We start from the raw sequence: 57,671 nt of genomic DNA, 5'->3' as shown, positions 1-57,671 counted from the left end.
GCTCTGCAAATTGGGAGAAACAACGCCGGGTCGTAGCCGAGCGTCACGCCGACCTCAAGCGAAAGCGGCGGGATTTCCTCCACAAGTTGTCGAACTACTACGCCACCGAGTACGATTTGGTAGCCGTGGAGGACTTGGACGCACAGGGGTTGGTGGAACTGCCGGGCAACTCACGGAACCGAGCAGGCGCGGCGTGGGGAACGTTCCTGCGGATGCTCGAATACAAGTGTGCACGCGAAGGCACACATTTCGTTGCCGTAGACCCGAGCGGGACGACCAAGGAGTGTGCGTCGTGCGGCGGTTCGACCGAGAAACCGCTGTGGGTGCGCGAACACTCGTGTCCAGCGTGTGGATTTGAGGCGGACAGGGACGCGAACGCGGCGTGGAATATCCTTTCTCGCGGTCTTGAAGATGTAGGAGAGGGACGCTCCGAATCAACGCCTGTGGAGACTGCGCTTCCTGTGGACACCGATTCGGTGTCTGCAAAGCGCGTCGTAGAAGCAGGAAGCCCCACCCTCAAGCGCGAGCCGTCAGGCGAGCGGTAGGGTGGGGTAGTTCACGTTCTAGCGGAGACACTCAATGGATTGACGACACACGCCGGACACGATGCGGCCGTCGATTTCTTAGATCGACTCGAAGAAAACGCACGGTTCCATATTGCGTCGGTGAACTCCGATGCGACTGCGACCGCAAAAGCGCTCTTCAGACGCCACCGTCAACTCTCGTTCGTCGATGCGTGTATTGTTGCGTATATGCAGACCCGAGGCTTGGGATATCTCTACGCGTTTGACGATGATTTTGACGCTCTAGACGGTGTCTACCGACTCGAGACGGCGACAGACCCACACTCCCCGGACTGACTACTTGAGCGCTGTTGGAATCCTCAGCCGCTGATAGGTTACAGGACGCCGTTGGTGTGCAACTGTTCACCATCGACGACGTCGTTGCAGCCGTGAGCCGTTGATTCCCTCCTCGGTGGCGTGACTGTTGGAAATCGCTCCGTTCTTACGCTCTCGGACGCGTGAGCAGCACCTCGACGACGCGGAGTCGCTCACGAGACACTCTCAAGGAGCGACCCCCATCAGCAGTGAGCGAGTGGAGTGAGGAACCCCCCTGGACACCACAGGTTTATCTCAAGCCACTAATACGAATCACCTACCAGCGGAATCAGTTTCGAGGCGGCGACTCGTGCGTTCGAGTTGAACCTCCCTTGCGGCAAGCAAATCCAACCTGACTCATATGACTCGATCAGCACTCTCGCAGTTCGGTGTCGTTGCATTGGTAACACTCGTAATCGTTTCGACGGTCGCTGCCCCGCTCACCGCAGCCTCTGTTGTGGACGCAGCACCAACGCGGGCGGCAACCGACCTCGGCACGACGGACACGGTCGGCCAGACTACCACCGGGATCGCACAAACTGCAGATATCTCTCCCCCCAAAGCCAGACGTTCGCACCCGGCGGTGTGTATCCGGTCGTCGTGACCATCGATATCGGTTCTGGGTCATTTCTCAGCTCGAACCACGTCGAGGACCCAACGCTTGATCTGACTGTCGAGGGCGACGCCACCATCGAGAGCATCCAACCAACAGAGTACGATACGATTACCGACGAAAGCGAGACAACCGCTTCACTGTCGGCCACGGATTTCTTCCGAACCGCAACTTCCCAAACTGCTGTTGTCCTCGTCGAGGTTCCCGAATCGGCCGACGGCGGCTCAGTATCGGTGACTGCAGAACCCGGCGATGGCGGCGGAGCGGTGAGTTCGACCACGGCGACCTACAACGTTACCAGCCAAGCGAGTACGTGGGACGCGATGAATGGGTCGGCCAACGCTCGGGCCACGCTCGCATCCTCGTACCAAGCGAGTTACGACCGCCTCCTCTACAGCGAACCGTGGAACGAAACCGTCCAAACATCGATGCGCGACGGCTTCAGTACAGTCATCACCGAAGAGACAAAAGGAGCGGTTCTCGGATCGGTACCGGGAGTCGGCACCGCCTTGCAGGCGAGAGATGCATATCAAGTCGCGACTGGCAACTATGACGGTGGAACTGCCGGCCAAATTGCCGCTGTCAACCAGAAACTGAAGAACGACCTTGATGCGCGAATGACCCGCGATGACGTCCGTCGTGCGGGCAACAGCTCTGCGTTACTGGCCGAACTCGAACGGTTGTACGAACAGGAACAGGTCGCTTGGGAGGAGCAAGATCGCGAGCGGCTCAGGGAGGTCATCCTCCGTCAGCGGGCAGTTCTCGTGGACGCGTGTCTCAGCCGAGTATCAAGCAATCCATATGCGGGCAGTTACGACACGTGCCTTGCTGTCGAGAGTGACGAACAGCGGACTGCTAGCCTGTCGAGCACCGAATTTGGTGACTCGAACGGTGCGATGGCACAGTACTTCGGTTCATTGGAACGCTTCTCCTATGAAGAATACGAACGAGCGGATCGTCGACTCGATCTGATTAAGGAACCAAACCCAAGCGTCCGCCTCACCGAGGATCCGGCGACGATCGAAGAGCGGCTGGGCGAACTGAAGGTCGATGAAACGACAACTGTGACGTTCGTAGTTTCGAATGCGCGCGGTGCTGGCGTCTCCGGAGAGCGGAGCTACCTCTCGCTATCTCACGGTGAGAACATCTCCGTAGCGGACGTGACGCCCCTAACCGACGCTGGCGCGAACGTCTCAGTTCAACGGACCAGCCCGGGCAGCGAAGCGGTCAACGCCAGCGGCGAGACGATAACGCTTGATCACCATCTCATCGACATCCGAAGTCAGTACAAACCCGGCGACGAGCGCACGTTCCGTGTGACCGTCGAGAAGACGGACAACGGGACTGGATGGCTGTCCTACCGCGCCGCGTTCCAGCCGTTCCTCGTCGAGGAGGGCCTCTCTAATGCCGAAGCGCAGGCTGCGTACGCTCGTATGCCGACCTCGGGCCCCACGGACCAGCAGGACTGGCCGGTTCGCACGCTCTCGACGAACGGATCGGTCGAACCGCCGCTGCCAGTAATCGACGTCTCGTCCAATGTACTGACAGGCGAACCCGTCGAACTCAACGCGAGTGGGACGACCGCGGACGATTCGATTGAATCGTACGAGTGGGCGATCGACACCGACGGTGACGGGACGACCGAAACGACGACGACAGGTGTGACGTCGAGTGTTACGTTCGACGCCGCAGGCACGGCGCAGGTCGAACTGACTGTCAGGGACGCCGCAGGCCGGACCGCCACATCGTCGACGGCCGTCGACGTCGCCAACGCGACGGTGGCAGCGCGGACGACAGACATCGGGGTTGCTGTGGACCGGACGTACCCCGAACCGGGCGACTCGCTGACGTTCGACGCGCCCGCAGACGTTTCAGATCCCTCGTGGTCGGTCATCCGCGGGGACACCGCGGTCGACGCTGGAAGTGGCGGAACGTTCGCAACCACGCTCGACGAGGCGGGTGTCTACGAAGTGACGCTGTCAGGAGTAATCGACGGCCGCTCTGTCTCCGTGACGCGCGTTGTCGACGTTGCGACCCGTGAGGAGCGCGTGGCCGAACCGTCGGTGTCGGTGTCCGCGCCGTCGAGTGCGGATCCTGACGAACCGATCACGATCGACGCGGCCGAGTCGACGCACCCACACCCCGATCGAGAGATCAGTGAATTCGAGTTGCTCGTGGATGGGTCGCTAGTAGCGACTGCATCCGACGGGATGTTCGAGTACGCGTTGACGACGAGTGGGGAGCACGAACTCGGTGTTCGGGCCACCGGGAGCGCGGGCAACGTCACGACGGTACGACGGACCGTCACCGTCAATACGCGTTCGGATTCGCCGACCCCGGTGATCGATATCTCACCCACAGCACCAGTAGCGGGTGAGACGCTCACGCTTGACGCGAGCGGGTCGACAGCCGCAACGGCGATCCAATCTTACGAGTGGGCGTTCTCGAATGGAGAGACAGCCACCGGTGAGACGGTCACCCGTGAGTTCGAAGCTGGCGAGTATACCGTCGAATTGCAGGTGACGGACTCGGAGGGACGCACAGCGACCACGGACGCGACGATTTCGGTTGGTGACCCACAGTTCTCGCAGTCGCCGACCGCGGTGTATGTTGGGTTGACATCCGGTTCGGTTCTCGCTGTGGACGCGGCCACGGGTGAGGAACGCTGGTCGGTTGAGACGGACGATGCCGTTGTGTCCTCGCCGACGGTCGCAAACGGAACGGTCTACGTTGGCTCACGGGCGTCGATTAGCTTTGATGACTCGCTGTACGCCCTCGACGCGGAGACCGGTTCCACGCAGTGGACCTTCAGCACCGACAATGATGGAGTCGTCTCATCGCCGACGATTGTCAACGGGACGGTCTATGTTGGGTCCCAATCGTTGTGGGGGCCTGGCCTTCACGCGCTGGACGCCGCGACCGGTGCAGAGCGGTGGGCACGGGATATCGGCCCGATCGATGGCTCCCCGACGGTAGCCGATGACGTGCTGTACGCCGAGACAGGAGACCAGTCAGTGGCTGCGGTCAATGCGACGACCGGTGAGACGCACTGGGCAACCGACGTTGGAAGCCCTGTCAGTTCATCACCAACACTAGCAGGCGAGACAGTCTACGTCGGCACGATCGACAATACGCTCACCGCGATCGACGCGGAAACGGGTGCCATCCGCTGGTCGTTCGAGACCAGTCTTCGCGGTGATGTCGAATCCTCACCGACGGTCGTTGACGGCACGGTGTACGTCGGCACGAATAACAACTCCCTGTACGCAGTCGACGCAGCGACTGGACAAGCGGAGTGGAACGTCGAGACGGGAGGTGCGGTTTCCTCCTCGCCGACAGTCGCGAATGGCACCGTCTACGTGGGCTCCGAAGGCGATTCTCTGTACGCGGTTGATGCCGCAACAGGTGATCTAACGTGGACGTATACGGCAGATGGGCCAGTGACCGCGTCTCCGACGGTCAGTAATGGAACGGTCTACATCGGGTCGGAGGCGGGGACGTTGTACGCGATTGACGCATCGGCCGGTGACTCGACGTGGGCGATCGAGACAGGTAGTGCGATCCGATCGTCTCCAACAGCCGTTGCGGATGTTGAAGCCGGCGATAGTGTCGGGTCACGGGTTGGACTCGGCACGCTCGGACATACAGACCGGTGGGCCGACAAACACCACGTCGACATCGATCCTGACGAACCCATCCCGGCGTTCATCCCGAATCGAACCGACCTCATCGCGGGGGACACAGTCCAGTTCGATGCATCCAACTCACGTTCGGTCGTCGGAATTGCAACCTACAACTGGAGCTTCGGCGATGGTTCGACGAACGCGGCCGGGTCCGCGTGGACTGAGCACACGTACGACTCGGCTGGAAACTACACGGTGACGCTGACGGTCGTCGACGAGAACGGCCAATCAAATCGGACGGAACGGACACTAACGGTCGCAAAGCCGTTATCGGCGGCGCTGACCGCATCCCGGACGGAAGACATCGACACGCCGGTCGAGTTCGACGCGTCCAACAGTACTGGCGAGATCTCCACCTATGCATGGGATCTTACAGGGGACGGGAGGACCGACGCCACCGGCGAACACGTCGAGTACGCGTATGATACCCCCGGTGAATACGACGTGTCGTTGACGGTCACCAACAACGACGGCCAGCAGCGCACAACGACGGAGACGCTACTCATCGGCGACCCGCTCGAGGCCACCCTCACGGTCCCGTCGCGATCGGTTGACGTGGGTGACTCGGTCAGATTCGAGGCAAACGATTCGATCGGGTCGATTGAGGAGTACCGCTGGTCGGTCGACGGCCAGTCGAAGCAGGGTGAAACGATCACCCACGTGTTCGATCGCGGCGGCACGTACACGGTCGAACTCATAGTTGTCGACGATGACGGCCACACGGCGACGACGACCGCAACGATCACGGTTGACGGCGTTCCGGCCGGGCAAGCGGCGTGGACGTACGCTGCCAGCGACGCGGTCACGTCGTCGCCGACGGTGGTCAACGGAACCGTGTTCGTCGGCAGTCACGATCGTTCTGTGTACGCGCTGGATGCCGACTCGGGTGACAAAAAATGGGAGTACATGACTGAGGTCGACGTGTATTCCTCACCATCAGTAGTCAACGGCACAGTTGCCGTCGCGAGCGGTGGAGACGTATATGCCTTGGATGCCGAGTCGGGCGAGAAACAGTGGGAGTTCGAGACGATCAGTACGATTCACTCCTCACCGACCATCGCGGGTGAGACGGTGTTCGTTGGGAACAGAAACGGCAACGTGTACGCCTTGAACGTCACCACAGGGGCAGTCCGCTGGACGTTCGAGACCGACGGACGAGTCGATTCGTCGCCGGTCATCACCGATGGGACCGTATTTATCGGGAGTAACGACAACCACGTCTACGCACTAGACGCCACGTCGGGCGACCAGCAGTGGGCGTTCGAAACTGGCGCTGCGGTCGAGTCCTCGCCGACAGTTGCCAACGGCACGGTTTACGTCGGGAGCAACGATGATAACGTGTACGCGTTGGATGCCGAGTCGGGTGCACAACAGTGGGCTTTCGAAACAGGGTGGGAGGTCGAATCATCGCCGACGGTCGCCAACGGTTCGCTCTTTGTCGGCAGTAAGGATGGCAACGTGTATGCGCTAGACGCCGACTCCGGCACCGAAGTGTGGACATATGAGACCGGAGATTACCAAGTCGTCTCCTCACCGACGGTGGTCGACGGCACCGTCTTTGTGGGTTCGTCGGACGACAGTGAACCGAGCAGTATGTTTGCACTCAATGCCGAGTCGGGCGAAGTGCGATGGACGTATCCGACCAACATCCGAACGCCCGTCGAGTCGTCGCCGACGGTGGTCGATGGTAGACTCTTCTTCGGTGACAACGACGGTGACGTGTACGCGCTCGGCACTGACGTGAACGGATCGAGTGCGGGTTCTCGTGTGACGCTCGGTGCGCTCGGCCACCATCACGCCTGGGCGAACCGAACAATTGAACTCCAACCACCAGCTTCCGAGTTGACGCTCACCGTCAATCGCAGTGAGCCATCTGTCGGACAGGCCGTCCGTTTCGACGCCACGAACACCACCGAAGGGATCGACCAGTATGCGTGGGACGTCGACGCCGACGGCACCAACGAGTCAACGACGACAAATGGAACCGTTGTCTACACGTACGGCGAGCCCGGGACGTACACCGCGACCGTCACTGCGGTCGGCACGGCCGGCAACGACACTGCGTCGGTCGAACTGACAGTTACCTCAGGTGAGACGGCCGACTTCGACGCAGCAGTCGACGCCCCGTCGACCGTCACGGTCGGCAAGAACATCACCTTCGATGCGAGCAACACGACCGGCGATATCCTCGAATACACGTGGGATACCAACGGCGACGGCGTCGCCGAGGCTGAGACGCGGGGAGCAACATACACTTCCGTGTACGAAAGCCCCGGCACGTATACGGTGACGGTCACAGCAGTCGCCGAGACCGCGGCGGGCGACACCGTGACCGACACGGCAACCACTACTGTCGTGGCCGAAGATGCCGACGCTGACTCCGAGTTGTCCCGGTTTGTCGTGGGAGACCGCGCTGTAGACCCGGGTGAGACAGTCGCCGTCCCGGTAACTGTCGAGAACGCATCGGGCGTGGAGTCATACAGCGCGAACCTGACGTTCGACCCCGCCGTCGCAACGATCGAGGACGTCCAGCTCACGGGGACGGATACGGCAGTCACGATCAACAACGAGACCGGCACCGTTTCGATCGGGGCGGCACTCGACGATGGGGAAGATCCACAGGCGACGCTCGTCTTCGAGCTTACCGCTGCAGCCACGAGTCCGGTCAAAATTCGATCGGCAACCGTGTGGACGGACGACGGAGAACACACACCCGAAACCCAGAACGGCACCGTCACCGGTGGACCGCTCCCACCGATCGGCGATCGGCAACGAGCGCCGACCGATCCGGATGCCGACGGGCTGTACGAAGACGTCAACGGCGACGGGACTGTGACGGTTAGCGATGTGCAGGCGCTGTTCGTCGACCGGAACGACGCTACGATTGAGAACAACACCCACCAGTTCGACTTCAGCGGAAACGGGATGTTCAACATCGTCGATATCCAGCGACTCTTCAACGCGACCAAGCAGGAGGCCTCACCCCGCGAGTGAGAACTTGCAGATCGGACGGCAGCTCACTCGTCGAGATATGGTTTCTCGATCTGTTGGTCGCCACCAATGAGTGCCGTCAGCCATCGCGTGACGATGTCGAACAACGCAACGAGTGGCCTCAGTACGCGTTCGACGTACGAGATTGGGCGGGCGACACGGAGACTCCACGACTCTGCGTGGCCGAGCCCGTAGGATTTCGGCACGATTTCCCCGAACACGAGGACGAGCACACTCACACACAGTGTTGCGATCACGACGGTGTATCCGGGGGGAATGAACCGTGCAACCAGCAGTGTGACGATGCTAGTGATCGCGATGTTGACAAGGTTATTGCCGACCAGCAGCGTGACGAGGAGTCGGTGCGGGTTCGCGCGGAGTTGCTGGAGTGTGCGGCTGTCTTTCGTACTGTCTTCGGTCGCGGGCTGCATATCATCCGGGAGCGAAAAGATCGCTGACTCACTACTGGAAAAGAACGCACTCAGCAACAACAGCAGCACGACAGCGACGAGCGACGGTCCCAAAATCGAGTAGGTATTCATACCACATTCGTACGCTGGTGGGAGTATGAATATCGGTGGTTGAGTGGTGGCGCGTTCGTGTCCGAGTCGACTGGCCCGACCGAGACCGACCAAGCCTGAGCGCTGTGTGTTCCTGTTTCTGTGTCGGTCAGTGCGGACTCCCGCTCACTAAGGAGTTGACTCCTCCACGCCAGGGGGCGCGAAAGCCGTCACTCACTCAGTGCGGCAGGCAACGTGAGCGACACAACGGTTCCTCGAGGGACGTTTTCGTCGATTGAAATACTGCCCCCTAACTGTGTCATCAGCCAATTGACCATCCACAACCCGGTTCCCCGACCATGCAGGAGGGGTTCTTCCGTACCCATCTCGAGAACCTCTTGTTCCATCTCCGGAATGCCCGGGCCTGTATCTGCGACCTGAATACGAACTCGCTCGTTGTCGACTCGGGAGATGGAAACCTCGACTGTCGGTGACGCGTCGTGAGTATGGACAATTGCGTTCTCTATGAGTTCAGTAAGCGCCATCTCGAGGGATTCTTCGTTTCCCTTCACGCCGACTGCTTGTTTTTCGACGTGAATACTTGCAGTGGGATACTGGTCGGTGAACTTCGAGACGAGTCGATCGACAACTGTCGGGACATCGACGTAGTACCGCACCGGACCACGTTCTAACACACGACTCAGCTGCCGGGCATTTTCAGCCAGCTCAACCAACTGCGTCGCGTTGTCAGCAATCTTCGAAAGCATGCGACGACTATCATCAAGTGGAAACGAAGCCGTTTCAGCGAGGTACGTCTCAAGTGGATCGAGTGCTTCCAGTTCTTCTGCCAGTAACTCTGCGTTCCCAATGACGACGCCAAGTGTGTTCCTAATATTGTGCCTGAGAACCCGACTCAACACCATCAACCGTTGGTCACGGATTTTTCGGTCAGTGATATCCTGGATCACGCCCCTGAGAACGGTGGTCTCACCACGTTGTACCCGATCGCCCTTACAGTAGACCCATCGCTCACGTCCTTCGGCAGTAATCAACCGGAGTTCAACACCATACGGTTCGCCGGACGTCAGGCACTGTTGGACCACCTTCTCGATTGTTTGTCTGTCCGCTGGATGGATGAACTTGAAGGCATCCTCTACTGTCGGGTTGTACTCCGGCGAGACATCGTGGATTTGTCTCGTCCCCTGTGTCCACCACAGGTCGTTCGTTTCGGGTATCAGTTCCCACCCACCAATGTCGGATACGAGTTCTGTCTCGGCAAGGTGCTCTGTCGCTCGTCTGAGCTGCTGCGCTGTGTGTTTTTTATCAGTTACGTCTCGCCCAACACCAATCAGACGCTCCGGGTCGTCTCCCTCATCGTAGGTCACTTCCCCCTGTGCAGCGACCCATCGCTCTGTGTCATCGGCAAGGCGGAACTCGGTCACGTAGTGCCCGGTCTCTTCAACTGCGACCTCCAGTGCGTGAACGATGCGCTGTGTGTCTGTCGGATGAACCTGACTCAAAAAGTCATCAAGGTCGGCGATATCTTCGAACACAGTCTGCGAAGGAGGATACAGCGAGACAGCATCCGCAGAAATATCCCAGTCCCAGATGACGGTATCTGTAGCCTGGAGGGCATATGCCATAATCGAGGCCGAGTTATCGCTCAGTCTGTCGTTTGTTGACGATTCACTCTCAAAACCTGTCATGAAGGTTATGTGGACTGCACAGCACTTCAATATTATCCAAGAATACCAGAGCGGAATGAAACTGGCACCAGATGATGTCGGCCACGCGCTGGCGGTTGGACGACGGGTGAGACAAGAACCAGCCACCGGGTCCGGTCATTCACACACAGAGCGACGAACGCTCACGGCGGAGCGCCGCGAGCGATCTCAGGTCGTCGTGTAGAACAATCGCTGGACGTCGACGATGTTGAACACCCCGTTTCCGGTGACATCGAACCGCTCGCGTTGCTCGGTGACCACCTCGCTATCTCGATGGGTGAAAATCGCCTGGACGTCGGAGACAGTGACGGTACCGTCGCCGTTGACGTCTTCGTACACGCCGTCACCATCGGGGTCGGTCGGCGGTGATTCGAAGTCGCCGACCGGGTCGAGTGCGGCGAGTGAGACAGTATCGCCCGTCGTCGAGGAGACGGTGATTTCGTCGCCTCCCTCGGTCGAGACGTTCGCATCCGAGACGCTGACGACTGCCTCACCCTCATCGATGGTCGCCCCGGTTTCGAGTGTGACCGTTGCGAGCGTCGAGGACCCGCTGTCGGTCGATGTCCGGCCGACAACGCTCACCCGCGCTGTCGTGTTGTTGTTACTATAGACGGTGTCAGCGAACGCCGGCGACCCGGTGGTGTTGACTGCCGTTATCGAGAGCCCCGACGCCTCGGGAACCGAAATCGTCGCCTCGTACGCACCGATGTCCGACGAGACGTTTCGCGCAACGAGTTCGGCTGTCGTCGTGCTGTTCGGTCCGACGGGGGCATCGACAGCGGAAATCGCGAGGTCGACTGTCGGCGCAGTCGGCTCGTCGCCGACGGTGAGGGTTTGGGTCAGGTCCGTCTGCGCCCCCGTGTCGTCACTCGCCGACACATCCAGTGTGTACTCGCCGTCGTCCGTGTTGACGTATCGCGTCGTGTAGACGTACGTCGACCCGTCTTGTGTCTCCGAGAACGCATCGAGCGTGATCGTCTCTTGGTATACCGTCTCGGTGCTCGCGAGGACGGCTTCGAGCGAGTCGAGTGACTCATTCGCCGTGACCGTGAGGACGAGGTCACTATCGACCAGTTCGGTCGTCGCGTTGAGCCCGAGTGGCGTCGGTTCGTCGGTCTCGGAGCTCTCGATATGTATCGAGCCGTTGTCGACGGGGTAGTTCGCGTAGTTCTCACCGTTGGTGAACAGTTCCGGGTTTGTGACTTCTATCGGGCTTGTCGACCCGTTCGCACCGGTTGTTTCGAACGTGAGGTTCACCACGGGGTCCTGAAGATAGCCGTCACCCGTGTTCTGGACGCTGAAAAACGCCGTCCCGTTTTCGGTGTCGGTTTCATAGAAGACCGCATGCTCTTCGGCCGTCACACGCTGCAATTCCACGACTGACGGATCGTACGCCACGTTTCCTGCATAGTACACGCCGCCCGAAGCGGGCGACGTCTGCGCTTGGACAGTCACGTCCGTCCCCGTCGGTACCGTTGCGTTCCCGACGGTGAGTCGGAGGTCAGACGCGGTCGCAACGGTGACCGGATAGGTCACCTCTCGTGTCGTCCCATTGCTGGTGACCGTTGCAGTCGCAGTATAGCGGCCGGGGGTCGCGTTCTCCGGCACTCGGAACGCGAATCGTGGATCGGTATACGACCCCGGGCTGAGTTCGTCGAGTTGCCACGAGTAGTCGCTCGTGTTCCATGTTCCACCGGCGGCGTCGGTATCGGTGACCGTCTCACCGGGGAAGTCGGTGAACGCAAGCGAAACCGACGCGGATTCGTCGCCCTCGTTTGTGATCCCGGTTGGGAGTTCCGCGATCCCACCAGGCGGAGCTGTCGCTCCTCCCGGAACGACATCCAGCGTTGGTTCGGAATCCGTGACGGTTATGGCCGCTGTCTGGGTGACAGTCGAGTTATTGATTTCGACGGGGGTGCCGACAGTCGCGGTGTCGGCGTCGCTTCGGTGCAGCATCGCGACGAGCGTCGTGTTCGTCGTGAGTGCATCGAGTGAATCCGATGACGACGCGTCCACGCCCAACCGCACCGGAACGTCGCTGTGGGTACCCGGCGAGAGTCTCGTGGAATTCCCGATCGGTGCTGAAAGCGTTCCATCGGCAGTCCGCTCGTGGACGACCACGTAGAACGGGTCGCCCACTGTCGTCCCATCGTCGGTCACTTCGTACGTGGCGGACTCGACGGTGACCGTCGTGGTCCCGGCCGGAACCGTCTGGTCCGCAATACTGATCGCGGCGGTCTGAGTGTCGCCGCCTTCGTTGTCATCAACAGACGCAAGATAGCTGTCGCCACCCACCCCGACGAGGTCCGGATACGCACCCGAAGTGACCTGCCACGTCTCGGCGAAGTCCAACGCAGTCAGGTTCGACGTCGCCGCCTCGCCCGTCATTGCTGCGGTCGAAAGTCCCACGCTTCCGTTGCCTGCCGCCGCAGAGGTCGCTTGCCCTGACGTCTGTTCGTTCCAGTACGACTCCGTAACCGAACTGCCGTAGTACAGGCCGCCGACGAGTCCGCCGACGGTTGACTCGCCGGTGACGTTCGCCGTCGCGTACGAGTTCGCGACAACGCCGCTTTCGTAGTTGCTCGATCCAACGAGCCCGCCGACGTAGTTCGTGCCGGACACGCGGCCGTGAGCGTGCGTCGCGGTGATGTTCCCCGAGTTATACCCCACGAGGCCGCCAGTCGCGACGCTCGTGTCGTCTGTCGTCCCGACGACGGTCGCGTTCACCGCCGCGCGTTCGATCGTCCCGGGATTCTGTGCGGCGATGCCACCGACGTACGTCCCACCGGTGATACGCCCTGAGACGACCACATCGCTGACGGTTCCCTCGTTTTCACCAACGAGTCCGCCTGCGCTCCCGGGGCTCTCTACTGTGACCGTCGCATCGACGTGTTCGACCGTGCCGCCGTCGGTGGACGCTACCACGCCGGCGACGGTCCCGCTGCCCGAGATCGACCCGCTGACAGTCACCTCGCGGATGACGGTGTCCGTTGTCGACCCGGCGAGGGCGGCCGTGGTGAAGTCGCCAGTGATGGTGGCGTCGGTCAGTCGGAGATTCGTGATCGAACTCTCCGAGGCGTAGCCGACGAGTGCGACGCCACTCGTCGACGGCCGGTCAATCGTCAGCCCCTCGATGGTGTGGTTTTCGCCGTCAATCGTGCCCGTGAACGGCGTCGCGAACGTTCCGATGGGTTCGAATCCGGAGCCGTTGTTCCACGTCGCCGTCTCGGTCGCGTCGATATCCGACCCAAGCACGTAGTGGGCATCGAGGTCGTCGCGAATCGCAGCCAGTCCAGAGGCGTTGGTGATGACGTACGGGTTTACTTCGGTCCCGTTGCCGCTCTGTATTGCGAATGTTGTCTCTGTCGGTTCGAGACTCGATTGTTTCGTGGGCTGTTCTTGGTGGTTAACTGTCGTTGCGCCTGCAATCGGTGCGGTGGCCATGAGCCCGCACAACAAGAGTGCAACCGCGGTCTGTGTGAGTCTGTGTCCCATGTATCAGATTCGAGTCGTGTCTGGTCGTTTCATGTTCGGCAACTCCCTCGTCGCGGCACCGTACGCGTTCGAGCTCGCTGTGAGCCGGCTGTCCCGACCTCACCGGTTGTTGATACGTTTTGTATATGTAAAGTTGTGGGACACCACAGAGTGTGCGCAGTGGTTCGCGTAGTGTGGCAGTTGTAGGGCTGTGAGACCTTCGGTTGGTCGAGCGGGTTGTCTCCGGTGTTTCCAGTGCGCTGCCACGAACGCCGATCTCGTTAGACGACGTCGCCGCGCTCGAAGATCGGTTTCGGCCGCTATTGGATCGGCCGAACATATATCTGAGTGAGTCAACAGTTATGAACCAACAATGACTGAGGGCCGCCAGTCGAGCGAGGAGCACTCGGGCGAGCCCGAGCCAGATCAGTACATACAGAACCTCGAACAGTATCGACGCCGCTTGGATGGCGCGATGTTCGCGGGTGATCTGGCTTGGTGGGAGATGGATGTCGAGACGGGGGCGGTTACCTTCCACGAGAACAAGGCAGACATGCTCGGATACTCACCCGCGGAGTTCGACCACTACGAGGACTTCACGGAACTCGTCCATCCCGACGACCACGAGGGGGCGATGGATGCAATGCGGGATCATCTCGAGGGCCGAGCTGAAAGATACGACACCGAGTATCGGATTCAAACCGCGTCCGGCGAGTACCGCTGGTTCCACGACGTCGGCGGAATTACTGAGCGACGTGACGATGGAAGCCCGAGGAAAGTCACCGGAGTCGTCATCAACATCACCCGCCGGAAGACAGTCGAACAGAACCTCCGTGAGCGGAACGAACAACTGTCGCTCCTCAACCGCATTGTCCGTCACGACATCCGTAACGACATGAGCGTCATCCAAGGGTGGGCCGACGTACTTCGGGACGAACTGTCTCCCGAAAACAGAGACATACTTGCCCGGATACAACGGGCCAGCCGACACACGACCGGGCTCACGGAGGACGTCCGTGACCTGATGACCGTACTCGGTGAGGAGGGGACGACTGTCGAGTTACAGCCAGTCGACGTAGTCCGTGTTATTGAGGACGAAGCCGAGCGAGTCCGCCAGACCTTCGACGACGCCGAGGTTCAGATCCGAAGCGAACAGTCGAGTGTCGACGTCCGGGCGAACGCGATGTTGTCATCGCTTATTGGAAATCTCTTGAGCAATGCGGTCCAACACAACGACGAGAGCGCGCCAAAAATCACGATCGACACCGTCGTTCAAGATGAGTCGGTTATCGTGACCATTGCGGACAACGGCCCGGGGATACCGGACGAACAGCGAGACCGGATTTTCGAGCAAGAGACGAAGGGTCTCAACAGCGATGGAACGGGGCTTGGGCTGTATCTAGTGGGCACGCTCGTCGACATCTACGGGGGAGAGATATCGGCAGCTGACAACGAGCCAAAGGGAACGGTATTCACGATCCGACTTGAACGCGCGCCGGAGCGCTGACATGGTTCATTCAGGAGCGATCGACGCCGCCTGCTGAAGCTGGAGTTCGACCGTCGTTCCGGACGAGGTCGGTGGTACCTCGATCTCACCATCGAGGTTGGTGAGTATCCAATACACAAGGACGAGTCCGATACCACTTCCGTGGTCGAGTGCGGTCTCAGTAGCCCCAGTCAGTACTCGGCGTTCACCTGACGGTAGTCCCGGCCCATCGTCACTAACCTCTATCGTCGTTCGATCTGTCCCGCGATTGACCTCCACAGCGATCGTCGGATCTTCTCCAGCGTGTTTGGCCGCGTTCGTGAGAAGCTCTGAGACCGCATCAGATAGTTGTGAGTCTGCGAACGACATCGCTCGGTCGGGTACACTAAGCGAGATGTCCACTGAGTGGTGTCTCTCACGGACATCGCGTACCGCGTCCTCCACTTTCGGGACGATATCTATCGGCCGTGCGACTGGGACGGATCGCGTCAGCTTTTCCAATTCTCGAGCTTTCTCGGCAACTGAAAGCAGTTCGGCGGTCGTCGAATCGATGGTCGAGGCTAACTGCGCCGTCTCTCCGGACGTTCGCTCTTCTAACAGCTGTGCAGTTCCCTGAACCACATTCAAGTCGTTCCGGAGATTGTGGCGCAGGATGCGGTTGAGTACTGAAATTAGGCGGTCTCGATTGGTGAGATCCTTCTCGTGATGGGCACCTTCGAGTCGTTTCTGCAGGACCTCACCGGCTAACTCGATGAAGATTTGTTCGGCCTCGGAGAACGGGTTCTCCCGCGGCTCCGATCCAACGAAACAGACCGTCCCGTACGGCTCACCGAACACTTGGATGCGTATCCCCAGATACGTATCTAGCTGGTGGAGTTGGTACGCGTGGTCGTCTGCTCTGCCTTGGTTGCCGGCATCGTGTAATGCAAGCGGCGTCGACTGGTGAATTGTGCGCCGGCAGTATGAATCACTCAGCTTCGACGTGAGGCCGGCAGGATACGGACCTTCGGGAGCATCCGTTGATCCAATCACTTCCCACCGGTTTTCGTCTTCATCGATTTCGGTGATGTGGCCATGGTTGACGCCGAGATAGTTCGCTCCAATCTCGATTACCTCATCGATGGCCTTCTTGCTGGGAATACTGCGATGCAAGAGCGAATAGAGCTGGCTTCGTGCTTCCTCACCGGACAGGGAAGGGGATCTCTCAGTACGTGTCACTAACGAATTTCCTGCTACCAGTACTAGTGGTGTGCTAACACAAAAGGCTGGTTCCGTCTCCACCGTTTGGGACGAACGCAGCGCTGCTGCGGTTATCGACAGAACGAACGGGGGCATTGACCCAGCGGCGATTGGGGTCGGGTTCGGCGTCGCACTCGGCTTGGTGCTGGACACGCTTGTAGTGGGCATCGCAATCGGCGTGGCGCTCGAGACGAGGCTGGGCGCGGAGTTGTCGATGCGGTAGAGTGGCGGAGTTAGAGACTGGTGGCTCCGGTCATCGACCCACAACTGAAGCCGTGGGCTTGCCCTTGTATCTGTGTGAGTTTGCTCCGGAAGCGAGGGGTGTGTTGCGCATCGACCCAACCATTGTTCTGGTAGTGTGGCGACACACGAGGTTTTCACCAAGTTCTAGTGATCAGTGATAAAGATACGAGCGCATACCCCCGTCTTTAGGCGGGGGTCAAGCGGACAATACCCTACACACTCACCAAACGACTCCACGGCTGGATTTCCCACCGTACTATCGGTAGTATTAACACGCCGACGGACCATAGTGTGCAACACGGATGAAGACCACACGGCACGCGACTTACAACCTCAACTACCACATAGTGTGGTTGCCGAAGTACCGTCAATCGGTACTCGTCAATGAGGTTGCAGACCGTGTGAGAACTATCCTCCACGAAATAGCCGACGACAAAGGCGTCGAAATACTCGACCTCACCGTACAGCCGGACCACGTTCACCTGTTCGTCAGTAGCCCACCCAAGAACGAACCGGCGCTACTCGCCAACTGGTTCAAGGGTATCTCCTCGCGCAAGTACAACCACCGATACGCCGACCACGACGGCGAGAAAATCGGATGGACGCGAGGATACTACGCAGGGACCGCCGGGCATGTTTCAAGTGAGACTGTCGAGAACTACATTCAACAGCACAAGGAGGGCGACTCGTGACCGAACTCACGAAAACTCTGGAACTCAAACTTGTGGACCCGAACGCCCACAAGCGGAGGAAACTCCGAGAGACGAGAGAAGCGTACAAACACGCCCTTCAAGACGCCTTCGACGCCCGATGTACCACGCAGACCGAAGCGAACGACGTGGTGGTCAACTACGACCTGAGCGGGTACGCGAAGAACGCGCTCAAGAAGTACGTCCCGCAACTCACAACGACGTACAACGCGGGCGAACTTCACGACGACCACCCTGTGCGCTTCACCAACGAGGGGCTACGGTTCGACCACAAGCCCGAGAACGCTATCGAGTGGTACGTCAAAATCCCGCACCACGAGGACTACCACCTCTGGATGCCAGCACAACCGAATCCCGAACAGCGGGGCTGGCTGGAAGCGTTAAACGCGGGGGACGCCACGATGGGCGAGAGTCGGCTGTTCGAGCGGGACGGAACGTGGTATCTCCACGTCACCGCCACCCGCGACGTGGAGGAACGCTCCGAGGTGTCCGCAGAAGAACGGACGCCCATCGGAGTGGACATCGGGGAAGCGTCACTCGTCACGGTGTGTCACCGCGACGACCACGGTTCTCCGACCGCGCCCGAACTGTGGGCCGACGAGGGCAAGACCGTTCGTCGTCACCGTAAGACCTACTTCACCGCCAAGCGCCGACTCCAGACGCGCGGGAGCGAACGTATCGCGGAGTCCTTCGGGAATGACGTGTGGAGACAGATCGACGACGTGTTCCACCGCGTCACCCGCAAAGTCGTGGAGTACGCCGAGTCCGTCGAGAATCCTGTTCTTGTTCTGGAAGACCTGACGAACATACGGGAGTCGATGGACTACGACGACTTCATGAACCGGCGTCTCCACGGATGGGGATTCGCCAAACTCCACGCGCAGATACGCTACAAGGCCGTCGAGAAGGGCATCCCCGTCGAGACGGTGAACCCGCGCAACACCTCAAAGGAGTGCCATGCCTGCGGTGAAGTAGGATACCGACCGCGACAGGCGACGTTCAAGTGTACGAACGACGCTTGCTGGATGGGCGAGTACCAAGCGGACGTGAACGGTGCGATAAATATCGCAGACCGCTACCTCAGTGGAGAGAGCCATTCAAGAGAACACACGGATGGCGATGACTCGGCTGAGGATGGGGGGCGTTTGACCGCCTCACAAGACACCCAAGCCGATGCTACCAAGCAAGAGACGCTTGGGACGTATGCGTCTTGAAACCATAGGGCTACGACCAGCCTGAAATCCCGTGGTGGGATTCCCGCGTCTTTAGGCGCGGGAGGAGGTCAATACGACGCAGACGAACTCATTGAGATCCTCAATCGGCGACGTGACGCCTTCAAAGAAAACGCACTCGACGAGGGCGTGATCGAACTCGTTGCTGCCTATGGTGCGAAAAACGAGGGTGACGCACGTCGTTCAATCGACCTGCTTCGAGACGCAGGTGAGCTTGCGAATCAAAACGGCGATTCGGTCGTCACCGCCGAGCACGTCCACCGTGCTAACGACTCTGTGTTGAAGAATCGCGTCCTCGAGATCGTCGACGGAATGACCGTCCAAAAGAAGCTGTCTCTGTACGCCGCAGCGATTGTCGCGGACGTCAACGGCGGCGTTGCACCGAGTCCAGCAGTCTACAGCATTTATCAGATGCTCTGTAACCGCTCGTCGCGAGATATCTACACCCAAGAGACCGTCAACAGCCACCTCAACAAAGCAGGCACGTATGGTGTCCTCGAAAGCAATCGCACGAGTGGTGGGTTCAAACGCGGCGTCTATCTGCAATTTGCGTTCTCCGAGCCTGTTGACGCAGTCCTCGATACCTTAGAGGAAGACACTCCATTTGCCGGACTTGACTCCTCGAAACTCCGGTCGGCAGCCAAGCGGTTTCTCGCGAACTCGTCTCGGTGAGTGGGGGAACAGCGATTCGAGGAGAGCCCACGACTGCAGTCGTGTGGAGGCCCTCACACCGTCGGGCGTTCGAGGATATCGAAGACGTCGACTGCTTTGTACTCCTGGTTGCGCTGTTTCCCGGTTGTTTCGACGATGAGACCGTCTGCTTCCAGTTCCTTGATTGCATTGTACGCCGTCTGTCGGCTGACGTCGAAGCGCGATTGGACCTCGTTCGCGGTGAAGTACGGAAGGTCGAACAGACTCCGGGCGAGTTTGTGGCTCGTTTTCGAGTGCGGATAGCGCGTCTCGTAGTCCCGGCGAAGCTCGATGAGTTCGAACGTCCGCTCGTAGGAGTCTCTCGCCTGGGCTTCGATTCCGTCGAGGAAGAACAGAATCCAGTCACGCCAGTTCCCCGCTTCGCTGACTGCGCGCATCTTCTCGACGTACGCCTGTTTGTTCCGATTGAAGTAGGCACTCGGGTAGAGATAGGGGTCCGAGAGATACCCCGCGTCGTGCAGTTGGAGGACGATGAGGATCCGTCCGAGTCTGCCGTTCCCATCAGAACAGGGGTGAATCGTCTCGAACTGGTAGTGTGCGATAGCGAGGTCGATGAGGGGGTGGTGCTGACCTCCCATCTGGATGTAGGCTTCGAGCGAGTCCATCAGCTCAGGCACGTTGCCGTGTGGCGGTGGCACAAACGGTGGCTGGCTGCCACGTGGTGACGGGATGTGGACGTCGCTTTCCCGCCATGTACCGACGACGTCCCCCTCGTTCCGAACGCCTTCGAGGAGTGTCTCGTGGAGCGACTGTAGCAGACTGAGCGTAATCGATTCGCCATCTCTCATCGCGTCGAATCCCTCGTTGAGTGCTCGTTCGGCGTTGAGTACTTCTTGGAGGTCGCGACTGACGTCGACTGTCTCTTGGGACCGACTGCGCGTGTGATACGCGTACACCTCGTCGACATCGACATCTGCGCCTTCGATTTCGGCTGTTTCGACTGCCTCGAGTCGGAGCAGCGAGGTGTACAGAACCGGGGAGAAGTCGACGGTGGGACTGATACCATCGATCCGTCCGAGTTGGAACATCGCATCCGCAACCGACGATGCAAGCTCGTCGTCCATCTCGATTTTCGACGACAGCGGTAACTTGTCCGGAATGTAGTAGGGGTTTGGATGGGACTCGAGATAACGACCGGGTGCGTCTGGTGGAAGGTTTCGCGTCCTCATTTTGACTAAGACAGTATTTGTGTCGGCTTAATCATATTGGTTTTAAGGTAATTTGGATAGTGGCTCGATCTGGACTACTTAGTCAAATTTTGAGCGAGTGTCCTTGTTCTGGAAGACGCCATCGGTACCGAGCGACTCTGCCTTCTCGACTGCCTCGCGCTCACGCTCAATATCCTCGAGTAGATCGCCAATGAGAACCTTTGCAACGCCTTCGTCCAGTTCTCCGTCGAGGTACTGTTGGTGCAACTCGACTCGGTCTTTATTCGAGAGCACTTCCCCAAGCCAATCGTTCCACGGACATATCTGTTGTGACCAACCATCCGTGGCATGACAGACTACCCTAGTGGCAGACTCAAACCCACGGTGAAGAAGGAGTTCGCTGTATGGTCACACCACACGTATCACATCGCCGGTAAGGTAATTTGAATAGTGGACTGACCACGTCTCTTCAGTCAAATCTGAGTTGTCGTTCTGGAGTACGTTGGTACGTCGAAATTGTTGCTTACGGGTTTGTGAGGTACGGCAGCTCGTACTGTCGTTCAAATTCATATTCGGTGGGGTATACCGGTGCTGTCGTCTCCGCCCATACCTCGTTAACTCGCGCTTCGATCGTCTCGAAGACGAGTCGGAGTACGTCGTTCATGTCGGCAGGGTATTCCGCGTCAAGTGCGGTCGTTTCGCTGGGACGTGGTGGGACGTGGAAGTGGTCGTCCGTGTTGTGTGTATTCGGATGACGGTCCCATCGACAGACCCAGCGGTCACCCGCCCATCGTTCGCGGTAGAGTAGATTGAACTCGCCATTCAACCGCAGTCGAAGTTCAAGCGCCGCAGCGTCAACCACGTCTGGATAGTACGTCTCCTCGAACGATGCAACAACACGGTCTGGTTTTTCGAGGGGGAAATAGTGGACCGACTCAACCATCGCTGCGAGACGAGAGCCAAGCAGCCGCATTCGTTCTTCGTTGAGGTCATCACGCCGACCCATCGCTAGGGGAACGGCGATGCAGCGCTGTGACCACCATCGGAGTCGAGTCGGAGTTTTGCCTCTCGAAGTTCTCGGAGCCGACGGGTGACCGTTCGCCACTCACGCAGGCGCTCTGCCACGTCGTCGTCGCGAGCAGCAATCCCAGCGTACGCGACCGCGTCCGGTGACGGTTCGTCGAAGTGCGCTGCGAGTTCGCGCTCGCGGGTTCGATACTCGTCAATCGCCTCAGCGACCGCCGCGGACGTCTCGAACTCGCGAATCAGTTCGGTGACCCGGCGAAACTCGAAGTACGCCTCGTTCCGAACGAACAATGCAGGGTTGTCAGCGACCTTCTCGAGGACGCCGAGATCGACGAACCACTCCAGGTGGGGGCGAGCACCCTCTTTTGTGCAATCAGCGCGAGCCGCGATATCCGCGACAGTCGTTGGTGTGGTGAGCGTCGTGGCCGCCTCGTACACACGGTCTTTCACAGTCCGCTGTGTAACGGTGCGTTCCCACTCCTCGGTGAGGTTCACGTCCGGGGGCGTCGGCGTCTCGTCGGTCATGACCGGTGCTATGTGGCCCGCCAATATTATTTTGTGGGTACTTGTATATCTGAGTAGCATCCGTTGTTTCTGTCTTCCCACTCAGACTTGAGTTTCAGATCTGGCGCAACAGCGCGGGCAAACAGCTTGTCACAACGCCGCGGGGTCGGGGACTGGCGTGCGGTGGCGGCCCGGTAGCGGGGACGCAGTGGGGCGGTTCGTTACGCTGCTGATTGGTTCCCCGCACCCACGTCCTCGGGAGCCTGCTGGAGCCACGCGTCGAAGTGGACGTTCGAGTGGCCCGCACTGTTCGGGTCTTCGGAGACGGCTGCACCGCTGCCGTCCGCGAGTGTTCCCGTTTCCGGGTCCGCGAACGGTGCGTCCACGTCCGCGGCGCTCGAGGGCCCGTTGCTCGCGCCCCAGTAGTTCGACGTCGCATTCACCACGTCGGCGTTCTGATTCAACACGCCGTACGCGGTGTTGTTGGCGATGCGGTTGTCGTGGACGGCGACGAATGCAGCACCCTCGGCCGTGGGCGAACAGACTGCCGACGCCTGAAGGGTGATGCCGTGTTCGTTGTGCTGGATGTCGTTGCCCTCGACGACGAGGTTGCGGTCGAGCGCCCTGACGAAGATGCCGTCTGTGTTGTTCATGATATCGTTCCCGCGAATGTCGTTCGCGCGGTCATCAGTCGAGTCGACGAAGGAGACCTCGACGCCGATTGCGTTGTCTGCAAGCGTGTTCCCCTCGATGGTGTTGTTGTACGAGTCCGCCCGAAGCGACACGCCGACGTCAGTGTCGGTAACCGTGTTTGCTGTGATGGTGTTGTCCGTCGCGAGTTGGCTCATGACGACCCCGGTTTCCGCCCCGGAAATCGTGTTGTTCCGGACGGTGTTCGCCCCGGCGTTTCGGAGGACGATGCTCCCGCGTGGCCCCGTACCGGGGTTGGTGAGGACGTTGTCTTCGATAGTCACGGCCGACGCGAACGAGACGGTGATGTCGCTGTGGGTGAGCGTGTTATTCGCGACGCGCGTCTGGGTCGGGACGCCGCGCGCCAACCCGACCGCAATCGAGCCGTTCACGACCTCGTTGTCGACGAGGTGGGTGTTCGTGACGTCATCGGACGCGTGTTCGACGGTGATCGCCCCGTTGACGATGCGGTTCGACGCGACGACGTTGTCGGAACTGCCGTCGTTCACCGTGGGATCTGAGGTGCGGACCTGAATCGCGTCTCCCGGCTCGGCGGTCGCGACCACGTCGTTCCCGCTGACGATGGCATCGTTGACGGTATCGAGGCGGATCCCAACCGTCTCGTAGGTCGTGATCGCGTTATCGACGACTTCGATTCGGTTCGACCCCGCTGTGCGGACCGCGCTCTCGACGTGCTCGAAGGTCGAGTTCCTGACCATCGCTCCGTCCGAGGCCGTCTCGTATCCCGGCCGGGTGTCGAGCGAGCCAACCTGGACGCCGATGGCTGTCTCGGTCACCGTGAGGTCAGTCGCCGTCGCGTTCGGCGCGAAGACGAAGTTGAGGCCGGTCCCCCAGGAGTCGACGGTGAGGTCGCGGACGGTGACGTTCGCGTGGCCGTCTGCAGTCCGGTTTTCGGTCTGGTTCGCGTTGACCGCGACACCGTCGCCGTCACCGGTCAGGGTGTGACCGTTCCCGTCGACGACGACATCACTCGATTCGATGTCGAGACAGGGACTGGCGGTGGCGTTCGTGATGTCAGTCCCGAGCGTGTAGACACCGGGTTCAGTGATGGTGGTACACTCGGTGATCGACTGTGAGCGAGACATCTGTGCCGTCCCAATTGTGGGAGCCGCCGTCGACGCCACTACGAGGGCCGTCACGACGGCGACTGTCGCAAGTAATCGTCGCATCCGCGTGGGAGTGGTCAGTGTTACCGCATTATTATCGGTCGGCTAAGGTCTGCAATTGGGGTTTCGGGTGGTGATCCGGGAGTTTGTGCATGGATACTCGTTCGATGGGAGACGCCTGTATTCGGCACGATGTCACTCGGTGCGAGGTGTGGGGGTCAGTATGCGTGAGCTCGTCGACGTTGGTGCTGATTTTGTTGGAGTGGTGCTGCAGACAGGTCGCGGCTTGGTCCAGACGATAGAAAAGTTCACAGCCAGTAGACATGATCGGACACTATGAACCGCCGTGCCTTCCTTGGGGCTGCTTCCGCAGTCGGAATCCCAGCTCTTTCCGGGTGTAGCACTCTCGAGAAGGTCGAAGAACCGTTCGTCACATACCAACTCGACGGGATCTTCACAGACAACGCCGTCAACGAAGCAATCGAGTTCACAGTTGAGGTACTGGATGGAACTGACCCGATATACGAAACGCAGGTTTCGCTCAGTGCACTCGGCGCTGACGACGGCGACTCCTCCACGGTGATTGAAGCACCGTGGATGGACGAGAACGCACGATACGGGATTCGAGTCACATCGACAGCCGGCGAACAGGTGACTTTGACGCTAGCCGACGTGTTAGCCCACAGAACAGCGGCGGTCCATGACAAACGCTATATCGAATACACAGTCACCTATACCGGGTTTTTCAGGCTCTCTGTGAATTTCTACGACGAACCTCGAACCTGACCGCGGTAGCGCAGCGAGGGACCCGGCTCAGTGCAGCTGACGCTCGGTCATCCTGTCGGCGTCCGCTTTTCAATCGCAACGAGCGACTCGTCGAGTGCTTCGAGAACGTCGCGATTTGCCGGTGCATCGCCCCACGAGTACCGAGACGTCGTCGTATTGAGGCCGATTTTCGCACCGACGACGAGTGTTGGGCTTGGTTCGCTCTCGGAGTATCCCTGCGTGTCGAACACGTCCCTGAACGCGTCGCTCCGCACCCACGACAGCCACGTTGCTTCAGCATGCTCGCCGAGGAGGGCAAGCACTCGGTCGTCGGTCAGCCATTCAACCGCCTGTGTGGCGTCGGTGGTTGTATTATCGGGGAGGACGAGCAGGTCGGCGTTGTGGGGTGCGTTCACCGTCTCGATGGCTGCAGGCATCGCAAGGTCGACTTCTTCGGCGACGTACACCGGCGTCACGTCGAGCCGCTCGTACGATGGTTGTTCCGCGTTCGAATCGTCCGTTTGGAGGGCCGAACACCCAGCGAGTGAACTGAGCGCGGCAATGCCGCACGCACGGAGGGCGTTCCGGCGGGTGTAGGAGGGCATAGCAGTGAGTTAGTCGAGGGGATTGAAAATATGTGTTGGAGGGCTAACTAGATTCGGTTGATTCCCGCAGATGAACCGTAGCCGTCTCTCGTCTGGTGAATGGACACTCTCGCGATAGGTTCTTGTCACTTGACGAAAGCAACCACGTATGGACGGCAAACGAGTCCTCGTTACTGGCGGTGCCGGATTTATCGGCTCGAATCTTGCAAATCATCTTGCGGAAGACAACGACGTCATCGCAATCGACGACCTCTATCTCGGGACGCCTGAGAATCTGGATGATGACGTGGAGTTCCACGACATGACGGTCCTCGACGACGACCTCCCGACCGAGGGTGTCGACGTGGTGTTTCACCTGGCGGCGCTGTCGTCGTACAAGATGCACGAAGAAAACCCGACGAAGGGCGCTCGTGTGAACATCGAAGGCTTCGTCAACACGGTCGAGCAGGCCCGAAAGGACGGCTGCGACACGGTCGTGTACGCGACCACGTCGTCGATTTATGGCTCGCGGACGGAACCCTCGCCGGAAGACATGCCCGTGGAGTCGCGGACGGGATACGAAGCGTCGAAACTCGGCCGTGAGCGCTACGCGGAGTACTTCCACCATCACTACGACATGCAACTGGCTGGGATGCGCTTTTTCTCGGTGTACCAGGGCTTCGGTGGCGCGGAGGAACACAAAGGCGAGTTCGCGAATACGGTCGCGCAGTTCACCGACAAAATCGCGAATGGCGAATCGCCGGAACTGTTCGGTGATGGGTCGCAAACGCGTGACTTCACCCATGTGGACGATATCGTTCGGGGGATCGAACTCGCCGCAGAGGAGCGACTCCAGGGCATCTACAACCTCGGGACTGCCGAGAGCTACTCGTTCAACGAGATGGTCGAGATGATCAACGAGGTACTCGGGACAGATGTGGAGCCTGAGTACGTCGAGAATCCCTTCGAGGTGTACGTCCACGACACGAAAGCCGACTACTCGAAGATACACGAGGCGACTGGGTGGGAGCCCGAGGTTTCGTTCGAGGAGGGTGTCGAGCGGGTTTGTGAGCCGTATCTCGACTGACGAAGGGGCTCGGTGGTTCGGCTGGGGTGGTTTGCGTTTGATTTTTGAGGTGGTCAAAGACGGTTCATCTGGGAGTCAGTTTCCAAGAAACCGGTTCAGTTCGGTAAATTCGTCGGGTGAGAGAACGACCTCAGATCATCAATCGTCAACACAGTATTCTCCCCTTGGTCAATCGCTACCCGAGCATAGGGTCCACCAGCGTCACTTATCGCAGTGTTTCTCCGCTCCCTTTCGAACCGCATCTCTGTGCTTCTGGGCAATTGGGTCGGCCTTTTCGATACGCGGCGTCGTCTCTTCTCGCTTTGAAGACACTTCCTCAATAAGTTGCTCCATGCGGGCGAGAATTTCTTTGGGGTCGTCTTCCGAGTCAACCATGGCTATACTCCTACAAAGAGTGGGAATGAGTATATCCGATTTGGTCAGTCGACCTCGTTCATCCCTAAGCAATACGTCTACAGAAAACACGCGGGTATGCGCTCGCACTATGTATCAACGCAGAGTGCCTCGGGCTTGTCCCTGTGGTACTTCACAGACTATGGCGTCTTGACGCGTGACTTCGGCTACGCACTCGGCCTACTTTCTCACCCCGCGTCGGTCCGCGGAGTACGCATACAGATAGGTACACACGAGAATCGCCGCACCAAGGCCAACCATATTCTGTAGGAGATCTGTGACCGTCACGACGAACATGAGCGAGAACACGCCATAACACCCGAGGCCGGCAAAGAGACACATGGTGAACCGCTTTCGAACCCAGTACAGCTCGTGTTCGCGTTTCTGTGGGAGACCATCGACCACCGGCCAGTACGACCCTGCGATGAAGCCGACCGCAATTGCACACACGAACAGCAACAACAGTGCTTGCGCATTCCCACCCAGTAGCTCACTCGGTGTCCAGTGGGTGACGGCACTCACGACGAGGATCGACGCGCTCCCGACCGTTGGAGATGCGATGGAGGCAATCCCAGCGCCCTGGCAGGCGGCCATAAATCGAGTCAGCGGGTCGGGACGAGTGGGACCGTACGATTCGACCGACATCGTGAGCGAGTCCACTCGCGGCGCATAGTTGGGTATTACGGCAGGATGGCCACCTTCGCTGCTCATCACACTCGTTGTGATCTGTCTCAGTTGGGTCGGAGCCTCGAACTCGTTTCATTCACTCACACTACCCTTGTTCACAGGGAGGCTTTCTCGGGTGCTGCTGCTAGCTGTGGGGGCTGTCTCCGCGGTGGGTGTCGACAGCGTGGCGGCGTGCGGTCGACTATCGACGGTTGATCACACGCTCGCTAGCGCCACCCCATCACAACGTCCGTGATGCTACTCTTCCCCGAGGCCGTTGGTGTCTCCGCGAGTTCCGCGACAGCGCGTTCGGAGAAGATGACGCGTTTGGTCCCGCGACGTTTCACGATCTTCACGCCCGCTTTCCCGAGGTCATCGAGGAAGTCCATGACGCGACTGACGGTTTGGGTGTGTGGCGTTCGGCCTTCTTTTGCGTGGAGGACGGTGCGAATCGTACTCGAGTCGAGTGCGAAGCCCGCAGGGACGTTCGTGGCGTACTCTTTGATGTCCTTGGCGATGAAGCGAGCGCGCTCTTGATTGGCGGTGAGGTTCGACAGCGCCTTCGAGGGAAGTCGGATGAGTTGTTGGAGTGGCGAGAGCTGTGTGTTGGGCTCGTCGTTGGGGGTGTCTTCGGATTCCACAGCGTAGAGTCGCTGTTGGAGATGCTTGCGGTGGTCCGTTGCGGCGTCGAGTTCGGCTTCGAGTTCTTGGGTTCGGGTTTCGTAGTGGGCGAGTTGGTCGCGTTGGGACGCGATTGTCTCTGCTTGGGCGTCGACAGTCGCTTCGAGTTGTTCGGTGTCAGCTTCGAGTTCGTCGACGCGGTCTTCGAGTTCGTCGATCCGGGCGGCAAGGTCTTCGATGGAGGGCTTGGTCATTCGTGGCCCTCCGTGCGGCGTGGCTGTGCGACGAGACCTTTTTGCGTGGGTGGTGTGTTCGGAGACATGCGGTTTGGTCCAACCAACCGCCTGGGGTCCGTGTCTTCAGCACGGGTCCTTTCTACAAGGACAAGAGCCCAAGAGCGATTGTTATCCGCGAATAGACGCTAGGGTACCATAATGCTTAGCATATTTCTGCTATTATTACATCTCAAATATGCCAAGCTGAGCGCTCATCGGCCGTACTATTGTAACAGAACAATCTGCTAGAGAAAATGCGACCACGCCCAGAATGGATGTCTCTGAAGGATGGGCTACTACTTGAGTTTCTTGCGGAGCATAATCTGGAACTCCCACCCAAGCCGCTCTATCGAAATCTCAATCGGCATGGACACGAGATTGGATACTCGACCGTTCGTCTTCGATTGAGTGAACTCGAGAAACACGGATTAGTGAGCGAAGTCGGTAGTGGTGGCTATTACGAGATCTCTGAGGTTGGCCAACGGTACTTACAGGGTGAAGTAGCGTTAGAGGAACTCGAGGACTAGCTAGTCCGCTTTCCACCACACGACTGCACGGGCACCAACGCTCATTTTTTCTACGTCGCCAGCTTCGTGCAGGGCCTGTAGCTTCTGCCGGGCTGCCTCACTAGAGCATCCGAGCGCTTCTGCAACTTGTTTTGCAGTCAATACTGGTGTGTCTGCCTCGGACAGAACTGTGAGTATCCTTTCTGGGGTGATCTGTGTCGAGTATCGCCCTTGGTCATCTCGTTCGCGGTCCATGTAGGTCTGTTTCATTCACAGCTGATAACCCTATTGCTAGGTGGCAAGTGGGAAGGTTTATGTCCAATTGCTACGTAGCAATTGGTAAGGAAGACAGGTCCCTCTGAGGCATGAGAATGCCCGCGTGCTAGAACACGCGGGACCGGTCTTCCGAATGATCCTAGAAGACCAATGTCAACTACGAACTCCGCGACACAAGAGCGTACCGTATCGCTAGCCGACCACCTAACTAACGCCCTCGCGCGCTCGTTCACGCTTGGGATCGACGCCGAGGGCTTCACGCACCACTACTTCCGTCCTGCCGACGCCGTCGTCGTCTTTGATGGCCGGACCCTCGATCACTACCAGCCACTCGATGGCCGGCCGCTTCGCGAGTGGAAGTCGTTCGTCTCCCAGAAGCGTGGGTGGACCTCGATGGGCCAGCTTGCACACCTCGGGCTCCGAGTGGATACCGAGCGGAAGGAGGCCCGCCGCGCATGAGTGCCCACGAAGAGTTGCAGATGCACCTTACCCAAGCGCTGACGCGGACGACTGAGCCAGAGGTGCAGGCGCACCTGCACGCCGCGTTGGAGTCCTGTCAGGAGTTGCCGACGACACTCGTGGCGTGTCCTTCTTGTGGAGTGGTGGGGCTGCCAGAGCGGATTGAGATACACGACTGTCGACGGGGGTGACTGAAGAATAGTGGGAAAGCCCACTATTTGGTTACCCAATGGGAGAATGATGGGTGTAGCCGATGTTCCGCTGGTGGGACGTACTGGGCTGCCTCTACAACCCATGCTAGCATAGCACATGGACGTACTTTGTTTTTACGGTCACGACGTCGCTCTTGACGTTCCTGGCTGAGTGGTTGGTTTCGACACCCAGTTACTGCATTCCGGCACAGACAGGGCCAGCACTACCGAGGCGAGAGTATTAGTGAGGAGAAGGCATTCAGGGGGTACCGTTTCGAGTGTATCCTCTGATGAATCGTCGGCTCAGGTGGTGACTTGAGGGTTTACCGTGTCACCAACGTCCGTCGATGGCACGTTGGTAGGCCACTTCGGCCTAGTCGGTCAGCGGAGTCACGTTTCACCCAGGCATCTACAGATAATCAACGAAGTGCTTGGGGGCGGACGTCGAACCCGAGTACGTCGAGAATCCCTTCGAGAAGTGCGTCCACGACACGAAAGCCGACTACTCGAAGATACACGAGGCGACTGGGAGGGTGCCCGAGATCTCGTTCGAAGAGGGTGTGCAGAAGGTTTGTGAGCCGTATCTTGAGTAGGTGAATCGACGAGAGTGAGAGTACATTTCGTGTCAGTAGCCTAGAACTCACTTCATAGGCTTGTCAGTGGACTCCCCTTCCGCCTCCGTACTGGAGTAAGCGATGTACTCGCCGTTCAGGTTCAGCGTCCCTGACGCAAGCGCACACTGACTGGGTGCGCCTCCACTCGAAGTCGTTTGCCCCGAGTGGAGTTGCTTCACGAGTTTGCGAGCGATATTCTTGCTCGCGTTGTAATCCGAATTCAGTTCGTACTCACACTTCTGACACACGAACCGGTGTTTCGATCGCCGATTCGACTTGTGTGTGAATCCACACTTTGAACAGCGTTGACTCGTGTATGCTGGGTTAACCTGTCGAATTCCGACATTCAGGACCTCTGTTTTGAACGCAACATACTGGTACAGGCGACGGAACGCCCATGCATGAAACCGCTTCACGCCGCCCATTCGCGTTCGAATATCTGTTAGATTCTCAAATGCGATGTGCGTGCAGCCGTGAGCGACGGCTTCTTCGAGAATTAGATTCGAGGCGCGGTGCAGTTGGTCTTGCATCCAGCGGTGTTCGCGGTTACTTATCGACTGAATCGCTAGATGCGCCGACCGCGTTCCAGACTGCTGCATTGAGCCACGAGTCTTTTCAAACTCACGACGACGGTGGTTCATCTCATCAGCGTTCCCGATGAACGCACCTGTTGAGGTTACAGCGAGAGAACCGTCTACGTTCAAATCAACGCCAAGGACTGTTTGGTGCTTGGCATCGGTAGACTGTGGTGTGCTAGAGTCAATTTCATCAATAGCCTGCATCATCCTCGCGTGAAGGTAGAACGACTCTGTGGACTTGTCGTACTGCAACGTAGCCATGCGAAACTCGAACTCTTTGTTCAAGAGGTAGTTCCCAATCGGTGTGCTATCCGGTTCTCTCGGAATTACATAGCCACACTCAACCCGGCCGTTAACTGTGGCAAGTGAAACGCGGTCTCGGTGGAACGTCGCAGAACGCTTGTCGTAAAGAATGCTCCACGCCTTGAAGTGTGGTTGACTCGTCTTGTCGCCATTCTTGAGTCGTTCGACTCCGGCTTTGGTAGCCTCAATACCGCGTCGGATTCCTTTCTGGACGAGGTTTGCGACGAGCTCTGTTTCCTCACGGAGTGAGTGATAGAGCGCATCATGTGCTTCCAGATACGAAGTCACGCAGTAGTCGTGAGGGTATCTCCACGCCCAGTCAGCTGCTCTGTTAGCGCAGTGAAGAAATTGATCTTTGGTTTGATGGAGATCATCGCACCGCTCAGTAGGCACGTCGAGCTTCACTTTCACGGTGCGAATTATCCCCGTCACAGGAGGGGTTGGCCCCGTCATCGCTTTTAAATATACACATGCGAGTGGACACGTAGTGAGTAATCGCTTCCGAGCGGTGCGACTGGGAACCTCACTACGTTTTCAGAGTGTGTCTACACAGAAACCCGACTGCTAAACCCAGAGAACAATCTGGTTTGCTATCAATATTCGATTGGTGTTCGGATGACTATGTGTCCTCAAACGAATGCTTGACCCTCACCACCGACCGTCGATAGCGCGCTCGTAGGCCGCCTCGGCCTGGTCGGCGACGCTGTCCCAATCGTACTGTTCAGCGCGTTTCGTTGGTTCGGTTGGTAGTGTCTCGTTCTAGTCAGGGCAGCTGACAGCGTAGGCTTGCCAGTCGGTTTTGTCACTCGTTGCGAGGGGTGTCAGGCATCCGATTCGTGATTCGGTGAGAGTGAGTCGATTCACCATCGCCTAGGTGTACTTGAGCATCTGCCGGACAGCGACACCTGGTAAACTAGTGAGAGAGTGAATTACGAACGCCCTTGATCTATCTTGAATCGGGTAACGCCGTAGGCGACGAGTGCAACTATCCCGAGGACGAGTGCCGGTTCGAAGTCCGTACTCAGGTACAAGCCAGGAGTCGGCGGATGGATGCGAGTAAAGGGCCAGAGGAGTGGATACGATAGCCCAGTCGGTTTCAATAGGAATGCGTCCGCGATGAGGTGCGACGCAGCACCGACTGAGAGAAGCGCAAACACACGGCTGCGCTCCGACTCGGAGACGAGAAGAACACCAATAAGGACCGAACACAGGGCTGCGCCTGCGGTATGAAGACCACCCCACTCAAACGATATCTCGAGCAATTGTTCGACTCGAGCGCTTGGAATCAGTAACCTGACCTTGGTCATGTCGGGGATGAACGCCCCAGCCATCGCGACGGTGACGTACGGACGCGTGATCCACTCGTAGCGCCACGAGGCGACCGTGGCAATCGTGTATGCGAGCAGGGCGTGTGAGAGCAGGTCAGGCATCGTGGTCCTCCGACTGCGTAGATTGGGTGGTGAAGTCACCTATCCCGAGTGGAGTCTCCCGCGGCACGAGCGACCACGTCTCGTCGAGACGCCACGACCGGATAATTCTCCCAAGCACCCACAGGCCAGCGAGGAACGAAACTGCGTACATGTACAGGTAGTTCCCCGGCGGGACGGTGTAGGCGTTCAACGAACGAACCGTCAGATCTGGTTCGACGACGCCGTATACTGAGAGACTGTCACCCTGCTGCGCATCGACAGCGGCATCGGTAACGCGAAGACGGACCTGTTCGTCGGCCCCATACTCAGCGCTGATCGTGAGCGGGTCAGTCTCGGTGACCATTCCCGTGAGACTCACCTGGTCGCCGACCCATGCATCGTAGTCTGTGCCCAACTCTTCGGAACCGGGATATGCGCCCACCCCTGGTGCAGGTGCGAGTGACCCAAACCAGACCATGAGTCCGAACAGACACCCCAGTAAGGCGAGGATGCCGAGGACACGTCGACGCAGGTGTTGGGTCATTGGTGTTCAGTTTGGAGGTTGGCGCATAAGTGTTCACGACTGTGGTGTGGCTCCCGGTTCACCTCGACAGCTACCAACTACCGTTAACTGCCCGACGATACGCCGCTTCGGCCTGGTCAGCGACGCTGTCCCAGTCGTACTGCTCAGCGCGTTTCGTCGGCTCGGTCGGCGGTGTCTTCCCCGCGAGTGCTCGGTCTAACGACTCGGCGACCGAATCGACAGTCGGCTCAGCGAGATAGCCCGCGTCACCGATGACCTCACTCGCCGCCGATTCGGGGTGTTGAACGCCGATGACCGTGCAGTCGGCGGCCATCGCTTCGGCGTAGGTGATGCCAAATCCTTCTCTCGTACTTGGTGAGGCGAACACGTCCGCGGCGCGCATCTGGCCCAATACGTCCTCGTACTCGTCGAGGAATCCAAGCATGCTCACGCGGTCGGCGTGGTCCAACTCACTCGCCTGTTGTTCGAGCCGGTCGGCCTCTGGGCCGTCGCCAACGACGCCCAACGTCACGTCGTCGTAGTCGTCGGCCACGCGGTCGAAGGCATCGAGGAGGATAGAGACGTTCTTGTCGGCGATGAGTCGCCCGGCGAACAGCACGTCGAACGAGTCGCCGTCATCGGGGAGCGGGGCGTTACGAATCTGGTCGACGTCGATGCCGTTCGGGACGACCTCGATCGTGTCTCTGTCTCGGCCAATATCGGCGAGGCGGTCGGCGGTGATACCAGAGACGGCGATTGGGTGTTGGGGAACTCTGACGGTGAGGTGTTCGGTGAACTTACCGAACGGGGCGAGCACGCCGAGGTAGTCGTCCCAGTAGTCGCCCCACACTTCGTGCCAGGTCGTGACAACGGGCACGTCGGTCCCGAGGGCGGCGAGCTTCGAAGAGAGCACAGGGAAGTACGGAAAGACGGAGGCGACGACGAGGTCGTGGTTTTCCTTGTGGAGTCGTTTGGCGAGTGGGTAGGCGAGACGGGCGGCGAAATCGAGCGCTTCGGTAATCGAGCGACGGTCGTCGGTGTAGAGTTCTGTTTCGGGGGCGACTGCACGGAGGGTGACGCCCTCGTGGGTGGTCTCCTTCGGGCCGTCCCAGAAGTGGCGGCCGTAGATGGTTACGTCGTGGCCTCGCTGTGAGAGTCGGGTGGCGATTTCGTGGATACGCTTTTCTGCGCCACCAGTCACGAACGGAAATATCACATTGCTGACAAACGCCACATCCATTATTCGTGTCATCTTCACCGCGGGTAAATGCCCTTTCGGTTGGGGCACTCTACCTTCGAGTCACGTCCCCTACCAAGTCAGGCCTTCATACGTGAGGTCGCCCGACGCATCGATAACGTGTCTGCCGTCCACGACGACAGGCTGTTCCATCTGGTCGAATTCTTCGTCTAACACCGCGAACTCGTCCCAGTCAGTACACACGACACACGCAGAGGCATCAACAAGCGCATCGACAGCGGAGTCTGCATACTCGATCTCAGGGAACCGTTCGCGCATGTTAGCTGCCGCGACAGGGTCGTACGCCGTGATCGAAGCCCCGCGATCCTTGAGGCCCTCAATCACCGAGATTGCGCGCGAGTTCCGAATGTCGTCCGTTCCGGGCTTGAACGCCAATCCGAGAACGGCCACCTTCTGATCGGCCACATCGACATGCTGGTCAAGTAAGGACAACAGTCGTTCGGGCTGGTTGTCGTTCACTTCAACCGCGGCTTCGAGAACGGCGGGCGAGTAACCCTGCTGTTTGGCTGCGTGAATGATTGCGTTGGTGTCTTTGGGGAAACAGCTGCCACCCCAGCCAAGTCCGCTTCGGAGGAACTGTTCCCCAATCCGGTCATCGAGCCCGATCGCATCTGCAACTTCGTAGGCGTCAACGCCGAACTCCTTGCAGATGTTTCCGATGTCGTTGATGAGCGAGACCTTCGTCGCCAAGAAGCCGTTATTGGCGTACTTGATCATCTCTGCTGTCCGGCTGTTCGTCTCGACGATGTGGGGGTCGGCTTCAGCAATGAGCGGTGCAAACACCTCGTGCATGTCCTCGAGCGTTCGGTCGTTGTCCGCACCGAGGGCGACCTTCTCGGGGTGACGGAAGTCGTGAACGGCGGTTCCTTCGCGGAGGAACTCAGGATTCATTCCGATTCCCAGTTGTTCGCCTTCGGCTTTGCCGCTCGCCTCTTCGAGAAGCGGCGTGATGACTTCCTCAGTCGTCCCTGGGACGACGGTACTTTTCACAACGACTGTGTGCCAGTCGGGTTTCTGCGCGAGTGTCTCACCGAGTTGTTTCGCCCCGGCCTCCATTATCGAGAGGTCGATTTCCCCATCGGCTTGCTGTGGGGTTGGGAGGCAGAGGAACGTAACGTCGGTTTCGAGGACATCGGTGTAGTCCGTGGTCGCCCGCAGTCGACCCGTGCCGTCTTCGCCTGCATGCGCCGCGACGAGTTCGGGGAGGCCGTCCTCGTGAATCGGTGGTTCGCCGCGGTTGATCGCATCAACGATTTCGGTGTCGATATCGACGTTGACGACGGTGTGACCAAGATCTGCGAAACACGCGGCGATTGTCGTTCCGACGTAGCCGCTCCCGATAACAGAGAGTTGCATTACTACGTGTGTCCCACGCAGGTCATATCAAATACTCGGAGAAAACGGAGAGACGGATGCGACGAGGCAGAGAAAAACTGGCTTCGCTTACTGTGCTTCAGCGACTTCGCCGCTCAGTCGCTCTTCAGCTTCGTCGCGGTCTTCGGGGTAGCCGATGTCGAGCCGCCAGCCATCAAGCCTGATTGCGTCGATTGTACGTCCACTGTGGATGAGCAGGTCGATTGCCTCACTAATCTCGTACTCGTTGCGGTTCGATGGCTGAACGAGGTGACACGCGTGGAAGATTTCGGGCGTGAACGTGTAGAAGCCCGTCATCACTAAGTTGGACGGCGGGTCGTCCGGCTTCTCGACGACGTCGGTGATCTCGCCGTACTTGTTCGTGTCACAGACCCCGTACCGGCTTGCCTTCTCCCACGGGACTTCTTCGACGAGGAAAGCCGCGTCAGCCCGCTGTTCCTGCTGGCGGTTGACGACGTCTGAGAGATTGGCGTTGAAGATGTTGTCGCCGAGCATCAGCATGAAGTCGTCGTCGATGTGCTCTTCGACGGTTAACAGCGCGTGTGCGAGCCCGTTCTGCTCTCGCTGGTGTGCGTACGTAATCGGGAGATCCTGGAACTCGTCCCCGTAGTGTTCGATAATTCGCTCTTTCATGTAGCCGACGACGACAACGAGTTCGTCAGCACCCAGTTCGGCGAGTTGTTCGAAACAATGGGTGAGTATTGGTTTATCGTTGACCTCGACCATCCCCTTCGGTTTGTCTTCAGTTAGTGGGCGGAGTCGGGTCCCCTCACCACCGGCTAGAACGACTGCTTTCATGTTGGCTACTGCGTCGTTATCCTGTATAGTTCTTGTTACCTACCTCATTGCTAATCGTCTGCTTGTAGAGAAAGTAAGGTTTGACAGAATATCACCAACCACATGGGTGTCTCACCAAAGGTTTCTGGTGAATCACCAGACAGTGTCGGATTTATTCGGTGGTTCGAAGGAGTTGAAGCGGAGGATTATCTAGTGGTCATGTCGAAGGTCTCCTGCTTCACGGGCAAAGCGGTCAGGTTGGTTGTTGGTAATCGAGTCGAAAACGCCGCTAATGGGAGATAGTGGCTTCGCCGACTACGCCCTCATGTCGCTCTACTTTAGGGTTTTCCTCGATGAATCGTACCGCAACGCGCTCGATCTGCTGAGCGAGATGCTGCGTACTCTAGTGAAGATCCGACGACGAGGGCAACCCTTCATCACTCGACGTTGGTAGAAGCGTTTGACAGATGGGCTCCGGCTCTCGCTGGAACTGCGCGATCCCTCAGGTCACCTGCCATCGATACTACGTTCGCTCATGTGTAGCAGATTGTTGATTTCAGAGAGTCGCTTTGACAGCGTGTTTGAGTGCTTCTCGACCAGGTTTTTTGAAGAGTTCGCTGCGTAGCTGAAAGGCTCGGAGATACTGTGTCAACTTGTCCTTCGAGACACCTCGATGCGGCGAGAGCCACCGTCGCGCCAGCGACGCGTGGCTCTCGCAGGTGTTGACGTGAACGTCTCCATCCGCGTACTCGCCGTCACCGTGGACGACGTATTCGCGGTGGAACTCGTCGTCGTCCTCAAGCGGATCGTATGCCCGAAATCCGTCTGTGTAGACTGTCAGCGACTCCTCCTCGTGGTCAGCGAGGAGGAGTCGCACTGTCGATTCGTCAGCGGATTTCGCTGGGACGACGTATCGCTGCCCCGTTCCACGGTCAACGATGGTGAAGACGGGTGGTTTGTCTCCCTCATACGAACCACGCCCACGCGTGGAGAGGCCACGCGAGCGCGACTCTTGGTCGCGCTCGCGGCCTTTCAATCCGGCAGAGACGTACACTTCGTCGATTTCGACCGGTCCAACGAGGTCGAGCTGAGGCGCGTCGAGCGCTCTGGTAAAGCGCTCGACGCGACGGTGCATCGTCTTGTAGGTAACACCAATCTCTCGCTGGAGTTGGCGGAGACTCGTGTTGAACCGCAAGAACGCGTAGATCGAGAACAACCACTTGCGGAGCGCAACCTTCGAGTGAGCGAAAGTTGTGCCCGTCTTATCGTTGAACGTGCGGTCGCAATTCTTACAGAGATAGCGTTGAAACGCCCCATAGCTGCCGTTCTTGACCGTTCGGTCAGAACGGAAGCGGGGGCATTCGACGCCGTCACGCCAGCGAACCTGTTCCAGCAGGTCCGCTGCGAGCGATTCTGAGCCAAACACATCGAGCGGAATCATTCGTGTCGGACACCGCTAGCGCGGTGTCCTTGCCCTCTTCGATTTCAGAGCAGCAGCTGAACTGTATCAACAATCTCCTACAGAAGAGCGTACTACGTTTTCGACTGCGGGAACGAGAGCAAGTACCACTGCTGCCGGACAAATTATCGCGTTCAGACACTCAAAACGACGGCTCTCATCGATACAGAATTCTGGCGGTTCTCAACGTTCATTATACAACGAGAAAACTTACGACACAACTCGGCTGTGCAGGTCGCCTACTGCAACACAGTTGACCTGCACAACCTCGTCGCTGACAAAGGATCGACTTTGCGATTGCGCAAAAATCACAAGAAGAAGGTGTGAGACCGCTTAATGAAAGTTACATCTTCTAGATCATCGACCAAACGCATAACGCGCGAGTCAATGGGCCTCGATACCAGCAAAGGTCGATATGTGAGACCCTCTTCTCACCAATCGCACGCAGTGGTGACTGCGTGTGGGGAACTGGTATTGAGATTTCCATGAACCCGTCGAATGTGCCGTTCACAACATCAAGCGATCCATGACATAGCGAAATCAACCTCAGTATAGTAGTTCGCCAGAGCCTCACGAAGCTAAAATGGCACTCTTCGGCTCTGGTGAATCACTAGACGGCGTCGGTTTCGACCGGTAGAATTTGGAAGATGAAGCGGGAAACCGTCGATGCTCTATGTCGAAAATCTCCCGCTTCACGAGCAAAGCGGTCACGTTGGCTAAAAATGTTGTTGGTGACCGAGGCGAAGTCGCCGCCCCCGAAGGGGGTGGCGGCTTCGCCGACTACGCTCTCGTATCACTGCACTGTCTGCGGATTTACCTCGATGAGTCGTACCGCAACGCACTGGATCTGCTGAGCGAAATGCCGCATATTCTCGCCGAGATCGGCCTCGAAGAGGGCGATCTCCCTGATCACTCGACGCTCGTTAAGGCGTTTGATAGGTTTCAGATGAAGGTCTGGCGAGTGCTGCTGCGCCTGTCGGCGCAGTTGCACGACCCCTCGGGTCACGCCGCCATCGATGCCACCTTTTTCGACCGCGAAAACGCTAGCAAGCACTACTGCCGCCGCACGAATTATCGCGTTCAGACACTCAAAGCGACGGCTCTCGTCGATACTCAAACCCAAGCTGTTCTCGACGTTCATTGTACGACCGAGAAAACCCACGACACACAACTCGGCTGGCAGGTCGCCTGCCGCAACGCAGGCGACCTGCACAGCCTCGCCGCCGACAAAGGCTACGACTGGATGGATTTACGCGAGAAACTACGCGAGGAAGGCGTGAGACCGCTGATTAAACATCGTATTTTCCGGCCCATCGACCACGCGCATAACGCGCGGGTCGATGGGCCTCGATACCGCCAGAGATCGATGTGTGAGACTGTCTTCTCGTCGATCAAGCGCACGCACGGCGACGCCGTGCGAGCGCGAACGTGGTACCGTGAATTTCGTGAACTCGTTTTGAAATGTGTCGTTCACAACATCAAGCGTGCCGCAACATAGCCAAATCAACCGCTGTATGGCGATTCACCAGAGCCCTTGATTTGCCAATCCCTCCTTTAGAATTTATTTCAAATCTGTTTCTAAATCTCACCTTTTTGTGGACCGATGTCGCAGCAATTGATTCGCCTAGAGATTACGCAATCAATGCTGCTCTCTTCTCCGTAGTGGCGACAGCGGCATTACGTTCATCAAGTAGAGATGCCCCTTCTCCAACGGTTACAGCACTTTTGACTTCACCACCGGTGGCTGTTTGGTGTACCATTCTGACAAAATGGTCAAGGAATAGATACGGTGGAATACTTCTCAAATTAGGTAAGATATTCTTGGTATTCGTCTTCTGGGCGTCAGCTATCCTTGTCTATTTCGCATATATCGTCGTCTACGTGACTTCTTCAGACACATCTATTTTCATAATAACATTGACCTTAATACTCACTGGTGCCTCATTCGGTGCCATTCTTGGGAAATTCAATGGTGTAGTTTCATCATCGGTAAAGAATTCTAGAAATAAAATCAGTTTACACAAAACATGGACACAAACTAAGTGGATTGTGGGTTTAAAAGCTATTGTCCTCCCAGCGTCATTTATTGCAGGAATCTCTGTCGCTGTTCTGGGAGAGTCCTTACAAAATCCCTCTTTTGGTGTGCAATTTGCATACTATTCAAGTTCAATTCCGATAACTATCTTGCTCTTTCTAACAACCGGGATGCTTCTACAAATAATTGGACAAGAACTATCTGAGATATACAACGTAGATCTTCCAGAAGAGTACAATAACTGGTCTGTCCAAGGACTATCTCTGCGAATGAGCATTTATACATCTAGCGATAAGACGAAAGAATATGGCGATTCTCTTCCAGTTGAAGTTGCTGATGCCTTGAGAGGGGATGATCAGGAGTAATCGAACTGTGGAAATATTGGCAAAAAACCATCTTTGCTAATTCAAACCAAATCTACCATTCCATTGAAACTGATTGATGACATATCTGTACAACTCACCCAGCCACCCGCCCCCTTTACGGGTAAGGGTGGTGGGTGCTTGCTCACTCGCTGTTCTCTAACTTGGCGGCGTCGATCTCTCCGGCGAGATAGGCACGACCTTTCTCAGAAAGTCGGTAAATTGCTCGCTCCTCGTCGTGGTACTCGACCAGCTCGTGGTCAAGGAGTGTCCCAAGATGTTCGCGGACGGTTGTCCGTGCATAATCGGTGTTCTCTGCAATCAGGGCTGGTGTAAGAACGAGTTCGTCGTTCCCCTCGTTCTGCAGTCGCTCCAGTATCGACCTGTCCGCAGGCGTCATCCAGTCGGCAAGAGGAACGCGCATGGATTACAACTACATTGATATAGTAAATCTATTTTCATCACTACGAACTTCGTATTAATTTGTATCTAAAACCTTCAGAATTGTGGGTAAGTATTAAGTCACTCACCTACAGTCCTGTTGGTATCGGAAGCTACACGCGACGTTGACTGTTGTTCAGTCGGCGTCAGAAGCGGACCCGGTGATGCAACACCGGCCCGCGGTGGCTCCCGTAATCGAGGTACGGAAGCATGTTTGCCTACACGACTCGGGCTATTGAAGCCCCACGACGGACGGCTGTTGACAGACTGACAGAAATCAGTTTCACTTTCGCTCAAACGTACACTTTCACTCCGCGGCTATGGCTCAGTACTTTACCTAGCCCCCTCGAATGGATTACCCGGCTGACGGTCCCTTTCGAGGGCGCGTACCCTACCAAAAGCAGCGCCCTCGACCCGGACCGCGGCCTCACAATGGAAGCCATGATTCAGTTATCGTACCCCGGTTGTAAGCGTAGCGAATGGGCCGGAAGTGAATCCGGTTCGGAGGTGATTCGATGAGCGACGAGCTCGACCCGATTACTCCGGAGTCGGCGATGTCGTACTACCTCGATGCTCGTCGATACGACCTCTCAGACGACACACTCCAGTCCCACCGGTACCGACTGAAATCGTTCGTCCGCTGGCTCCAGTCGCCGGACCACGGGTCGGGCGAAGTGATGAACATGAACGACGTGGACCTGCGGACGGTTCACGCGTACCGCGTGTTCAAGCGTGAGGAGAATTTCGAGGGCGACGAACCGTGCGCCGCGGTGACGATGAAAGGGCAGGTCTCGACGCTTCGGACGTTCCTGAGCTTCATCGCTGACATCGAGGGCGTCTCGGAGGAACTCGCCGAACGCATTCGGATTCCTCGGATTGACGACGGCGAGGGCGTTTCGGATGCTGTGCTCGAGGCCGAACGTGCGCGCTCGATTCTCGATTACCTCAATCGCTGGGAGTACGCGACCGTGGAACACGTCGCGCTGTTGCTTCTCTGGAGAACGTCGTGCCGGCTCGGTGGACTGCGGGCGCTCGACGTGTCTGACTTCGACCGCGAGGAAAACGCGCTGTGCTTCCGGCATCGACCGGCGACTGGGACTGGCCTGAAGAACGGGACGCACGGCGAACGCGACGTATCGCTGAAGCCGCACGTCGCGAAGGTCGTCGGGGAGTACATCGACGGTCCGCACCGCGACCGGGTGACCGACGAGCACGGGCGGGCTCCGCTGATTACGACGAGTCACGGCCGGCCGTCGACGACGACGATTCGGATGTGGTGCTACAAGTGGACGCGTCCGTGCGAGATCGGCGAGGGCTGCCCGGACGACCGGGACATCGAGGACTGCGACGCGACGTATTTGGAACACGCGAGTACGTGTCCGTTCTCGGTTTCGTCGCACCCGTTCCGTGCTGGCTCGATTACTGCGTATCGCGATGCCGGTACTCCTCGGGAGGTGCTGTCCGACCGTGGTGATGTGAGCGAGACGGTTCTGGAGAAGCACTACGACCGTGCTTCGTCTCGCCAGCGCATGCGCCGCCGACAAGACTTCATCCCGGACGATTTGTAAGGATGTTTAAATACGCACTTCCGGGCCACGTGGGTCGGGCGAGAGTCCAATATGTCAAAACCCATAGGGCCCATACGTTCTCCACACGGAACCGAGCCTACAGCGCATCGTCTGATTCTGTACGATACCGCCTCTGTCCCGACCGTTCGAAACACGAGTGTTCCGCTCGATAGACGTGAGTCGAACGAATCTCTTGACGGATCCCGCCGCCGCCCCCCAGTCTGTAGAGCCGACGGCAGCGGTCGGGCGACTACCTGCGAACCCCGTTCTGGCCGCGCTCCAGCGCCGCCCGTCTTCGACCGGAGTAACGAACCGGTAGTGAGCCGCGTAAATCGACACCCCACGAGACGTCGCGCCAACCGCTCAAAAATACATAATAGATGTGGTATATCTGGTCTATCTCTCGCCGACAAGTAGATTCGTCGCTCCGCGCCGTGTGTCCTTCTCACACGCATGACTCAGCGTTTTAGAAGCAATCTAGCTGATTTAGCAAACGACGTTTTAGGCCACACGAAAAATTGTTTGTTCTCGGATAAGTATTAAGTGGCCTCAGCCCCAACTACTGATTGTAATGAGCACGCAGAAGTCCGTCCTCAAGGAAGCAGGTAGCGTCGGCGACAACCCCGTTCGGCTCGACACCGAGAAGGCCGAACAGATAATCGAAGCGCTGAACACCGACCTCGCAGACGCGTACGTCCTCTACCACCAACTCCACAAGCACCACTGGAACGTCGAGGGCGCCGAGCACCTCCGCATCCACGAGTTCCTCCAAGAGGCCTACGAGGAAGTCGAGGAGGCAGCGGACGAAATCGCAGAGCGCCTCCAGTCCATCGGCGGCGTCCCCCACGCCAGCATGCCGGCGCTGAGCGAGGCGGCAACCGTCGAGCCCGAGGACGAGGACGTCTACGACATCCGCACGTCGCTCTCGAACGACCTCGAGATGTACGGCGACATCATCGAGAGCTACCGCGAACACATCGAACTCGCCGCGGGTCTCGGCGACCACGCGACGGCGCACATGCTCCGCGAGCAACTCATCGAAATCGAAGAACACGCCCACGTCATCGACCACTACCTCGAAGACGACACGCTCGTCCAGTAAGCACCGCCGCCGACGCGTCGGAGGACGACGCCCCCGTTCCGACGTTCGACGCTTTTTGTCGCCGTGACATTCGCGAGCCGTAGCCACCGCGCTCTTCACGTTCGCGTCGCGTGCGCTCCGGTTCGAACGGGACGCTATCGCGTCACGTCGACGGTCACGTCGCTCGAAATCCAGCCGTCGCTGTTGCCCGACTCCATGAACACCGATTTCCCCGGACCGCCCTTGCAGACGGATATCTCGGGGGAGTCGGGTCGGTCCGGTTCCGACGCGGATTCAGCGTTCGACTGCGTACCAGCGGCCATTACGAGGGTTTAGGGAAACCTAAAACAAAAAGGGTGCGGTTCCGCGGCGGTATTTGCGTGGCATTTGTTGACAATCATCATTATCGGGCCGAGTTTACCGCGACGCGTTCAACTCGCGGGGCTGTCGGGAGAGGGTTGCGACGCCGATTCGGCCGCCTCGGTCGCTTCGCCGCGGTTGTCGCCCCCGCGAAGCAGCGTCGCCGCGAGCCGTTCGGCAACCGTCGGGCTGACGTTTCCGACCAGTTGCATCGCCTCGTCCTCGTGGTCGTCGACGCCGAGTACGTCCCGACAGAACCGCGAGAGAATGCGGTAGGTGTCGTAGAGTTCTTCGGCGGCGTCGCGGCCCTCGTCAGTGAGTGTCGCGCCCTCGTAGGGCTCGTAGCGAACGAGCCCCTTCGCGTCGAGGTTCTGGAGGCGCTCCGTCGCAGCGGGCGGTGAGCGGTCGAGCGCGTCGGCGACGTAGCCCGGCGAAATCGGCGTCTCCTCGCCGTCCTCCCGCTCGGCGATGTACAGCGTGAGGAGGTACTGCGGCGCGCCGATCATACGCGGCGGACGAGGTGGTCGCGAACGGCCCGCTGACAATCCACGCAGACGCCCACCACGCGGGCCGCGGCCGTCAAGACCGGATAGTCGGTCGCGCGGTCCTCGTAGAGATACTCAGCGAGAAACCGGTGGTCGATTTCGACCGACGCGGTGTGGCGGGTCGCACCGTCGAGATGCCGTTGTCGCTCGCGGACCACCCGGTCACACGCTTCCCGGTGCTCAGCGAGCGTCTCGTGACGCCACCGGAGAGCGTCGAATCCCAGTTCCGAAAGCGGCGTCGCGTCCGCCCGCCCCAGCCAGTTCTCGCACTCGTCCAGCACGGCGAGCGCCGCTCGGAGTGACCGTTCCTCGGCGTTGAGCGCCCGGCACATCCCGTCGAGGCCCCGTTTCCGGTCCGTCGCCGCCGACACGACCGCCTCCTTGACCGCCGGTGTAAAGCGGCTCCCGGCGTCCGGGGAGAGCACCGTCGCGACCTCCGGGCCGAACTCCTCGCGAATCGTCACCGCGAGCGGCTCGGACCCGTTAACGTCGGAGACGCTGTGAGGCCGTATCGTCTCCGCGAACAGCTCACGGACCCGCTGTCGCCCCGGCCCAGCGCCGGCGTCTCGTCGCGTCGCCGTCGGCACTGGCGCGGTCCCGCACGCGGTCGCTCGGGCCGTCCCTGCCGGCGGGTGGTCCGACTGTGTTGCGAGCTTTCGAACGCGCCGTTCGAACCGCTCGACTGCCCGCCGCTTCGCCAGCACCTGTTCGCGCTCGCGTTCGACGCGGTCCAGCGCGTCCCTGACGCCCGCGGTGCGCTCAGTGTTCATCTCAGTCTCCCTGCGAGGGTGCCGTCGCCGCGGTTGCCTCGGAATCCGCTCTGGTCATACCATTTAGGCCAACCTAAAACAACATAGTGTCTTCGGTTTTTAGGCCATCCTAAATGGAAGTGACACGGGAGTGCCGACGCGTCGAACGTCAGTCGGTCACTCGTCGGTCGCGTCCGGGCGTTTCCCCTCCGGAACGCCCCAGCCGAGTTCGGTGAGCGACGCCACACAGACCGCCGCGACCACGACGTGCATCAGCATCAGTACGAGGACGCCCGGCACCGTCGCTCCGGGGTCGACGTACAGGAGTCCGAGGTCGGGTGCGAAGGACGCCACGAGCACCGCGACGGCGACCCTGAAGAACGTCCGGTCCGCGTCCGCGACGCGGCCCGCGAGCAGCCCGTAGACGAGCGTCGCCGCGACCGCACCGGTGGCCGAGAGGAACACGACCGGCGGGTACGAAAGCGGTGCGAACGGTTCGACGAGGCCCGTTTCGAGGACGAGCGTCAAGAGGAGCGCGTTCGCGACGGTTGCGACCGCCGCGGTCGCCGCTCCGCGACGCATGAGGTCCGTCCACGTCGGGCGGACCGCGGGTGTCACGGTTGCCATGCCATCACATAGCACTCCGTGGCTGATGAATCTACGCGTCTTCGGCGGTTCGTGATTCTCGGTGAGTCCGACGCGTGGGTCGGAGGCGGCCGGCCGCCGGTCCGACTCAGTCCCCTAACTCAGTTCTCCGACGCAGCGTCCTGACTCAGTTCTCGGTCAGGAGCCGACGGAGCACGTAGTGGAGGATACCGCCGTTTTCGACGTACGTCACCGCGGCGGGCGTGCCGACCTGCGCGGTCACGTCGAACTCGATTTCGGTTCCGTCGTCCGTCGTGGCGACCACGGTCAGTTCGTCGTTGACTTCGAGGCCGTCGTCGAGGCCGCGGATGTCGAACTGCTCGGAGCCGTCGAGGCCGAGCGACTCCCACGAGTCGCCGTCTTCGAACTGGAGCGGGAGGACGCCCATGCCGACGAGGTTGTCGCGGTAGATGCGCTCGTAGCTCTCGGCGATGGTCGCGCGGACGCCGAGGAGGTCCGTGCCCTTGGCCGCCCAGTCGCGGCTGGAACCGGTCCCGAACTCGACGCCCGAGAGGACGACGAGCGGGGTCTCCTCCTCGCGGTAGCGCTGGCTGGCCTCGAAGACGGTCGTCTCCTCGCCCGTCGGGTGGTGAATCGTGTAGCCGCCCTCCACGTCGTCGAGCATCTGGTTTTCGATGCGGACGTTGGCGAACGTTCCGCGCATCATTACCTCGTGGTTGCCGCGGCGGGAGCCGTAGGTGTTGAAGTCCACGGGGTCGACGCCGTGGTCCATGAGCCACTGGCCGGCCGGCAGCTTCGACCCGAACGGCCCGGCGGGGCTGATGTGGTCGGTCGTCACCGTGTCGCCGAGCGTCAGGAGACAGCGGGCGTCCTCGATGTCGGAGACGCCGGGTTTCTCCAGCGGGAAGTCCGTGAAGAACGGCGGCTCGCGGATGTAGGTCGACTCGTCGTCCCAGTCGTACACGTCGCCGGTCGGCGCTTCGAGCGCCTCCCAGCGCTCGTCGCCCTCGAACACCTCGGCGTACTTCTCGCGGAACATCGACGGATCGACGCTGTCGTGAATCGTTTCTCGAATCTCGTCGGCGTCCGGCCAGATGTCGGCGAGGTAGACGGCGTTGCCCTCGTCGTCGGTGCCGAGCGGGTCGGTTTCGAGGTCGATGTCCATCCGTCCGGCGAGGCCGTAGGCGACGACGAGCGGCGGGCTTGCGAGGTAGTTCGCGCGAATCTTCGGGTGGATGCGCGCCTCGAAGTTGCGGTTGCCGCTGAGGACGCTCGTCGTCCACAGGCCGTGTTCGTCGATGGCGTTCTCGATGGGTTCGGGCAGCGGCCCGGCATTGCCGATGCAGGTCGTACAGCCGTAGCCGACCACGTCGTAGCCGAGCGCTTCGAGGTGCGGGAGCAGATCTGCCTTCTTCAGGTACTCCGTGACGACGCGGCTGCCCGGCGCGAGGCTCGTTTTGACGTAGTCGGGCACGTCGAGCCCCTTCTCCAGCGCGTTGCGCGCGAGGAGCCCCGCGGCGACCATGACCGAGGGGTTCGAGGTGTTCGTACAGGACGTGATGGCGCTGACGACGACGCTCCCGTGGCCGATTTCGACCGTCTCGCCGTCGAGGTCGACCTCGACGCGCTTCGTCAGTTCGCCGAGGTCGGGCTCCTCGGGTGCCGCCTCGGGCGTCTCGGTCAGCGTCCCGCCGTCGCCCGCGAGTTCGCCGTCGCCGCCGTCGCCTCCCTCGCCGAGCCAGCGGGCGATTGCCTCCTCGTCGACGTCGTCGACGACCTCCTCGAACTCGCCGTGGAGCAGTTTCCGGAAGTGCGTCTTCATGTCGCCCATCGGGACGCGGTCCTGCGGGCGCTTCGGCCCGGCGAGGCTCGGCTCGACCGCCGAGAGGTCGACGTCCACCGTCTCCGTGTACTCGGGGTGTTGCTCGCCGAAGAGGCCCTGCGCGTCGAGGTACTCGCGAACGAGTTCGATGTGTTCGGGCTCGCGGCCCGTGAGTTCGAGGTAGTCCAGCGTCGCCTCGTCGACCGGGAAGACGCTGATAGTCGACCCCTGTTCGGGGGCCATGTTGGAGATGGTCGCCCGGTCGGGGACGGAGAGGTTCCCCACGCCGGGGCCGAAGAACTCGACGAACCGGTCGACGACGCCGACCTCGCGGAGCTGTTCGGTGACGTGCAACACGAGGTCGGTCGCGGTCGCGCCCTCGGGGAGTTCGCCGTCGAGTCTGACGCCGACGACCTCGGGGAGTTTCATCGTGATGGGCTGGCCGAGCATCGCCGCCTCGGCCTCGATGCCGCCGACACCCCAGCCGACGACGCCGATGCCGCCTATCATGGGCGTGTGGCTGTCGGTGCCGACGAGCGTGTCGGGGAGGAGCCAGCGGTCGCCGCGCCACTCGCGGTCGTGGACGACGCGCCCGAGGTGTTCGAGGTTCACCTGGTGGACGATGCCCGTGCCCGGCGGGACGACGCTGAAGTTGTCGAAGGCGTTCTGCGCCCACTTGAGCGCCTTGTAGCGCTCGGCGTTGCGCTCGTACTCCAGTTCGACGTTCTTCTCGTAGGCGTCGGGCGAGCCGAAGAAGTCCACCTGCACGCTGTGGTCGATGACGAGGTCGCAGGGCACCTCGGGTTCGACGATTCTCGGGTCTTTGCCGGCGCGGTCGGCCGCCGACCGGAGCGCCGCGAGGTCGACGACCGCGGGCACGCCCGTCAGGTCCTGTAGCACCACGCGGGACGGCGTGAACGGGACTTCGACGTTCGGCACGTCCGGCTCCCACGAGGCGGCGTTTCGCACGTCCTCCTCGGTGACGATGTCGCCGTCGACGTTCCGAATCACCGACTCCAGCAGGATGCGGATGCTCACCGGCAGCCTGTCGAGTTCGCAGAGGCCCTGTTCTTCGAGGACAGTCAGGTCCGCCATCTTGTACGTGGTTCCGCCGTGTTCGAACTCACGGATGGCGTCCAGCGTATCTCCATCGCTCATGGTCGACAGGTAGGGTCTCCGCGGGCTTGAATACGGGACTCGTTCTCACGTCGTCGGAATCGAGGCGAACGGAGGGGCAGAACGGTACCATCTACAGGGGGCCGCGGCTCACGGCGACCGTGGGCGAGACTTTCCCAGTTCGCCGGCGACGATGACGCCGCCGTGTTCGAGAAGCGCGTACGAACAGTCCCAACAGCTGTACCGCAGGTCGTGGCCGCGGGCGACGGCCACGTCGGCGCGCTCGCCGCAGCGGTAGCAAGTCCGGTGGTCCGCCGGGTGGATGACGCGCATCGCCCTCGAACTACTCCTCGGGGACGCCCGCGACGCCGACGAACTCGTTGACCTCGTCTTGGACGTACCGGCGGACGCGCTCGCAGTAGTCCCACAGGAGGTCGTTGAACTGCTCTCGCTCCGGCTCGGTCAGGCTCTCGCCGCCCCGGGACCACGACGCCGGAATCGTCGGGGTGTCGGGTGCAGACGACCGAAATCGGGTGGTTCTTCGGATGTCCCATGACGACGGCGTACTCGTCCGTGCCCCAGTAGCCCGTCGCTCGCCGTCGCCCGCGAGTTCCGCGTCCACCTCGTCGAGAAGCTGGTCGCTCCTCGGCCGTGACGGCGGCGTCGTCCCCGGCGAACAGCTCGCGGTAGGCCCGGTCGCGGGCCGTGTACGTCCACCCGTCGAGCCGCTCCCGCGCCCCTCGAAGGAGTCGTCTATCAGCTTCCATGGGTACCAAAAGGCGCGCCGAGGTGATAGGCGTAGGCCCGTTTCGCCCCGTCTCCTCCCGTCCCGTCGATTCAGTCGAGCGACCGCGCCGCGGTCAGTTTCTCCCTGAGCCGGTCGGCGTCGACGCGGAACTTGAACGCGGGTCGGCCGTCGACGTAGACGTACGGCACGCGCTCGCCGTACGTCTCGCGGAGTTCGTCGTCGGCGTCGACGTTCACGAGGTCGATATCGACCGGGACGTCCGCCTCCGCGGCGACGTCGCGGACGGTCGCCTCCGCCTCGTCGCAGAGGTGGCACTCCGTGCGCGTGTAGATGACGATGGGGACGGCGTCGCTCATCGACGGATGTCGTCGCCGCGGCCTGTTGAGTCTTCTCGTCGGCGTCGTCCCCGGCGGCGGTTGTCCCGAACCGTCAGTCCTCGACGATGCCCGTGAACTCGTCGACCGGCATCACCGAGTAGTCGACGCTCAGCGTGTCGCGGGTCGCGCGAATCTTCCCGACGAACGTCGAGATGTCCGAGAGCTGTCCTTCGAGGACGAACAGCTCCATGCAGTAGTGGTTGCCGACGTGGTTGTGGAAGTTCGACTTCACGAGGCCCTCGTACTCGTGTCGCAGGCCCATCATCCGCTCTTCGACGGCGGTCGTCTCGTAGTCGAAGATGACGGTGACGACGGCCATCAGCTCGCGGTCTTCGAGCTTCTTGTCTTCGAACTCGCCGAGGAGGTTTCGGGCCGCCTCCCTGACGACCTCGCTTCGCCCCGTGTAGCCGTGCTCGCCGGCGAACGAGTCGATTCGTTCCAGAAGCTCCTCCGGCATGGAGACGCTGACGACGGTCATATATTAACTCCGATGGGTAATCCTATTAAAGATTCGTATCGCTCCCCGAATCGTCTTCGCTCGCGCCGCGACGGGGGAACGGTGCCTGATGTATCTGTTGGCCGACCCCGCCGCGGATATCGGTCGCCGATTCGCGTCGAAACCGCGGCTGACGGGGGTTTCGTCCGGGTGTTCTGCCGCCGTCGGCGTTTTCGATTCAGATACCGGAGGCGAACTGTTGATATAGGAGAAGCGACCAGTCACAAATCGATCGAATCCTCGTATGGCGACAACATCCGAACCCGGACTCTCCGAGACGCGAATTCACGAGGTACTGAGTAACGACCGCCGTCGGATGGCCATCGAGTTCCTCCAAGGCGGCGACCTGACCCTCCGAGAACTCTCGGAGCGCATCGCGGAAGCCGAGACCGGGGAGTCGCCGCCGCCGCGAAACATCCGACAGAGCGCCTACGTCTCGCTGCAACAGACCCACATCCCGAAGCTCGCCGAGCTCGACATCGTGACCTACGACGAGGAGTCGAAGGTCGTCTCGCTGGCCGAGGCCGGCGACGTGACGGTCTACATGGAAGTGGTCCCCGAGGGCGAACTCTCGTGGAGCGAGTACTACGCCGCCCTCGCCGCGCTCGGAATCGTCCTCATGATCGCCGTCGTCGTCGGCGTCCCCGTCGTCTCGAACGTCGGCGCGCCCGCCCTCGCCGCGCTCGTTTTCGCCGTCCTCGGCGGCTCCGCGGTCTACCAGCGTTGGTCACAGGAGCGCTGACGCGCTTCGTCGCCCCGCTTTTCTGTCGATTTCCCGTCCCCCGCCCTTCGCAACCGGCCGGACTCCCTTTCGACCGCTCGACGCTCGGAAACGACGGGACGCCGACGCCCGCCGGCGTGACAGTTAGGTCGTCTCCGCCACGACTCGGCGTATGCACGACTCGGACGACCCGGACGGGCCGCCGACGGTCTGCGACGAATGCGGCGCGAGACACTCGTTTCGGCGGCGGTACGTCACCGGCGGCGGCTGGCGAACCGTCTACCGGTGTTCCGAGTGCGGGTCCCGCGCGTCGAGCGACGCCGACGACGGCCCCGCGTGACCGAGCGAGTCGCGGTGGGAGTTGGCGGCGACCGCGGCGTCAGCAGTAGGTGTCGCGCATCGTCCGCGCGAACAGCCCCTCGCGGTCGAGCGCGATGGCGACGAGGACGAACTCCTCGTCGAGGGGGCGCAGGACGAACACCTCGCGGGGCGCGTCCGGCGCGTCGGTCTCGTCGTCGAGGCGGTCCAAAAGCGGGTCCAGCGGGACGACGCCGTCGCCGAACTCGTCGAACAGGTCGCGCGCGCCGGGCTGTTTCGCGAAGGCGTAGAGCACGGCGTTCGGGTCGCCGTCGGTGCCGTAGGTGACGCGCGAGCCGATGGCCTCGCCGTCGCCGGTCGCCCGCCACGTCTCGCGGGCGGCCTCGAACAGCCCCGTCGCGGCACCGACGAATCGCTGGAATCGGGTCCGGTCGACGGACTCGCTCACACGTCCGCAAAGCGCGGGTCGCCGTCGTCCCAGCGTCAGCGTGGCCTCGATTTCGTTGCCGGGTTCGAGCGCCGAGACGCGCTCTGCGAGGTCGCCGTTGTAGCCGGTCTGTGGCACGTAGGTCGGCGAGTAGGCGTCGTCGGCGTCGGTCTCGACGGCCGGGTCGGTCCAGTCGACGCGCTCCTCGGGGAGTTCGAGCAAGAGGAGTTCGTCTCCGTCGCGCGGACTGCGATAGACCCGGAACCGGCCGGTCGTCGTGACCTCCATATCGGCGGCTACTGGACGGACGGAAATACGCCTGCCGGTCGGCCGTCCGGTCGTCTCCTCGCCCGTCGGCGTTACCGCGAGATGCCGTCGCCCTCGTCGGCGACGACGCGCTCGACGTCTTCGGGATTGACGATGGCGATGTCCCCTTCGATAGTCCGCTTGAGCGACGCCGTCGCCGACGCCCACTGCAGCGACTCGGCTACGCTCCCGCCGGCGAGGTGCTTGGCGAGGTAGCCGCCGACGAAGGCGTCGCCGGTCCCGATGGCGTCGAACGTCTCCGCCTCGTAGACGCCCTGTTCGGACACCGTTCCGCCGGAGACGGCGAGCGATCCCTCCTCGCCGCGAGTGACCACGACGGTTTCGATGTCGTAGTCCTCGGCGAGGCCGCGAGCGACCGACTCGGCGTCGCCGTCGCGCCCGAGGACGGTCGCCGCGTCGCGCTCGGCGGCGAAAAGCAGGTCGACGGAGCCGAGCAGTTCGCGGTAGGCCTCGGCGGCCTCCTCGGGCGACCAGAGCTTCGTCCGGTAGTTCAGGTCGAAGGCGGTCATCGTCCCGGCGTCCCGCGCCGCGTCGAGCACGTCGGCCGTGGTCTCGCGGAGCGTCTCGGAGAGCGCGGGCGTGATGCCGGTCGTGTAGCACACCTCGGCGTCGCGGACGGCGTCGAGGTCGAACTCGTCCGTCTCCAGCGTCGTCACGGCCGCGTCGGCGCGGTCGTAGACGACGTTCGTCGGGCGCGGGGCCGCCCCGTGTTCGAGGTAGTACACCCCCTGTCGGGAGTCGTCGGCCCAGACGACGCCGTCGGTGTCGACGCCGTGGCTCCGGAGTTCGCTGACGATTCGCCGGCCGAGCGGCGAGTCCGGGAGCTTCGAGCACCACGCGGCGTCCCGTCCGAGTCGGGCGACGGCGACGGCGACGTTGCTCTCCGCGCCGCCCGCCTGCACTTCGAGTTCGCGGGCGGTTTCGAGTCGCTCGCCACGCGGCGGCGACAGCCGAAGCATCGTCTCGCCGAAGGTCACGAATGCGGTCATGAGAGGCCGTTCGCGGGCGCGATATAAACCTCCGGCGTTGCCGTCGAACGAAGCGCCCGCGGTCGATTCGGCCGCCCTCCCGGCCGGGTCACGCGGAGGTCAACCGTCTGACGAGGTAGATGAACGCGATGGGGATGCTCAGGAACGGAACCGCCACGAGGTAGTACACGGGTGAGGGAACCCAGTCGCTCTCGCGGGCGAGGTCGAGTCGGTCGACGTGGAGCGCCAGCGGCCCGACGACCACGGCGGCCGCCGTCCCGTAAAGCCGAATCGCCTGCCCGACCGCGTCGGCCCACGGCGGCACGCTCGGCCCCGTCGCCGCGGTGAAGAGGTACGAGACGACGAGCACCAGCGGCCCGAAGCAGATGCCCAGAAAGACCAGCGGGTTCATCGCCTCCACCGTCTCGGTGCCCGGACTTGAATCCTCGCCGATGCTATCGCTTCCGAGAATCGGCGGCCGGGTCGCGGACAGCGGCGGGCAACGCGACCGACCCGCTCGGTTACTCCTCGCTTCGCCGCCCGCCGTGGCCGGGGTAGTCGCGCTCGAAGCGCGAGGCGATTTCGTCGCGGTCGAACTCGACGATGACCGGTCGGCCGTGGGGGCAGGCGTAGGGGTTCTCGCAGTCGTCGAGCGCCGCGAGCAGGTCGAGCACGGAGCCCTCCCGGAGCGACGTGTTGCCCGTAATCGAGGGGTAGCACGCGAGGTCGGACAGCAGTTCGTCGGCGACGGCGTCGACGGTCTTCCGGCCGCCGTCGACCTCCTCGCGGACGAACGCCGTCAGCGCGTCGCGGAGCAGTTCGGGGTCGAGCGCGGCGTCGAACACCGCCGGCACGGTCCGCACCGAGACGGTCCGCTCGCCGGTTCGCCCGGCGTGGAAGCCCACCTGCGCCAGCGCCTCGCGGTACTCCTCGAACAGCGCCGCCTCCCGCGCGGTGAGTTCGAGGTCGACCGACTCGGCCAGCGCCTGCGTCGGCGTGTCGCCTTCGACCTCGCCCTTCAGGCGCTCGTAGTTCACGCGCTCGTCGGCGGCGTGCTGGTCGACGAGGACCAGCCCCTCGTCGGTCTCGGCGACGATGTAGGTGTCCGCGAGTTGGCCGATGATTCGCATCGACGGCAGCGAGTCGAACTCGGGCGAGAGGTCCGCCTCCTCGCCCGAGAGGTCGCGCTGGGTCGTCGGCGCGGCGATGCGCGAGGGAGGGCTTCGGGACGCGTTTTCCTCCCCCTCCGACTCGGCCGACGACGCCGCGTCCGGCGTCGGTTCAGATTCGTCCCCGTCGTCGGTCGAAAGCGACGACTGTTCTGTCGTCTCCGGCCCCGGCGCGAGGTCGTACTCGCGGGGCGGCGTCGGCGGCGCGGACGACGGGTTCGAGGTCTGAGCGGGCGATTCGGCGGGCGTCTCGGTAGTCGAACCGGACGCGTCGCTGTCAGCCGAATTGTCGGAACCGACTCCCGCCCCCCGTTCAGTTGCAGGCGTGGTGTCCGGGTCGGCGTCGTCGGTCGCGGTCGCGTCCGAGTTCGCCCGAGCGCCCGACTCGCGGGCCGCTCGTGACTCCCGAGCCTCCCGCGCCGACTGCACGTCCCGCGCTGACGTGGGTTCCGCGTCGTCCGATTCGCCGTCTGACGCCGACTCCCGGACTTCGTGGGGGTCCAGTTGCGCCGCGTCGTCGTCCGACGAACCGGGTTCGATAGCCGCCTCGTCGGCTTTCGACCGGCCCCGCGGGGCCGACGACCGGACGAGACCGTGGCTCAGGAGGGCGTCTTCGACCGCCTCGGTCACCTCGCGCTTGACGCCCGCCTCGTCGTTCCAGCGGACCTCCATCTTCCGCGGGTGGACGTTCACGTCCACGGCGTCGGGCGCGACGTCGACGAACAGCACCGCGAAGGGGTACCGGTCGGCGTCGAGTTGGCCGCCGTAGGCGTCGAGGACGGCCTCGCGGAGCACGCGGTCGGTGACGTAGCGGTCGTTGACGAACGTCGAGAGGTAGTCGCGGGCGCTCCGGGTCGTCTCGGGGTGGCTCACGAGCCCCGAGACGGAGACGCCGGGGGCGTCGTGTTCGACCGGGACCATCGACTCCGCGACCTCGCGGCCGTACACCGAGAGCACGGTCGATTGCAGGTCGCCGCGGCCCTCCGTGGCGAACACCTCGCGGTCGTCGTGTTCGAGCGAGACGGCCACGTCGGGGTTGGCGAGCGCGTAGTGGGTGACGACCGCGTTGACGTGGTCGAACTCGGTCGCCGTCGTCTTGAGGAACTTCCGGCGGGCGGGCGTGTTGTAAAACAGGTCGTCGACCTCGACGACGGTCCCCTCGGGACAGCCGGCGGGTCGAATCGACTCGACCTCGCCGCCCTCGTATTGCAACTCGGTTCCCACGTCGCCGCCGCGGGGCTTCGACCGGATGGTCAGCCGCGACACCGCGCCGATGGTGTGGAGCGCCTCGCCGCGGAAGCCGAGGGTGCCGACGCCGGCTTCGAGGTCCTCGATGTCGCCGATTTTGCTCGTCGTGTGCTCGCGGACGGCGAGTTCGAGGTCTTCCTCGCTCATGCCGACGCCGTCGTCGCGGATGCGAACGCCCTCCACGCCGCCGGCGTCGACGGCCACGGAGATGCGCGTCGCGTCCGCGTCGAGGCTGTTTTCGAACAGCTCCTTGACGACCGAGGCGGGTCGCTCGACCACCTCGCCGGCGGCGATGCGCTGGATGGTCTTCTCGTCGAGCTGTCTGATGTCGCTCACTTTCCGTCACCGCCGTCCAGCTTCGACTGCCACGCCTGCACCTTCGCCATCAGGTCCAGCGGCGACGTGTCGTTCACGTCTGTCGATTGCAGTTCGTCGAGGACGGCCTCTGTTTCGGGGTCCAGCGCGGCCGCGGCGTCCGCCTCCGTCTCGGAACCCGCGTCGGCGAGCGCACCGACCGACCCGTTTCCGGTCGCACCGTTCGCGGGCGCGCCGGAGCCCGACGAGTCGCCGCCGGAGCCGCCGGCCTCGGTGACGTTCATCTGCCCGCTTCCCACGTCGAAGACGGCCTGTACGGGCTCCGAACTGCCGGAGCCCTTCGCCTCGATGGCCTTCTCCTCGCGGAGTCGGTCGAGCACGTCGGCGGCGCGGTCGACGACCGGGCGCGGAACCCCCGCCAAATCGGCGACGTGAATCCCGTAGCTCCGGTCGGTCGGCCCGTCGACGACGGTTCTGAGGAACGTCACGTCGCCGTCGCGCTCGTCGGCCGCGACGTGGACGTTGGCGACGCGGTCGAGGTGGTCCGCGAGGGTCGTCAGTTCGTGGTAGTGCGTGGCGAACAGCGTCTTCGCGCGCACCTCGTTGTGCAGATACTCGGTGGCCGCCCACGCGATGGAGATGCCGTCGTAGGTGGCGGTCCCGCGGCCCACCTCGTCGAGGATGACGAGCGAGTCCTCGGTCGCCGAGTGGAGGATGTTCGAGAGTTCCTGCATCTCCACCATGAACGTCGAGCGGCCCTGCGCGAGTTCGTCCAGCGCGCCGACGCGGGTGTAGATACCGTCGACGACGCCGACGGTCGCCGAGCGGGCGGGGACGAAACTGCCGACCTGCGCGAGGAGCGTGATGAGCGCCGCCTGCCGCATATACGTCGATTTGCCGGACATGTTCGGCCCGGTGACGATGAGGAAGCCGCGCTCGTCGTCCATGTGCAGGTCGTTCGGGACGAAGTCGGTCGTCGTCTCCACGACCGGGTGGCGACCGGCCTCGATGTCGAGCGCCCCGGCGTCTGTGAGTTCGGGGCGCGTCCAGCCGTTGCCGGCGGCGTGGGTGGCGAGCGACGCCAGCGCGTCGATTTCGGCGATGGTCCGGCCCACGTCCTGTAAGAGTTCGGCGTGCTGAGCAACGCGCTCGCGGAGGTCCTCGAACAGTTCGTATTCGAGGTCGCCGCGGGCCTCTTCGAGCCGGAGAATCTCGCGTTCCTTCTCCTCTAACTCCTCGGTGACGAAGCGCTTGGAGTTCTTGAGCGTCTTTATCTGCCGGTAGTGGTCGGGCACCTGGTCGGCGACCGACTTGCCGACCTGGATGTAGTAGCCGTCGGTCTTGTTTCGGTCGACGGTGACGTGCGAGAGGCCGTGGGCCCGCTTCTCGCGGTCGGCGAGCGTGTCGAGCCACGACTTCGCCGACTCGTGGCGCTCGATGAGGTCGTCGAGTTCGTCGTCGTAGCCTTTCTGGAACAACCCGCCCTGTGTGACCGTCTTCGGCGGGTCCTCGGCGAGCGCATCGGCGAGTTCCGCCCTGAGGTCGGCCGCGGCGTCTCGGTCGGGCCGCGCGACGACGTCCGCGAGCGGGGAGTCCGCGAGTTCGGTCCCCTCGATGGCGTCGGCGAGCGCGGGAAGCACAGAGAGGGTGTCGCGGACCGACAGCAGGTCGGACGCGCCGGCGCTCCCGGACGCCGACCGGGAGGCGAGCCGTTCGAGGTCGTACGCCCCGTCGAGCACCTCGCGGACGCGCTCGCGGGCGAGGGCGGCAGACGC

At 60.9% G+C, this 57,671-nt stretch carries 51 protein-coding genes and 6 pseudogenes (1 of these 57 running past the window's edge); 21 read left to right on the top strand and 36 right to left on the bottom strand.

Annotated features, from left to right (window positions below):
* From ATB1_RS17260 to ATB1_RS19985, 3 genes and pseudogenes are all read left to right on the top strand, one after another.
* On the top strand, nt 1-545 hold the 3' end of the coding sequence (locus tag ATB1_RS17260) for an RNA-guided endonuclease TnpB family protein (RefSeq protein WP_042664602.1). Its footprint begins 679 nt before the window's first position; the window shows 545 of its 1,224 coding nt (coding positions 680-1,224); its start codon lies off the left edge, out of view; it ends in the stop codon at nt 543-545.
* 12 nt (nt 546-557) lie between these two features.
* Nucleotides 558-860 (top strand): annotated as a pseudogene (locus ATB1_RS17255) (PIN domain-containing protein); the annotation flags it as partial.
* 618 nt (nt 861-1,478) lie between these two features.
* Complete coding sequence (locus tag ATB1_RS19985; protein ID WP_128081499.1) at nt 1,479-8,168, top strand: PQQ-binding-like beta-propeller repeat protein; 6,690 nt, start codon at nt 1,479-1,481, stop codon at nt 8,166-8,168.
* A gap of 23 nt (nt 8,169-8,191) precedes the next feature.
* Here the strand turns inward: ATB1_RS19985 and ATB1_RS17245 are convergent, their stop codons facing one another.
* The 3 genes from ATB1_RS17245 to ATB1_RS23555 all read right to left on the bottom strand — a co-directional run bounded on the left by ATB1_RS17245 (nt 8,192) and on the right by ATB1_RS23555 (nt 13,884).
* Nucleotides 8,192-8,707 carry a DUF21 domain-containing protein gene (locus ATB1_RS17245; protein WP_052368002.1) on the bottom strand — a complete coding sequence of 172 codons (516 nt, stop codon included), beginning with the start codon at nt 8,705-8,707 and terminating at the stop codon, nt 8,192-8,194.
* Between the two features lie 188 nt (nt 8,708-8,895).
* Nucleotides 8,896-10,401 carry a PAS domain-containing sensor histidine kinase gene (locus tag ATB1_RS17240; RefSeq protein ID WP_241768247.1) on the bottom strand — a complete coding sequence of 502 codons (1,506 nt, stop codon included), beginning with the start codon at nt 10,399-10,401 and terminating at the stop codon, nt 8,896-8,898.
* A gap of 156 nt (nt 10,402-10,557) precedes the next feature.
* On the bottom strand, nt 10,558-13,884 hold the full coding sequence (locus ATB1_RS23555; protein WP_241768328.1) for a ZmpA/ZmpB/ZmpC family metallo-endopeptidase-related protein: 3,327 nt from the start codon (nt 13,882-13,884) through the stop codon (nt 10,558-10,560).
* A 352-nt stretch (nt 13,885-14,236) separates the two neighbouring features.
* Between ATB1_RS23555 and ATB1_RS17225 the strand changes: the two genes are divergently transcribed.
* Nucleotides 14,237-15,370, top strand: coding sequence for a PAS domain-containing sensor histidine kinase (locus tag ATB1_RS17225; protein ID WP_052368099.1), 1,134 nt, complete (start codon nt 14,237-14,239; stop codon nt 15,368-15,370).
* Nucleotides 15,371-15,376: 6 nt separating this feature from the next.
* Here the strand turns inward: ATB1_RS17225 and ATB1_RS19980 are convergent, their stop codons facing one another.
* Entirely contained in the window at nt 15,377-16,567 is a 1,191-nt protein-coding gene (locus tag ATB1_RS19980) for a GAF domain-containing sensor histidine kinase (RefSeq protein ID WP_198526138.1), read from the bottom strand.
* Nucleotides 16,568-16,598: 31 nt separating this feature from the next.
* Between ATB1_RS19980 and ATB1_RS22125 the strand changes: the two genes are divergently transcribed.
* The 4 genes and pseudogenes from ATB1_RS22125 to ATB1_RS17200 all read left to right on the top strand — a co-directional run.
* On the top strand, nt 16,599-16,811 hold the full coding sequence (locus ATB1_RS22125) for a hypothetical protein (RefSeq protein ID WP_042665886.1): 213 nt from the start codon (nt 16,599-16,601) through the stop codon (nt 16,809-16,811).
* 322 nt (nt 16,812-17,133) lie between these two features.
* Nucleotides 17,134-17,523 carry an IS200/IS605 family transposase gene (gene tnpA / locus ATB1_RS17210; protein ID WP_042665883.1) on the top strand — a complete coding sequence of 130 codons (390 nt, stop codon included), beginning with the start codon at nt 17,134-17,136 and terminating at the stop codon, nt 17,521-17,523.
* The gene (locus ATB1_RS17205; RefSeq protein ID WP_042665878.1) at nt 17,520-18,755 is read left to right on the top strand and encodes an RNA-guided endonuclease TnpB family protein; all 1,236 of its coding nucleotides are present in this window, start codon (nt 17,520-17,522) and stop codon (nt 18,753-18,755) included. The genes tnpA and ATB1_RS17205 overlap by 4 nt, the downstream gene beginning before the upstream one ends.
* Before the next feature lie 72 nt (nt 18,756-18,827).
* Nucleotides 18,828-19,445, top strand: a pseudogene (locus ATB1_RS17200) (Cdc6/Cdc18 family protein); the annotation flags it as partial.
* Between the two features lie 53 nt (nt 19,446-19,498).
* Here ATB1_RS17200 and ATB1_RS17195 read toward each other — a convergent pair.
* The 5 genes from ATB1_RS17195 to ATB1_RS17175 form a co-directional block, all read right to left on the bottom strand.
* Nucleotides 19,499-20,653: a Fic family protein gene (locus ATB1_RS17195; RefSeq protein ID WP_042665876.1), complete on the bottom strand. Its 1,155-nt coding sequence runs from the start codon at nt 20,651-20,653 to the stop codon at nt 19,499-19,501.
* A gap of 78 nt (nt 20,654-20,731) precedes the next feature.
* The gene (locus tag ATB1_RS17190; RefSeq protein ID WP_241768243.1) at nt 20,732-20,926 is read right to left on the bottom strand and encodes a hypothetical protein; all 195 of its coding nucleotides are present in this window, start codon (nt 20,924-20,926) and stop codon (nt 20,732-20,734) included.
* Between the two features lie 229 nt (nt 20,927-21,155).
* A complete protein-coding gene (locus ATB1_RS17185; RefSeq protein WP_042665874.1) occupies nt 21,156-21,638 on the bottom strand; it encodes a hypothetical protein in 483 nt (160 codons plus the stop codon).
* 2 nt (nt 21,639-21,640) lie between these two features.
* Nucleotides 21,641-22,183, bottom strand: a complete 543-nt coding sequence (locus ATB1_RS17180) for a hypothetical protein (RefSeq protein WP_241768326.1) — start codon at nt 22,181-22,183, stop codon at nt 21,641-21,643.
* A 200-nt stretch (nt 22,184-22,383) separates the two neighbouring features.
* Entirely contained in the window at nt 22,384-23,958 is a 1,575-nt protein-coding gene (locus tag ATB1_RS17175; protein ID WP_052368096.1) for a NosD domain-containing protein, read from the bottom strand.
* 357 nt (nt 23,959-24,315) lie between these two features.
* Between ATB1_RS17175 and ATB1_RS17170 the strand changes: the two genes are divergently transcribed.
* A complete protein-coding gene (locus ATB1_RS17170) occupies nt 24,316-24,765 on the top strand; it encodes a hypothetical protein (RefSeq protein WP_042665870.1) in 450 nt (149 codons plus the stop codon).
* 47 nt (nt 24,766-24,812) lie between these two features.
* Here the strand turns inward: ATB1_RS17170 and ATB1_RS17165 are convergent, their stop codons facing one another.
* Nucleotides 24,813-25,349, bottom strand: coding sequence for a hypothetical protein (locus tag ATB1_RS17165; protein WP_042665868.1), 537 nt, complete (start codon nt 25,347-25,349; stop codon nt 24,813-24,815).
* A gap of 148 nt (nt 25,350-25,497) precedes the next feature.
* Between ATB1_RS17165 and ATB1_RS17160 the strand changes: the two genes are divergently transcribed.
* Nucleotides 25,498-26,415, top strand: coding sequence for an NAD-dependent epimerase/dehydratase family protein (locus tag ATB1_RS17160; protein ID WP_042665866.1), 918 nt, complete (start codon nt 25,498-25,500; stop codon nt 26,413-26,415).
* Nucleotides 26,416-26,616: 201 nt separating this feature from the next.
* Here ATB1_RS17160 and ATB1_RS22120 read toward each other — a convergent pair whose 3' ends face one another.
* From ATB1_RS22120 to ATB1_RS17145, 3 genes are all read right to left on the bottom strand, one after another.
* The gene (locus ATB1_RS22120; protein WP_157837764.1) at nt 26,617-26,790 is read right to left on the bottom strand and encodes a transcriptional regulator; all 174 of its coding nucleotides are present in this window, start codon (nt 26,788-26,790) and stop codon (nt 26,617-26,619) included.
* Nucleotides 26,791-26,988: 198 nt separating this feature from the next.
* Entirely contained in the window at nt 26,989-27,453 is a 465-nt protein-coding gene (locus tag ATB1_RS17150; RefSeq protein WP_241768325.1) for a hypothetical protein, read from the bottom strand.
* Nucleotides 27,454-27,701: 248 nt separating this feature from the next.
* On the bottom strand, nt 27,702-28,349 hold the full coding sequence (locus ATB1_RS17145) for a hypothetical protein (protein ID WP_042665864.1): 648 nt from the start codon (nt 28,347-28,349) through the stop codon (nt 27,702-27,704).
* 296 nt (nt 28,350-28,645) lie between these two features.
* Between ATB1_RS17145 and ATB1_RS21140 the strand changes: the two genes are divergently transcribed.
* The gene (locus tag ATB1_RS21140) at nt 28,646-28,897 is read left to right on the top strand and encodes a winged-helix domain-containing protein (protein WP_082256470.1); all 252 of its coding nucleotides are present in this window, start codon (nt 28,646-28,648) and stop codon (nt 28,895-28,897) included.
* Here the strand turns inward: ATB1_RS21140 and ATB1_RS21135 are convergent, their stop codons facing one another.
* A complete protein-coding gene (locus ATB1_RS21135; protein ID WP_082256475.1) occupies nt 28,898-29,131 on the bottom strand; it encodes an HTH domain-containing protein in 234 nt (77 codons plus the stop codon).
* 171 nt (nt 29,132-29,302) lie between these two features.
* Between ATB1_RS21135 and ATB1_RS17140 the strand changes: the two genes are divergently transcribed.
* A complete protein-coding gene (locus ATB1_RS17140) occupies nt 29,303-29,611 on the top strand; it encodes a hypothetical protein (RefSeq protein WP_042665862.1) in 309 nt (102 codons plus the stop codon).
* Between the two features lie 606 nt (nt 29,612-30,217).
* Nucleotides 30,218-30,395 (top strand): annotated as a pseudogene (locus ATB1_RS21810) (nucleoside-diphosphate sugar epimerase); the annotation flags it as partial.
* A gap of 47 nt (nt 30,396-30,442) precedes the next feature.
* On the opposite strand, the gene ATB1_RS17130 reads toward ATB1_RS21810, so the two are convergent.
* From ATB1_RS17130 to aglF, 6 genes are all read right to left on the bottom strand, one after another.
* On the bottom strand, nt 30,443-31,729 hold the full coding sequence (locus ATB1_RS17130) for an RNA-guided endonuclease TnpB family protein (RefSeq protein ID WP_128081498.1): 1,287 nt from the start codon (nt 31,727-31,729) through the stop codon (nt 30,443-30,445).
* A 497-nt stretch (nt 31,730-32,226) separates the two neighbouring features.
* Nucleotides 32,227-32,727, bottom strand: a complete 501-nt coding sequence (locus ATB1_RS17125; RefSeq protein WP_042665859.1) for a metal-dependent hydrolase — start codon at nt 32,725-32,727, stop codon at nt 32,227-32,229.
* Nucleotides 32,720-33,250, bottom strand: coding sequence for a hypothetical protein (locus ATB1_RS17120; RefSeq protein ID WP_241768324.1), 531 nt, complete (start codon nt 33,248-33,250; stop codon nt 32,720-32,722). The genes ATB1_RS17125 and ATB1_RS17120 overlap by 8 nt, the downstream gene beginning before the upstream one ends.
* A 70-nt stretch (nt 33,251-33,320) precedes the next feature.
* Nucleotides 33,321-34,469, bottom strand: a complete 1,149-nt coding sequence (locus ATB1_RS17115) for a glycosyltransferase family 4 protein (protein ID WP_042665858.1) — start codon at nt 34,467-34,469, stop codon at nt 33,321-33,323.
* 69 nt (nt 34,470-34,538) lie between these two features.
* The gene (gene aglM / locus ATB1_RS17110; RefSeq protein ID WP_042665857.1) at nt 34,539-35,843 is read right to left on the bottom strand and encodes a UDP-glucose 6-dehydrogenase AglM; all 1,305 of its coding nucleotides are present in this window, start codon (nt 35,841-35,843) and stop codon (nt 34,539-34,541) included.
* Between the two features lie 87 nt (nt 35,844-35,930).
* A complete protein-coding gene (gene aglF / locus ATB1_RS17105) occupies nt 35,931-36,659 on the bottom strand; it encodes a UTP--glucose-1-phosphate uridylyltransferase AglF (protein WP_042665856.1) in 729 nt (242 codons plus the stop codon).
* 198 nt (nt 36,660-36,857) lie between these two features.
* On the opposite strand from aglF, the pseudogene ATB1_RS23550 reads away from it, so the two are divergent.
* Nucleotides 36,858-37,169: pseudogene (locus ATB1_RS23550) on the top strand (IS5/IS1182 family transposase); the annotation flags it as partial.
* A gap of 25 nt (nt 37,170-37,194) precedes the next feature.
* Here the strand turns inward: ATB1_RS23550 and ATB1_RS17095 are convergent.
* Nucleotides 37,195-38,079, bottom strand: a complete 885-nt coding sequence (locus tag ATB1_RS17095) for an IS1595 family transposase (protein ID WP_042665855.1) — start codon at nt 38,077-38,079, stop codon at nt 37,195-37,197.
* Between the two features lie 99 nt (nt 38,080-38,178).
* Here ATB1_RS17095 and ATB1_RS24625 point away from each other — a divergent pair.
* The 3 genes and pseudogenes from ATB1_RS24625 to ATB1_RS21800 all read left to right on the top strand — a co-directional run.
* Nucleotides 38,179-38,632, top strand: a pseudogene (locus ATB1_RS24625) (IS5/IS1182 family transposase); the annotation flags it as partial.
* Between the two features lie 138 nt (nt 38,633-38,770).
* Nucleotides 38,771-39,595: an IS5-like element ISHvo1 family transposase gene (locus tag ATB1_RS17090; protein WP_042665854.1), complete on the top strand. Its 825-nt coding sequence runs from the start codon at nt 38,771-38,773 to the stop codon at nt 39,593-39,595.
* Nucleotides 39,596-39,690: 95 nt separating this feature from the next.
* Nucleotides 39,691-40,497: a hypothetical protein gene (locus tag ATB1_RS21800; protein ID WP_128081497.1), complete on the top strand. Its 807-nt coding sequence runs from the start codon at nt 39,691-39,693 to the stop codon at nt 40,495-40,497.
* Between the two features lie 142 nt (nt 40,498-40,639).
* On the opposite strand, the gene ATB1_RS17085 is transcribed toward ATB1_RS21800, so the two are convergent.
* Entirely contained in the window at nt 40,640-40,918 is a 279-nt protein-coding gene (locus ATB1_RS17085) for a winged helix-turn-helix domain-containing protein (RefSeq protein WP_241768323.1), read from the bottom strand.
* A 532-nt stretch (nt 40,919-41,450) separates the two neighbouring features.
* Here ATB1_RS17085 and ATB1_RS17080 point away from each other — a divergent pair.
* Both ATB1_RS17080 and dpsA read left to right on the top strand, forming a co-directional pair.
* Complete coding sequence (locus ATB1_RS17080) at nt 41,451-42,503, top strand: site-specific integrase (RefSeq protein WP_042665852.1); 1,053 nt, start codon at nt 41,451-41,453, stop codon at nt 42,501-42,503.
* Nucleotides 42,504-43,074: 571 nt separating this feature from the next.
* Entirely contained in the window at nt 43,075-43,605 is a 531-nt protein-coding gene (gene dpsA / locus ATB1_RS17075; RefSeq protein ID WP_004065235.1) for a DNA starvation/stationary phase protection protein DpsA, read from the top strand.
* A 134-nt stretch (nt 43,606-43,739) separates the two neighbouring features.
* Here dpsA and ATB1_RS22560 read toward each other — a convergent pair whose 3' ends face one another.
* The 9 genes and pseudogenes from ATB1_RS22560 to ATB1_RS17035 all read right to left on the bottom strand — a co-directional run bounded on the left by ATB1_RS22560 (nt 43,740) and on the right by ATB1_RS17035 (nt 50,385).
* Nucleotides 43,740-43,907 carry a hypothetical protein gene (locus tag ATB1_RS22560; protein WP_004973301.1) on the bottom strand — a complete coding sequence of 56 codons (168 nt, stop codon included), beginning with the start codon at nt 43,905-43,907 and terminating at the stop codon, nt 43,740-43,742.
* A 108-nt stretch (nt 43,908-44,015) separates the two neighbouring features.
* Entirely contained in the window at nt 44,016-44,450 is a 435-nt protein-coding gene (locus ATB1_RS17070) for a metal-dependent transcriptional regulator (RefSeq protein WP_042665851.1), read from the bottom strand.
* Nucleotides 44,447-45,259 carry a hypothetical protein gene (locus ATB1_RS17065; RefSeq protein ID WP_042665850.1) on the bottom strand — a complete coding sequence of 271 codons (813 nt, stop codon included), beginning with the start codon at nt 45,257-45,259 and terminating at the stop codon, nt 44,447-44,449. The genes ATB1_RS17070 and ATB1_RS17065 overlap by 4 nt, the downstream gene beginning before the upstream one ends.
* 156 nt (nt 45,260-45,415) lie before the next feature.
* A complete protein-coding gene (locus tag ATB1_RS17060; RefSeq protein ID WP_042665849.1) occupies nt 45,416-45,865 on the bottom strand; it encodes a DUF6069 family protein in 450 nt (149 codons plus the stop codon).
* Between the two features lie 145 nt (nt 45,866-46,010).
* Complete coding sequence (locus ATB1_RS17055; protein WP_042665848.1) at nt 46,011-48,824, bottom strand: aconitate hydratase; 2,814 nt, start codon at nt 48,822-48,824, stop codon at nt 46,011-46,013.
* 108 nt (nt 48,825-48,932) lie between these two features.
* Nucleotides 48,933-49,115, bottom strand: coding sequence for a hypothetical protein (locus ATB1_RS17050; protein ID WP_042665847.1), 183 nt, complete (start codon nt 49,113-49,115; stop codon nt 48,933-48,935).
* Nucleotides 49,116-49,125: 10 nt separating this feature from the next.
* Nucleotides 49,126-49,549 (bottom strand): annotated as a pseudogene (locus ATB1_RS17045) (hypothetical protein).
* A 70-nt stretch (nt 49,550-49,619) separates the two neighbouring features.
* A complete protein-coding gene (locus ATB1_RS17040; RefSeq protein ID WP_042665846.1) occupies nt 49,620-49,886 on the bottom strand; it encodes a glutaredoxin family protein in 267 nt (88 codons plus the stop codon).
* A 73-nt stretch (nt 49,887-49,959) separates the two neighbouring features.
* Entirely contained in the window at nt 49,960-50,385 is a 426-nt protein-coding gene (locus ATB1_RS17035) for a CopG family ribbon-helix-helix protein (protein ID WP_004970423.1), read from the bottom strand.
* A gap of 262 nt (nt 50,386-50,647) precedes the next feature.
* Between ATB1_RS17035 and ATB1_RS17030 the strand changes: the two genes are divergently transcribed.
* A complete protein-coding gene (locus tag ATB1_RS17030) occupies nt 50,648-51,145 on the top strand; it encodes a hypothetical protein (RefSeq protein ID WP_042665845.1) in 498 nt (165 codons plus the stop codon).
* Between the two features lie 151 nt (nt 51,146-51,296).
* A complete protein-coding gene (locus ATB1_RS22555) occupies nt 51,297-51,464 on the top strand; it encodes a hypothetical protein (RefSeq protein WP_167344134.1) in 168 nt (55 codons plus the stop codon).
* A 39-nt stretch (nt 51,465-51,503) separates the two neighbouring features.
* Here ATB1_RS22555 and ATB1_RS17025 read toward each other — a convergent pair whose 3' ends face one another.
* The 5 genes from ATB1_RS17025 to mutS form a co-directional block, all read right to left on the bottom strand.
* Nucleotides 51,504-52,157: a DUF6663 family protein gene (locus ATB1_RS17025; RefSeq protein WP_042665844.1), complete on the bottom strand. Its 654-nt coding sequence runs from the start codon at nt 52,155-52,157 to the stop codon at nt 51,504-51,506.
* A 71-nt stretch (nt 52,158-52,228) separates the two neighbouring features.
* Nucleotides 52,229-53,185, bottom strand: a complete 957-nt coding sequence (kdgK1, locus tag ATB1_RS17020; protein ID WP_042665843.1) for a bifunctional 2-dehydro-3-deoxygluconokinase/2-dehydro-3-deoxygalactonokinase — start codon at nt 53,183-53,185, stop codon at nt 52,229-52,231.
* An 88-nt stretch (nt 53,186-53,273) separates the two neighbouring features.
* Complete coding sequence (locus tag ATB1_RS17015; protein ID WP_042665842.1) at nt 53,274-53,576, bottom strand: hypothetical protein; 303 nt, start codon at nt 53,574-53,576, stop codon at nt 53,274-53,276.
* Between the two features lie 109 nt (nt 53,577-53,685).
* A complete protein-coding gene (gene mutL, locus ATB1_RS17010) occupies nt 53,686-55,917 on the bottom strand; it encodes a DNA mismatch repair endonuclease MutL (RefSeq protein ID WP_042665841.1) in 2,232 nt (743 codons plus the stop codon).
* Nucleotides 55,914-57,671 (bottom strand): DNA mismatch repair protein MutS (gene mutS / locus ATB1_RS17005; RefSeq protein ID WP_042665840.1); only part of this gene is annotated, 1,758 nt, incomplete at its 5' end. The genes mutL and mutS, both read right to left, overlap by 4 nt.

The organism is Haloferax sp. ATB1 (assembly GCF_000730175.1).
The sequence above is the reverse complement of the archived record's forward strand: the minus strand, read 5'-3'. Positions and strand labels throughout refer to the sequence as shown.

Excerpts from the sequence above, each read along its gene's own strand:
- ATB1_RS17245 (WP_052368002.1), bottom strand. The coding sequence starts at position 8,707 with ATGAATACCTACTCGATTTTGGGACCGTCGCTCGTCGCTGTCGTGCTG.
- ATB1_RS23555 (WP_241768328.1), bottom strand. The coding sequence starts at position 13,884 with ATGGGACACAGACTCACACAGACCGCGGTTGCACTCTTGTTGTGCGGG.
- ATB1_RS17225 (WP_052368099.1), top strand. The coding sequence starts at position 14,237 with ATGACTGAGGGCCGCCAGTCGAGCGAGGAGCACTCGGGCGAGCCCGAG.
- tnpA (WP_042665883.1), top strand. The coding sequence starts at position 17,134 with ATGAAGACCACACGGCACGCGACTTACAACCTCAACTACCACATAGTG.
- ATB1_RS17195 (WP_042665876.1), bottom strand. The coding sequence starts at position 20,653 with ATGAGGACGCGAAACCTTCCACCAGACGCACCCGGTCGTTATCTCGAG.
- ATB1_RS17185 (WP_042665874.1), bottom strand. The coding sequence starts at position 21,638 with ATGGGTCGGCGTGATGACCTCAACGAAGAACGAATGCGGCTGCTTGGC.
- ATB1_RS17180 (WP_241768326.1), bottom strand. The coding sequence starts at position 22,183 with ATGACCGACGAGACGCCGACGCCCCCGGACGTGAACCTCACCGAGGAG.
- ATB1_RS17175 (WP_052368096.1), bottom strand. The coding sequence starts at position 23,958 with ATGTCTCGCTCACAGTCGATCACCGAGTGTACCACCATCACTGAACCC.
- ATB1_RS17170 (WP_042665870.1), top strand. The coding sequence starts at position 24,316 with ATGAACCGCCGTGCCTTCCTTGGGGCTGCTTCCGCAGTCGGAATCCCA.
- ATB1_RS17165 (WP_042665868.1), bottom strand. The coding sequence starts at position 25,349 with ATGCCCTCCTACACCCGCCGGAACGCCCTCCGTGCGTGCGGCATTGCC.
- ATB1_RS17160 (WP_042665866.1), top strand. The coding sequence starts at position 25,498 with ATGGACGGCAAACGAGTCCTCGTTACTGGCGGTGCCGGATTTATCGGC.
- ATB1_RS22120 (WP_157837764.1), bottom strand. The coding sequence starts at position 26,790 with ATGGTTGACTCGGAAGACGACCCCAAAGAAATTCTCGCCCGCATGGAG.
- ATB1_RS17150 (WP_241768325.1), bottom strand. The coding sequence starts at position 27,453 with ATGTCGGTCGAATCGTACGGTCCCACTCGTCCCGACCCGCTGACTCGA.
- ATB1_RS17145 (WP_042665864.1), bottom strand. The coding sequence starts at position 28,349 with ATGACCAAGCCCTCCATCGAAGACCTTGCCGCCCGGATCGACGAACTC.
- ATB1_RS21140 (WP_082256470.1), top strand. The coding sequence starts at position 28,646 with ATGTCTCTGAAGGATGGGCTACTACTTGAGTTTCTTGCGGAGCATAAT.
- ATB1_RS21135 (WP_082256475.1), bottom strand. The coding sequence starts at position 29,131 with ATGGACCGCGAACGAGATGACCAAGGGCGATACTCGACACAGATCACC.
- ATB1_RS17140 (WP_042665862.1), top strand. The coding sequence starts at position 29,303 with ATGTCAACTACGAACTCCGCGACACAAGAGCGTACCGTATCGCTAGCC.
- ATB1_RS17125 (WP_042665859.1), bottom strand. The coding sequence starts at position 32,727 with ATGCCTGACCTGCTCTCACACGCCCTGCTCGCATACACGATTGCCACG.
- ATB1_RS17120 (WP_241768324.1), bottom strand. The coding sequence starts at position 33,250 with ATGACCCAACACCTGCGTCGACGTGTCCTCGGCATCCTCGCCTTACTG.
- ATB1_RS17115 (WP_042665858.1), bottom strand. The coding sequence starts at position 34,469 with ATGGATGTGGCGTTTGTCAGCAATGTGATATTTCCGTTCGTGACTGGT.
- aglM (WP_042665857.1), bottom strand. The coding sequence starts at position 35,843 with ATGCAACTCTCTGTTATCGGGAGCGGCTACGTCGGAACGACAATCGCC.
- aglF (WP_042665856.1), bottom strand. The coding sequence starts at position 36,659 with ATGAAAGCAGTCGTTCTAGCCGGTGGTGAGGGGACCCGACTCCGCCCA.
- ATB1_RS17095 (WP_042665855.1), bottom strand. The coding sequence starts at position 38,079 with ATGATTCCGCTCGATGTGTTTGGCTCAGAATCGCTCGCAGCGGACCTG.
- ATB1_RS17090 (WP_042665854.1), top strand. The coding sequence starts at position 38,771 with ATGTCGAAAATCTCCCGCTTCACGAGCAAAGCGGTCACGTTGGCTAAA.
- ATB1_RS17085 (WP_241768323.1), bottom strand. The coding sequence starts at position 40,918 with ATGCGCGTTCCTCTTGCCGACTGGATGACGCCTGCGGACAGGTCGATA.
- ATB1_RS17080 (WP_042665852.1), top strand. The coding sequence starts at position 41,451 with ATGAGCGACGAGCTCGACCCGATTACTCCGGAGTCGGCGATGTCGTAC.
- dpsA (WP_004065235.1), top strand. The coding sequence starts at position 43,075 with ATGAGCACGCAGAAGTCCGTCCTCAAGGAAGCAGGTAGCGTCGGCGAC.
- ATB1_RS22560 (WP_004973301.1), bottom strand. The coding sequence starts at position 43,907 with ATGGCCGCTGGTACGCAGTCGAACGCTGAATCCGCGTCGGAACCGGAC.
- ATB1_RS17070 (WP_042665851.1), bottom strand. The coding sequence starts at position 44,450 with ATGATCGGCGCGCCGCAGTACCTCCTCACGCTGTACATCGCCGAGCGG.
- ATB1_RS17065 (WP_042665850.1), bottom strand. The coding sequence starts at position 45,259 with ATGAACACTGAGCGCACCGCGGGCGTCAGGGACGCGCTGGACCGCGTC.
- ATB1_RS17060 (WP_042665849.1), bottom strand. The coding sequence starts at position 45,865 with ATGGCAACCGTGACACCCGCGGTCCGCCCGACGTGGACGGACCTCATG.
- ATB1_RS17055 (WP_042665848.1), bottom strand. The coding sequence starts at position 48,824 with ATGAGCGATGGAGATACGCTGGACGCCATCCGTGAGTTCGAACACGGC.
- ATB1_RS17050 (WP_042665847.1), bottom strand. The coding sequence starts at position 49,115 with ATGCGCGTCATCCACCCGGCGGACCACCGGACTTGCTACCGCTGCGGC.
- ATB1_RS17040 (WP_042665846.1), bottom strand. The coding sequence starts at position 49,886 with ATGAGCGACGCCGTCCCCATCGTCATCTACACGCGCACGGAGTGCCAC.
- ATB1_RS17035 (WP_004970423.1), bottom strand. The coding sequence starts at position 50,385 with ATGACCGTCGTCAGCGTCTCCATGCCGGAGGAGCTTCTGGAACGAATC.
- ATB1_RS17030 (WP_042665845.1), top strand. The coding sequence starts at position 50,648 with ATGGCGACAACATCCGAACCCGGACTCTCCGAGACGCGAATTCACGAG.
- ATB1_RS22555 (WP_167344134.1), top strand. The coding sequence starts at position 51,297 with ATGCACGACTCGGACGACCCGGACGGGCCGCCGACGGTCTGCGACGAA.
- ATB1_RS17025 (WP_042665844.1), bottom strand. The coding sequence starts at position 52,157 with ATGGAGGTCACGACGACCGGCCGGTTCCGGGTCTATCGCAGTCCGCGC.
- kdgK1 (WP_042665843.1), bottom strand. The coding sequence starts at position 53,185 with ATGACCGCATTCGTGACCTTCGGCGAGACGATGCTTCGGCTGTCGCCG.
- ATB1_RS17015 (WP_042665842.1), bottom strand. The coding sequence starts at position 53,576 with ATGAACCCGCTGGTCTTTCTGGGCATCTGCTTCGGGCCGCTGGTGCTC.